Genomic DNA, 55320 nt, shown 5'->3' with positions numbered 1-55320 from the left:
TGCCACAGGCCCGCCAGTCTGTTGTCCGACACGGGTGGTCGTCGTGGGGTCATGAGCGTGGGTTCTGCGCGAGTCGGGTGGACAGCAGCGCGCTGCCGTCTGCTCGGCCGACGGCCAGGACAGATCCGTCCGGAGAGAACGCCATTGCGGGGCCCAGTCCGTCGTGGCCGGGGAGTTCGCCAACCTGGCGGCGAGTGACTGGATCCCACAGCCGCACGATGCCGTCGGCAGTACCGGCTGCCAACAGTCCATCCGGGGAGAACGCCATCGAACGAGGCTCGGAGGCGTTGCCGGTCGCGGCCTCGCCGATCAGGCGCCGGGTGGTCGGGTCCCACAGCCGTACGACGTTGTCGGCTCCGGCAATCGCCAGCAAGGAGCCGTCGGGTGAGAACGCCGTCACCAGCAGCCTGCTCGAAGCCTCGGAACTGCTGCCCGACGCGGAGCGCCCGGAGCGGATCTGGGCGAAGGCGGTGGCCGGCACCGACCGCCTCAAGGATCGCCGGGCTGCGTTCGCGGACTTCAAGGCCCACACCGGCGAGGACGGCGAGGAGTGCGGCATCCTCTGCAACAGTCGCCTTCTGACCGAGGGCATCGACGTCGCCGCCGTGGATGCCATTTGCTTCGCGGACCCGAAGTCGTCGGTCATCGACATCGTCCAGGCCGTCGGCAGGGCGCTGCGCCAGTCCTACCGCGAGGGCAAGGTCTCCTGGGTCATCATCCCGGTCTACCTGCCGACGCCGGAGGTCGGCGACGACACCGCCGCCACGCACCCGGCCGAGGTCCACGACGCCGGCGAGGCGGTGAAGGCGGAGGCCGACGCCGAGATCGAGGCCTCCTCCTTCCGCACGATCTGGCGGGTCCTGCGGGCGCTTGCTGCGCACGACGCCCGGGTGGTCGGACGGATCACCGAGCTGCGCGCCAGCCGCTTGCAGGGCACCGCGCACACCACCGCGGCCAAGCCGGCCGATGGCGAGGCCGCCGAGGCCGGGGAGGCCGAGCAGCAGCCGGCCCCGGTGGAGTCGCCGATCGAGTGGCTGCGGATCAACGCTCGGCAGCACGCGGCGCGGATCCTCCAGACCGTGAAGCTGCGGGCGTTCAACCCGCGCGCGGTTGAGTGGCAGCGCATGCACGCCGTCGCAGCCAGGTTTCACATCGAGCACGGCCACCTCGACCCCACCGACAAGGCGAAGCACGCCGAGCTGATCTCCTGGCTCACCCGCCAGCGCCACCTGAACGGCCAGGGCCTGCTGGACGCGGCCCGCGTCTCGGAGCTGGACGCGCTCGGCATGCCGGGGCGCGCGGATAGCGATCTGGATCACGGGCCCGGCAAAGGGGCTCACCCGCTTCCACTCGCGGATCGACCAGATGACGGAGGAGGACGGCCCGGCCGCCGAGGCGCTCGCGGCGGGAGGTCTCTCCATCACGCTGGCCCGTGTTGAGGACGCCGACCGGCAGTACCTCGTCGTCCTGCCGCCCGGCGGTGGCGCCCGCATTGCGCGCGGGGCAATGGCTGCGTCTTCCAGGGCATAGCCCGGTCCTTTGCCGACTCCACCGGGCCCCTCGAGGCACTACTCCTCTGTCCGCCCGTACGGCGAATGCCGGGGCGCCCGTGCTGGTCGTGCCGGGGCTCGATCGGGGGGAAGGAGGACTCGAAGCTGGAGCTGCGGGAGAAGGCCCGGCCGGACCGGCTGGAGTGCCCCGACTGCGTACAGGCCCGCGTCGCAAAGGACTTGGGCCCGCTGATGCTGCCCGCCCCGGCCAAGCGTGAGCTGGTGGCCGCGCTGGTGTCCGCTCCGGGCGATCCGTGGTGGGAGGTACGGGTGTTCCACGCGAAGCTCTACCCGGGGCGGAAGCGTCCGGGGATGTGACAGCTGCGCTCTCCGCTCGGGATCTTGCTCTCCGCTGGGCCGTGGAGGGCGTCCGGGACGGCTTTAATGACGGCAGTGCCGGGTCGGGTGGCGAGTTCGGGGCTTACGCGTGACTCGTGTGTGTTGCCACGATGCGGAACAGGTCGAGGAGCAGCAGGATGTCGACTGCAATGCCTGCGATCAGCATGCGGCTGGTCGATCGGAGCAGGGCCGTGGCACCGAGGATGATCCCGGTGACAAGGAGGGCGAGAGAGGTGGCGAGGATCAGGTAGTAGACGGAGTTCGGGGCGTCCTGGCTGACGACCAGGTTGGCGCCGATGCTGGCGACGAGAAACTGGGGCAGGCCAAACAGCCAGACGGTGGCGGTCCTGCCGCTGGCAGGGCGGGGGCGCGGTGGCCTGGCCGGGGCGTACGGCGGGGTGGGGGCTGGGACGGGGGCCCGCGGCATGGTTGGCATTGCGGGCCGAGCGGTGCTCAGGGCTGCTTGGAGAAGCTGCCCGAAGGCGGGGTCGTGGGAGATCTCGTCCGCCAGGATGCTGCGGACGATGTCCGCTGCCCCGCCTCCTCCCTCGGTGTCGAGCCGGAAGAGCGCGGCGGTGCCGAGCTGGGTGCGGCCGAGTCGTTCGCGCAGGAGCGCGGTCAGGTCCTCGCTTGGCACCCCCGGCGTTCTCGCGTAGGTGGCTGAGTTCACGAGTCCGTCGACTGCGGCTGCGGCCAACTCCCTTATGTCCAAAGCACATTCCCCCTCGTAGATGCCAACCGTGATGGTACGGATCGAGACTAGTGCGCACCAGTGGGCTCAGGGCCGGTCCGCGCACGGGTTGGGACATCGCGGGTCCGAACGGACGAGGATCCGTCCAACCGCACGGTGGACTGGCGGACGCCGGCGGCACACACGCGCGGTGACCCGCGTGCTGCGCGCGAAGCTCTACCCGGCGAGGGGCCGCAGGGTGTGACCTGTTGGCCGGTGTGGGCGCGAGATGGCCTCTCTTGCCGGGTTGTCTGGACCTTTGGTTGTGCCTGTCGGGGGTGTTCGGGTGGGTGGGTGGCCGGGCTGGTTTGGTGACTGTGTGTGGTGGTGGGTGGGGTCGGGGGGTCGGGTCGGCCCGCTTGAGGGCCGGTGGGGTGTTGTTGGATTGGATTCGGGGGTAAATTCCGCCGGGTATTCCGCCTGGTTGTTTTGGCGGATTGGCTGCCGGGTGGTGGGCTGAATTCGGGTCGGAATTGCAGTGGATGGGGGTTGGTGTTCGGTTTGGTGGGGTCGGGCCCCGCGTCGTCCGGGTCTGCTGCGCCCTGCTCAGCCGCGGCCGTCCCGGGTCCGCCGTCCGGGCCGCGCCCCGTCCGGGTGCCTGCGCCGCCGTCCAGGGCGGTGCGCGGGCCGGGGCGGGCCGTCCGGGCGCTCTGCGCTGCCGTGCCCGTGCCCGCCTTGCTGCGCCGCTGTCCGGGCTGCCGTTCGTCGTCCCGCTGTACCGCCGTTCCGGCTGGACGACTGGGTGGCCGTCAGGCCCACCCCGGGGGTCGCTGTCCCGTCTCAAATGATCTGGTCTGCGGGCAGGGCTGTGACCTGTGGCGACCAGATCAACTGAGACGCCGGGCGGCTGAGAATCTCAGGTGGTCTGGTCCCGGGCAGTTGGATGCCCGGCGTTGTCTCAGTTGATCTGGTCCGGTGACGTCGCTTCGAGGTGATATCAGGTCTGGGCGGTCAGCCACGACTGGTAGTCCCTGAAGATCCTGGCGAGACTGTCCGACTGCTCTCGCGCGTCGAAGAACTCGGCGAGGAGTCGATGGAGAGTGATCACAGCCTCGGTGTCGGCCCGGGGTGTGAGCGGGTGGATCCAGCCGCCTGGGGCGAGGTGGCGGACCAGAGCCGGCCAGGTCAGGTTGTTGTCGCGGTTGAGTCGGACGACGAGCCATTCCCGGAAGCCGGTGAGCATGCTCCCGGAGGTGCCGGCGTCCAGGCCGAGGATGAAGGCGGTAGTCGTGGCGAAGGTGGTGTCGAGGCCATGCCTGGCTGGTTCCCGGCGAACGGCGGCCACGAGGCCCTGATAGTGCTTGAACACGCCAGCGTGGAGGGTCCGTTGGGATTCGGTCAGCGGGTCGCTGGACGTGCTTCGGGGGTGGCTGGTCATGCTGCCCGGTTTCTTGAGCGGATGGCTGGACATGTAGCGGTGAACGGTGCCGTAGGAGACGTCAGCGTCGTGTTCGTCCAGCAGCCGTTCCCAGACCAGTCTCACCGTGGGGACTTGGCCTGCGTGTGTGGCGGCGTGCTCGTCCAAGATGATGTCGATGGCGGGGCCGACTCGGCCCTTGGCGTGGCCTGCGATGGCGGGGCGCTTTTTGCGGGGCGGTGGCGTGGGCGAGGCCAGGGCCTGGCGGATCATGTATCGACTGACGCGGTGTCGATCAGCCAGGCTTCGGACCGTCGATCCTTCTTGTTCAGCATCTCGTCGGATGGCAGCGAAGAGAGCGGGCTTGTCGGCGCTGGTCGTGACGTGGCGCTTGGGCTTGGTCGGCTCGGAACGTTCCTGTCGCACCAGGTCGACCAACGCCCGTTCCAGCACGTCTTGCCGACGCCCGGTGACGGCGGCGAGCCGGTCGGCTCTGGGACGCTTGCCCTGGCCGTAGTCCGGCGGTCCGACCAGGTATCCGCGCAGGTAGCTGGGTTTGAGGTGGTTCGCGCGGGCCAGGCGACGGACGTAGGAGTCGGTGGTCTCCCCGGCTTTGGGGCGAGGCCGGACCGGCAGCAGGCGGACGCGGTCACCGTCGACAGTGCCAACGGTCATGAGGCGGGCTTGGCCTTGCGGGTCTGGGCGGCGCGATCGAGTTTGACGCGCTCCAGCGACTGGCGGGTGATCTTCTCGGTGCCGTCCAGGATGGCGTCGATAGCGGCGCCGCGGATGAGGTGGGAGAGGCTGCCGATCATGCCGCCGGTCCGTTGATGAAGGTAATTAGCCAGCCCTTCCAGGGACTTGGGCCGATGGTGGTGCAGTCGCAGGGCCTCCTCAAAGGTACTGACCAGGCCCTTCCACTCCTGGGTGCGGGGGAAGGGGACGGTGTCGATGACCGCGAAGCGTCCGGCGATCTGCCGGCCGCGGGTGCCGTTGAACATCCCGTTCGCCTCCAGGTCCACTCCGGCATAAACGAAGGTGGCCGGGATCCGCTCGGAGAAGTACTTCAGAGTGTCGGAGACCTCGGCGCCGTTCCTGGTCGCGAGCGAGAGATTGTGCAGCTCGTCGACACACACGACGCTCACTCTCGCGTCGATGAGGACGCCGCAGACGGCCTCGATGACGTCGGTGATGTTGGCGCGTGTAGTGACGGGCAGGCCGAGAAAGCGGGCGAACTCGACGGCCAGCATGCGCGAGGTCGCGGCGGGCGGGACCGTGACGTAGACGACTGGGATCCGGTCGACGCCCGGGTGCTGGCGCCGGTCGATGACCTCGATGGTCTTGCCGAACTGGGTGAGTGCGGTGGTCTTTCCGGTCCCGGCCGCGCCGGACAGGATCAGGCCCCGGCGAGCGCTGATCGCGTGCCGGTTGAGTAGGGTCAGGCGCCTGCCAGCATGGACGACGGTGCGCAAGGTGGAGGTCGTCGCAGCCACGGTCAGGCGGGTGTGGTAGTCAAGGCGGCAGTCGTCGTAGTCCAGCCGTCCGTCGTCGTCCAGGTCGGCGAGTTGGTTCGCGGTCAGGAGGTCGGGCGGGGCTGGGTCCTGGGTGGTGAACTCCCGCCAGCCCTCCAGGGTGGTGAGGTAGCAGTGCAGGTCTTCGCGGTCGAGGGCGCGTCGCCATCCGTGCTGACGGCCCAGGTCCGAATCCTGGCCGGGGGTGGGTCCGATCGCGGTCACCATCGCTTGTCCGCCTCCTTGAAGGGGTCGAAGACGCCGAGCGGGATAACCTTCGCGATCGGCTCGTCATCTGTGCCGTCCACGGCCTCGTCATCGTGGAGGGGCGACTCATACTCGGTGGCTGGCGGCGCCTCTGGCCTGGGTGGACGTGGTCCGGGGCTCTCGGCGGCGGCGCGGGTCCGGGCAGCGACGCGCCGATCGCGCTTGGACGGCCGGGCGGGCGGACCGTCGCCCTGGACGGTCGGTCCCTGGTTGGCTCTGACCAGCAGCCTGGCAACGGCCTGGGCGGTCTCCTCCTCGGTTGGCATCGGGTTGCCGTTGCTCCGCAGGTCGGCTGCCGCGTGGTCCCAGGCCAGGTCGCCGAAGGGTTGCGGGACACTGCCGAGATGTTTCCAGGGGACTGGGATCCAGCCGGTCTCCCAGTGGTTGCGCATCCAGATCCAGTTGGCGTCGTAGGGGTCGCGGTGGATCTCCCACAGGTTCCTTTTGCGCGTAACGCCCGAGGGCTGACGGCGGAACGAGCCCAGGTCATGGCAGTCGTAGATCCGGTTGTTGATCTTGATTCCATAGGAGTTGACGGCCCGCCAAGTGGCGGGCAGCAGCTCGACGTAGTCGTCACCGCCGAGGGCGAGGGGGACATAGCCGGCGCTCTCGACCGAGGCGGCGTACTTCTGGTTCGGGGTGAAAGTGCGGCCGGGGATACCCGGATCGCGGAGCCCGTCGTGGGGTCTGTTCTGCCACTTGGCTTTACCGACCGTGAGTTGTGCTGCCCGTGATGTCCGTCTGGGCCTGTGACGTGGACGTCATGGGCTCGTTTACCGACCGAGACCGGGACGTCCGTCATGTTCCGGAGTCGGTACGGAGGACGAGTGGCACGGCACGTCATCATCGGGGACTTGAGGGTCCAGCAGATCGATCGGAAGGGCGGGTGGAGGTCCTGGACGATCCTCTTGCCCGAGGGCACTCTTCACGTTGAAGCAGACCGGTTCCTGCGCCGGCACGACGGTTCGGGGACACAGCGGACCTACGCCTATCTGCTGGTGGACCATCTGCGCTGGCTGGAGCGCGAGTGTCTGGCATTCAGCGCGGTCCAACTACGCGACCTGGAACGGTACATGGGCATCGTCGGGGCCGAGGTCCGCATGCCGCTCGGGGAGCCGTGGCGGGTGGGCAAGCGCCCGTACGGCCGGTCCGCCCTGTCGGCGGCGGCCTCCTGCGTGAAGGGCTTCTACCTGCACCAAGCCTCTCTCGGCGTCAACGTCGAGCTCGGCGAGAAGCTCGACGGCACTCGGCTGCCGTCGCGGGTGGACCGTCACCGCTCGCTCCTGGGGCACGTGAAGACGGCCATGCCCGCCAACCCGCTCGCGCCGAAGGGACCGCACCGCCGGCATCCGAAGATGCTGCCGGACGGGGCCCGCGAGCGACTGCTGGAGACGGTGAACTCGGCCCGGGACCGGCTGCTGGTGACCTGGCTGGCCGACGGCGGGCTTCGGATCGGCGAGCTCTGCGGGCTGCACCTGGTGGACCTGCACCTGCGCGAGAACGCGGCCTGCGGCGAGTGCCGCAGCCCTCACCTGCACGTCTGCCACCGACCGGACAACCCCAACCGGGCCGAGGCGAAGACCAAGCACCCCTGGCGCATCGAGCACGGCACTGTGACCGGTGGGCTGATCAAGCGGGTCAGCCCGGCGATGGTGCACACCTACTTCGAGTACCTCACCGGCGGTGAGTATCCGCGCGCCGCCGCCGGGCACGGGATGCTCCTGGTCCAGCTCCACGGCCCCGGGACCGGGCAGCCGTGGTCACCGGTCGGGGCCCGCCGGATGCTCGGCCGCGCCGGGAAACGCTCTGGCCTGGGCCTGGTGAAACCCCATGCCTTCCGTCACAACTTCACCAGCGCGGTTCTCGACGCATCGGACGGCAACCTGCTGATCGCCCGCGACGCCGGCGGCTGGGCCTCGGCTGCCACGGTCGACGAGGTCTACGGCCACGTCGACATCCACGATCCAGCTTTCGACGCGGCCCTGCGCACGGTCTGGGGTGAGCCGAAGTGACCGTGACGACCCTGTTGCCGCAGCAGGACACCCGCACCGGCCGGGACCGGCTGGAAGTCCTCACCGCGTTGATCGGCACCCCGTCGTTCGACGAGTTGTTCCGCCCCGACATCGTCAAGGTCCCGCCGAACCACCCGGTCTACCGGTGGAACTGCCTGACGGCGGAGTGCGAGAGGTCCACGATGGGGCACGGCGACCTGTGCTCGACCCACGAGATGCTCTGGCGTGAGCACCGCGGCCGGGGAGGAACACGAGCCGAGTTCCTCCGCACCGCGCCGCCCGTCGGCCCTGGGGATGGGGTGGAGCAATGCTTCTGCCAGATCTGTCCGGGGCGTCCTTCCCGTCACCGCAGGCTGGAGCTCTGCCACTATCACGAGTTCCGTTGGTACAACCATCGCGGCCGCCGCAACGGCGACGCCGACTTCGACGCTTGGCTCCTCGATCAGCATGCGCTGCCCGGCTTCGGCAGTTGCCGGGTCCAGGTCTGCCCGGAACTGGCGGACTCCCCGCTCGGGCTGTGTTTCCGGCACGAGCGGCGCTACGGCAGGGACGGCAGACCTGGTGGAGCGGCCCTGCCGTCGCAGTGGGGCAACCGCTACGGTCGCCGAGGGCTGGTCGCGCCGGTCAGCTACCAGGACGAGCACGCCTTCCAGCGCTGGTGCGCGACCGTCCCGGCCGTGCTCCGCCCCGCGCAGGTCAACCTCCGGGGCCTGCACCCGCTGTTGCGGGCCGAGATCAAGTGGGGCATGTTCGCCTACACCCAGAAGGCGCACGGCCGCTGGGAACTGGTCACCTGGCAGGGCCTGGCGAACTTCGCCCGCGAGCACGGCCTGCGGTCGCTGACGGACACGGGTCCCGAGGAGGAACGGCTTCTGCGGAAGGCGGTCAGCCGCGAGGCGGTCCACATCGTCCGGGCCGTGACCGACTGGCTGCAACCCCTCTACGTGACGCCGACCGAGACGCGCGAGCTCGGATACATCCTCACCGAGCACTTCGGGAGGAAGCTCACCGGCCGCTCGGTCCACATGGACCTCACCGGCGTCTCCCAACGATGGCTACGCGACCTGATCTGGGACCACTTGGTCGCGATCCTGCGTTCTCCCAGCTGCCCGCGCAGCGGAGGCACCTTCGACGACATGCGCCGCGCCGGTCTGGAGCTGAGCACCTTCCTGGAACTTCACGCTCCCGCCGGCGGTCACGACCCGCGAGGACTGACGGCAGACCACATGCACCAGTTCGTCGCCGACCAGCGGCAACGCGAGCGGGACGGCCTGGTCTCGCTGGCGGCCAGAGGCGTCCACGGCAAACCGTCGATCGTGACCGCCAACACCCGACAGCGCGTCTTCCACCGCACCCGGCGGCTCCTGCGCGGGGCACTGGAGTCGGGGGAGGCCGAACGCCTCGGCCTGGACCGGGCCTTCATCGCGGCCATGCCCGCCCCGGGGCGGATGATCAGCCGCTCTCGGCAGCCGTTCGCTGACGGTGTCGCCCGCGCGCTCGCCGACGAGACCAACCTGAGCCGGCTCGCCGAGACCCACGACACGTTCGACCGCGGCCTGCGGGACGCCTGGGAGACCATCCTCGTCACCGGCCGCCGCTGCAGCGAGGTCCTCCAGCTCCGCCTGGACTGCCTCGGCCGCTACGGCGGACTGCCGATGCTCTGGCACGACCAGACCAAAGTCGGCAACTACGACCAGGCCCTGCGGATCCCCGAGCGCGTCCACCAACTCCTCGAAGCCCGCCAGCAAAAGACCCTGACCCTGTTCGAGGCCCGGAACAACCGGCCCCCCACCGCCGAGGAACGCACCCACATGGCGCTGTTCCCCACCAACATCCGCAACCGCGACGGACACCGGCCGCTGAGCTACAAGTGGTTCCACAAGGGCTTCAAGCCCTGGATCGACGACCTCGACATCGGCCGCGGGGTTCCCCACCAGGCCCGCCACTCGCTGGCGACCAGTCTGCTGCGGGCCGGCGCGACCCTGACCCACGTCCGCCGCTACCTCGGCCACGTCTCCGAGCGGATGGCCGAGCACTACATCCACCTGACCCAGTCCGACCTGGAGGACGTCCTGCAGCACGTCTGGGTCGCCGGCCCCGGCACCGCCAGCCCCGGCGAACTCCTCACCGAACCGGCGACCCCGCTCACCCGCGAGCAGGCCCAGGCCATCGCCGTCGACCTGTCCCGCCGCAGCACCCCCGCCGAGGGCGGCTTCTGCACCTTCCAACCCGTCGTCGACGGCGGCGCCTGCCCGTGGAACCTCGACTGCCACAACTGTGACAAGTTCGTGCTCTCCGGCGCCGACCTGCTCTACTGGCGACGCAAGCGCGAGCAGTGGCGGCTGCTGGCCGAAGGCGCCCCCGACGACACCACCGCCGACTACCTCCACCGCTACTTCGAGCCCACCGCCCGCGCCATCGACGGCCTGGAGAAAGCTCTCGCAGGACTGGGCCTCCTCGACGACGCGCTCGCCCTGGACCTGCGCAAACCACAGGACTCTTCCAGCGGATCTGGTCCACCGCGTTCCGCGCGGCCGACCTCGCCGAGGCTGGTTCCGAAAGCGCGGACGACATGGCAGGGCAGGCCGCATGAACACCGGCACCGTCCCCCAGGCCCGCACCGCCGCGGCTCTCGCCGCCCGGAACCGCAAGACACAGACCGCACTCGGACGCGTCCACGATGCCATCACCCGCCTCCGCCGGGAGAAGGCGCAGATCAGCATCGCCGCTGTCGCCCGCCGCGCAGACGTCTCCCGCACCTTCCTCTACGACAACCCCGGGGCCAGAGCCGCCGTCGCCGCAGCACTGGCCGAGGCCGGCGACCACCGCCACCGAAGCCTCGCCGAGCAGGAGGACCAGCGCGAAGCGACCTGGCGTGAACGCGCACTGAACGCCGAGGAAGCCCTCAAGGCCGCCCACACCGAGATCCAGTCCCAGCGAACCCGAATCGGCGAACTCCTCGGCCAGGTCCGCGACTTGCAAGCCGAGTGGACACAAGAGACCCTCCAGCGGATCACCACCGAGAACACCACCCTCAAGCAGCGCGTCCGCCAGCTCACCACCGACAACCGCACCCTCGACGAGCGACTCAAAGCCGCCCGCACCAACCTCCGCTTCCAGGACCGGCGCGTTGCCGACCTCGAAGCTCAGATCTTGGGCACCTGACAACTCGAGGAGGGGCCGTTCGGCCTGGTGTAGTGACCGCGGTGGGGACAGGATGCATCACCGAGCAAGGCGCCGACATGTCGAGCGCGCTTGAGCCGGGAATAGGCCACATGGCCGCCTCCCCACAGGACGGCAAGTGCCATGGTGGTTTGAATCGAGCTATGACTGATTCCGCTACTGAGCCATCTGAGGGATACGGGCTTCCAGCGGTATTCGAGGCACTTCGTTCGGACCTCGTGGCCGCACAACAACGACTGCTCAACGGCAACCAAGAGGCAATCCTGAATCTCAAGGAAACGGAAGTCGAATTATCATTCACGGTGGAGCGCGCCGGAAAGGGAAAGGGCAGTATTAATCTGAAGGTGTTCGGTGTCGGGTTCGAAGCAGGTGGAGAGAAGGGGGCAAACCGCTCCACTGTTCATCGCCTAAAGGTGACACTTGAGCCGAGCCAGGCACTTCTCGGGATCGCGGATGAGGACGCCGATTGATGAGCATCTGGGATCCCAGCGATTGGACCTCAGAGGTTCACGATCAACAGCTTCCATCGGAGTATCTAAGCGAACTTGGGCTCGTCTTGAGCGAGTGGGCTGAGGAACACCCTCTCGCCGATCAGCCGCTCCTCTATATCGCCAGCACGGCCCCAGATCAGGGTGACCAGATCATCACCCCACGAGATATTGCCCATGCAGTATCGAATGAGGAATCGCACCTGAGGGTGCCAGTTCTACGTCTACTCTCCGTAGGACTTAGCGGCTATTCCGGGGGTGTTCGGGATGCGATTAGTCAAGTGATCGAGGCGTTGCGCGAGGATATTCAAGATTGGCGACTTGAGCATGACTGAGTACCTTCTGATCACCCCCGATGATCCTGGAACTCCACGGGCGCTGTCCGGCATTGCACAGGGACTCGCAAATCAGTGCCCCTCGCATCACTCGACGACAGTGCTTCACGGGATGTCCGCGACCCGGAAAGCCGTCGAGTCGGCGCTGCCGCATTACGCAGCCGTCATCTACTTTGGCCACGGAAAGCCCGATGCATTGGAAACTCGCGGGCAGGCTCTCATCGATCTCGCCAATGAGGGCTACATTCAGGGAGTTCTTATCGCCATCGCCTGCCACGCTGCTGACGGATTGGGGGCGTCACGCTTTGGCAGGTCGCCGAGCCGCGCTTTTCTGGGATTCAACACCTACCTGATTCACCCCTGCCGCAACTCATCAAGAGCAAACGACGCCTATGAACAGGCTCTCGGTGGCCTATTTTTCGGGGCGACAGTCCAAGAAGTCGCCGAAAACCTCCGCGTCAACCTGCTTCAGGCAGCCCAAGACTACAAAACCAACCGTAGCGCATATAAGCTTTCTCGTGGCGACGCGATTGCAATCTTTGGCGGACTGCGCAGCAATGTGCTGGCCCTCGTTTGCCATGGAAATGCGGCGAGAACACTCAAGTCGACATCAGAGGTGGCCGGCAAACCGCGCGAGGCTCTTGCCGCGCTACGGCTAACGATGGACCACGAGATCTTCCAACTCTCCGGCCATGAAATGGGTGACGTCTCGGACATGGTCGGGCGACTCTCAAGCCAAGGGGTTATACGAGGAAGCCTCGCTGGCGCTCTTGTGGAATATATGCGGACGACCAATGAACTCCTCCACGCCCCACATCAAGAGTTCGAGAATACCGCGCAGGCACTCAGTACAGGTGCCGTACTGTCCGCAAGGCTGCACAGAATCTCTTTAGTCGAGAGACTCGTCGACGAAATGAGCGGTCACGCGATTTGGCATCTTCACCCCAAGGAGTCCCGGAACAGATATCTCCACTGGGCCGTAATTGCATCAGAGGCTCCAATCTTCGAATACAGCTATGAGATCCTAGCCGAAGCAGCCAAGCGGATCAATCAATCCGGTGGCTTGGATCGCATCCGACTGCCCACCATGAGGGAATTTATCGAAATTCTGAAGTTCCGCCTGAGCGAGCTTCAAAGACTCCGCGCGCGCGAGCTGCGATCGCTTCGAGGAAACAGGGTAGATCCGGTCGACGATCACTGGCGTTGGCCAGATGAATGGAACATTCCATGGAATGGCCCAATCGGAGTCGCTAGCCTGTGGGGGATTCAGGACCAGATTTTCCTCACCAGCAGATCAATCGAACGGTATCGCCAAGAGCTGAAAACTCTGTGACGCCAGCGCGCCCGGCCTACCCAGGCGGAGCGTGCCTCCGGAATACTCACGGTCGGCGAGGAATCGCCCTGGCTTGGGCATGGGCGACGCGGCGTCTCCTGCTCAGCTTTCGCCGCCCGTCCAAGCCATCGGACGCCGTGTCCTTCCGCAGCATCGACGAAGGTCCCGGCCGGGACCCGGCCCCGGACCGGCTACGTGGTCTCGCCTTGTCGGCACTACGGCCCATCCCGGTGGACGGGCCGTCCCATGAGATCACCCGGACGAGCTACAGCAACGACCACAACTCGTCGTCACGGACATGTAGTCTATGGATCACCGCAGGTCAGAGCCGGAATCGAGCTCCTGTGGTCGGTAAAGTGCGCGACAAGCCATTCGTCCAGGAATTCCTGGATTTCCAGCATCGACCACAGTGGTTCGTCCTCCACGCCTCGGCCGCGGTGTTCGGCGGTGCGGCCGAGATAGCCGGGGATGAACTGGCAGAACAGGGTGGCCACTGATTCAAGCGTGCGTTCGATGTGGGGCTTCTCCGCCGGGGAGCGCGGGTGGCAGGGCTGGAAGGTGATTTCCAGGGTGCGGCAGGCGGAGCGGAAGTTGTCCGAGATGAAGGCCTTGCCCCGGTCGCAGACGATCATCTCGGGGATGATCACCGGTCGGGCGGCGGCGTGTTCGAGGCGCTCGTCCAGGGACAGCAGCCTGCGGTGCGGCAGCACCGAGCGGGACATCGCAAGCGCCTGAGCCCAGCCCGGTCGCATCGGCTCCGGGGTCAGCGCGCGGGCCAGCAGCAGCGAGGCATCCACCGACTTGGTGGTCGGCCGCACCACCGCGGCGGCGATGGTGCGGGTGGCGACGTCGACCAGTCCGGTTAGCTCGACGCGACCGGGGATCCCCTCGTCCAACCGCACCAGCACGTCCAGCGGGGTGGAGTCGATCTGCATCAGCTCGCCCGGGGCAGCGACCGACTCGTAGCGGAACGGCCCCTCGGGCTGGTCGGCCAACGAGCGGCGCGTGCGCGCCGATCCGGTGACGTGGACGCCGTGCGAAAGCTTGTCGAAGAGCCGGTAGAACGTGGCCCGCGACGGCATCCCCACCGCGCCCTGGCCGTGTTCGGCGTCCAGGATCCGCTCGGTCCGCCAGCGCGCGTACTCGATCGTGCGGGTGGAGGCCGAAACGCTCTCGCTGATTGCCTGGCGGATCGCCGCCACCACCAGCGGATCGGCCCGGCCGAGGAGCGAGGCATGCGGGGCGAGCCGGCGGTCCACCACCGCCGCGATTCCGCCGGCCTCGTACTGCTGGCGCTTGCGCTTCACCGTCCGTGCTGTGACCTCTTCGCCCAGCGCGGTCAGCTCGGCAGCCTTCGCCCGCTCGCGTTCCGCCAACGAGCGGCACGCCGGGTCGTACTCGGGCTTCGCCCCGCTCCCGGCCGGGGCGTCGGGCGGCAGGCCGGTGAGGAGTTCGACCAGGTGCCGCTGCCACCACAGAGCGCGCTCGGCCACCGGCTTGGGCAGTGTGTCCAGCAGCGCGGCCGAGCCCAGCGCGGTGCGGTTGCCGGCCCCGAGCACCGCGAAGTCCTCGGCGGACTGCAGGTGGACCTGGTCGACGAGCATGCCGACGCCGTGCGTGTCGGCAAGCCAGACCTGCATCCCGGTCAGGCCGACGACCGTGTAGGTGTGCTTCTGAAATCTGATTCGGTCGCCGAGCCGCAGTTGCCCGGGTCGTGCGGAATTCACGGTCGTTCCCGGGACGCCAGGTGCACCAGGGTGGCGGTGCCCAGTGGGGCCGTCGTCAGGTCCGCCGTCAGCTCGTGCCGCCAGAGCAGGTGGTAGAGCACTGGCAATACGGCCAGCCGGTCCCCGACCCGCTCAGCCCCCGTAAGCAGGGGCAGCGGATCGGTGAAGACCTCCCGCAGCCGGTCGGCCACCGGCGCGCGATGGCAGCGGCGGTGTCGGTAGCGGGCCAGCCAGCGCAGGTTCGCCCGGTAGGGCTGGTTCAGGTCGCCGAGGTGGCGGAACTGCCAGCCCACCGCCTCGCAGATTCGCGCGGTGAACGCGAAGACCTCGGCGGTGGCCTCATCGACCAGGTCCTCCGGTCGCACGTCGACAACGACACCTGTGCCGTCCAACAACCGGGCGAAGTAGTCCGGGGTATGCCCGCGCTCCCGCTCCCCGTCCGTCCAGGCAAGGCGGAAGGGCTGCGAGGCCAGCGCGACGACAGCGGGATCGAAGTCCAACGCCATCGCCGCATCCCTTTCCACCCACGACTCATAGCCCACCTGGGTCCGCGACGTCGCCGCCCAGTACTCGCCGGTGAAGTTCTTCTGCCCCTTAAACGAGGCGAACGGCCTTACTGGCAGTGCCAGTTCGAAGGGCTCCGCCCACCAGCACGCCAACGGGCCGGAACGATCGACGCCGTCAGCGTCGATGAACCTGACCTCGACGCCTGAGGCGTACTCCCGGGCAACGACCACTGCTGCGGCCCCGTCCACGAACACCTCCGCCCTGCCGGGAGCCCCCCGTCACTGCGAGGGTGGAGCACCCTGCGGGCCACGATGGCCAAGAGCCGGAGACGTCACGCGAAAGGGTGACAACCCGCCTCAAACCGTGTCGGCGACGAGGACGATTCCGGATGCACTGGTGTCCGGCCCGATCTGCCGGGGATCAAGGCTCGATTCCGCAGCGACGGTCGGCGCCTCGCAGTCGCCCCAGGTGGCTCCCCAACTGCTGGCCAGGTCATCTTCGGGGTCGAGGTCTTCGGGCTTGCCTGGGATGCCGAAAGCATCCAGGAGGCGGCGCTCGACGCCAAAAGGCTCGCCCAACGCCAGCTCAGGATATTCGGCGATCCACCGCCTGATGACGGCGCCGCCTTCGGCGATCAGCCACGCCTCGCCGTCATTCTGCTCGCTATGAAAGTAGGCCTGAGCTCGTCCAAATTCCGAGCTCAGTTGTCGGCACAGGTTCGTGACGAGGTCGGTGCGCGTCGGATAGGGAAGCCCGCACCATGCCCCAACGATCAAGGTCCATCCATCGATTGATGGGGTGATCACGACTGTTGAGAATCGCTCCTCGCCGCTGTGCGCAACCTCGTCGATGAGATCGACACCGTCCGCCCAGGTTGACTCGCGCACGTTCCTGAGGCCAAGTTGCGCGACAAGATCGGTCTGGTTGGCGCCATGGACCGCGATCCACGAGAGCCAGCATGCACGTATCGCCAAGGGCGAGTCGGAGGTCTCCACGACCGCCACCATAGTCAGGCTGCGAGCGGGACCAGAGAGCCGGGCACCTGGCTCTACAAGATCATCTGAGACGTCGAGCGAATTGGTCCAGATCATCTGAGACAAGGGCCAGATCGACCGAGACGGGACAGCCCCTCTTTCCTTTCGAGCCCTGGTGGCAAGTGTCCTGTGTCAGGTGATCTTGTTCGTTTGCCAAACGATCTTGACTATCGGCGCGGGCTTGCTCACCAATCGGTGCTGACTTGGTCGGCGACCGAGAAGTCGGTCTCGCAGTCGGGGCAGGTCGCATGGCCGAAGACGTGGGTCAGCGCGTGTGCGACCTCGCGCTGCCCGTCAGCGAGTGCGAGGTCATGGAGTCGTCGGCCGATGCCGCCCGGTTCTGTGGGAGCTGCTGGGTGCAGGGCTCTCGTCTCGATGTCACCGTCCGCGACCGCGTAGTCGGCGCTGGTGGAGAAGTAGCCGCGTGCGCCGAAGACGATGAACAAGCTTGCCTCGCAGCCTGGGCATGAGACCTCGTACTCCTCGTTCCCGAGCCCCCAGGCCAGGTCTTCGCTCCACCCCGCGACGCCTTCGAAGGCCAGCATGGCTTCGATGAGATGGATGTACTCGGCGCGGCCTGGAGCGGTCTGACGGTACTGATCCACAGTCCTCAGCAGTGTTGCGATCTCCGCCGCACGCTCTGAGCGGACGTCGCCGGCCCCGTGCCGCTGACCGGCGCCGGCCACAATCGCGCCCGCCAGGACCAGGGCATTGACAGCCTGTTCCCGCTTCCCGCTCTCAGCCGTGCCAGCCAGCCACGGCAGTGCCGCGAAGCTGGCCGAGAAGACGCTGCCTTGGTGACACAACACCGACCACAAGTCGTTCCAGAGCTCGGCGTTCGGCTCTGCTGCAATCCGGTCCAGCAGGGCTGGCATGTCCTCGGCGGCCCCGTAGGCATGGCTGAGTTGCGACCAATCCGTCATACGGAGATCCAACCAGGCCAACGGGCTGATCGCGGAGGCAGGACGGCACTCGCTGGCCGCGACGACACCGTCCGTCAAGATCATTTGACAAACGGTCAAGATCATTTGAGGCGGGATGCCGACGCCTCTCGTCAACGAGGGGCGTCGCACTGTCTCGATCCGGCGAATGTGCGCCAAAATGTGCGATCCAAGAGTGACTTTCACGCTAGGGTGTGTGATGTGGAGGTGAGGTTGTGACTGACGACCTGTTCGCGTCGATCGACGCGCTGCTGGCCCGGCCGCGCCCGGTGGATGACCTGCCGGTCCCGGCCGAGCGGGAGCGGCTGCGCAAGGCCGGCGAGTACACCCAGGAGGAGCTGGCCGCGGCGTTGAAGACACGCCGGGAGACGATCGTGCGGTGGGAGGCCGGGACGACGGAGCCGCGGCCGCCCAAGCGCGAGGTGTACATCCGGTTCCTCGCGACGCTGGCCCTGCAGCACGGCACCGTGGAGCCCACCGAGTGGCTGCGCCGCGCGCAGGCTGCCGGCCTCGTACGCGCCGACGGCGACCAGGCGCCCGCCCCCGCGCCCGCCGAAGCGGCGCAGCATGCTGGCGCCCCTGCGCCGGTTCCGGTGTCGGAGGCGTTCGCCGCAGAGCCGGCCCCGGCGGTGCAGCTGGTGATGCTGGACCAGAACCCGGACGGCTCGCTGCTGATGGCTGCGCCCGCGCCGTGCGTGCAGTGCGGGCAGCCGTCGGTCTACCGGGCCCAGGGCCACCCGATGCACCTGGGCGGGTTCTGCCGCCCCGCCGCTGTCCCGGCCACCGCGCAGCCCGCCCCCGTCGTGGTGTCGCCGGAGCCGGCCGTCTCGGTCGCTTCGGTCGCTGCGCCCCGCCAGGCCGCCCCCGCGGCCGGTCCGGCGGCCGCGCCGCACCGCGCGTCGTCGCGTCCGGCGATGTCCTCGCGGGCCCGGAAGGCCCCGGCGAAGAAGCCCGCTGCGGCGGAGGGGCCGTCCGATTGGGAGGCCGCGGCGGCCGCCAGGTTCCCGTCCGGCCCGCTCGCGGTCCTGGACGTGGCCCCGTCCGGCAAGGGCCTGGTGGCCTACCTCGCCGACGGCACGGTGGCTCCGACCGCCCCGGCCGGGCGCACGCTCGCCGATGTCGTGGAGTGGGCGCTGGAGGCGAGTCTCGGTTCGCCCCGGCTGCACAGGCACGGCAAGGACGGTGACGCCCTGGTCGTCCTCACCGACACCGCCCTGGCCGAGCTCGGCCTGCCGCCGATGGGCCGCGATGAGAAGCGCGAGTTCGTCCAGCGCCTCGGCGCGTTGGCGAAGACCCACAAGGCCGTCAAGGCCATCGAGCGCGCCGGCTGGCTGCTGACCCAGCGAGGCCTCGGCCCCTGGGCGCGGATCTACCGCACGCCGGAGGACGGCAAGCGGGTCTGCGTGCAGCTGTGCATCCCCGCCTGGGGCGCGCTCGCGACCGGCGGCTGGCAGATCCCCGACGGCCTCGACGCCCCCGGCCTGGCCCGCCTGCTCGGCACCTACGCCACCCGCGTGCTCACCCCGCGCGGCTCCACCGCCTCCTCGGGCCTGGAACTGGTCACCGCGCTGCGCCCGCCGACCCGCGCGGTGCGCACCGAGTCCGGCTGGACCTCGGGTGCGGTGGAGGGTTCCCGGCCGAAGGACGCGTTCGACCCGGCGCCGCCGGAGGTGCTGGACGTGCACCCGCTCGCCCAGGACCGCGGCCCGGGACAGGAGCTGGTGACCGAGGCGTGGGACTGGTTCCGCGAGCTCACCGACGACGAGAAGAAGACGGCGTTGTACGGCGTCGGCCTGGACGTCAACATGGCCTTCCTCGCCGCCGCCGGGCGCCTGACGCTGCCGCTGGGCCCGCCCGTGTACGTGGTCGACCCGGTCTTCGACGCGAAGATCCCCGGCTCGTGGCTGGCCGACCTGTCCGGCGTCGACACGAACCCGTTGTTGCCGTCGCCGTTCACCGCGGACGGTTCCCGGCCGACCGGGCCGGCCTGGTACTCCACGGTGAAGCTGGCCTACGCCCAGGAGCTCGGCGCCACCGTGCGGCCGACCGAGGCGTACCTGCGCTACGAGCACGGCCCGTACCTGGACCCGTGGCACAAGCACCTGCGCCAGGCCTACCTGGACACGATGGCCGCGCTCGGCGTCCCGCTCACCCTCGCCGACCGCGACCCGGTCGCGTTCCTGGACGCCATGGCCGGCCTCAAGGCCACCGGCGACCCGGCGGAGCTCGCCGTGCTGCACGCCATCAAGCAGACCGCCAAGGGCACCATCGGCAAGATGCGCGAACGCCCCCGCGGCCACGGCTACAAAGCCGGCGAGCGCTGGGCCGCCCTGGAGCGCCCGACCTGGGACCCGCTGATGCGCGCCCTCGTCATCGACACCGCCACCGTCAACCTCCACCGCAAGCTCCGCAAGATGGCCGGCCACGGCCTGCACGCCTTCGCCGTCCTCTCCGACTGCGCGGTGTTCGCCTCCCCGGGCCCTGGTGCCCTGGACGTCCTCACCCGACCCGACGGCACCCTCACCACCGCGCTGCGCCTCGGCGTCAGCCCGGGGATGGTCAAGTTCGAGGGCAGCAGGCCGATGGCCGAGATCGCCGAGCTGATCGCCGACGACACGAACCCGGCCCGGCACATCAAGACCGGCGGCGTCGTCTCCGCCGACGAGTAGCCCCTGGGCGGCCCACCGGTCCCTGCCCGCGGGCCGCCCACTCCACCGTCACACGAACACGATGCCGCCCCCGGAACCCGGGGCGGCAGGAAGGACTGATGCCCCGTGGGGGAGATCGACGAGGGCCTGGAGCGCGCCGAGCGCACCCGCTCCATCCCGGTGCACCTGAACACCCGGGTGAAGTTCCTGTGGGAGAAGGTCGCCAAGGAGGACACCGCCCAGCTCGCCCTCGCGGCCGGCGTCTCGGTGCGCACCGCGCAGCGCTGGGTGCACGCTCTCAAGGCCGTCACCGAGGGCGAGCTGAAGGGCGACATCCCGATGGCCAAGGCGAACGCGGCCAAGGTCGAGCAGGCGGTCCGGGCGGCCTGGCAGCCGCGGGTGAAGCAGCGGGTGCGGCGCGACGCGGAGAAGAACGGCTTCACCCTGCACGTGCAGGCCGCCTTCGGTTTCAGCGCGGCGGCCGGCTCCACCGACGACCCCCGCCAGCGCGCGATCACGCAGAAGCTGCCCGGCAGCGTCGCCCAGGCACTCTACGCCGCCCGGGACGCCGGAGCCGGCCAGGCCGAGCAGGAGCAGATCCTGGCCGACGCCCTCGGCGAGCACTACTTCCGCCAGGGCGGCCGCGCCCGGCGCCTGGATGTCGAGCTGAACGACATCGCCTGGATGGACGTCGAGCTGTAGCGCTACCCGTCGGTGATGGCCGGCCCGGCGGGCTGTGACTGAGCGCTTCAGCTGGCGGATGAGCGCCTGACTTGGCGAGTTGAGAGTTCTTCCGGGTCAGCTGGGCCAGCCAGGGCGCCGCCCACCGGCGGGGTGCGGGCGAGGGGCCGCCCCCGGCTCCGCGGGCTGCACGCCGATCTGCATCGCGACCGCGGAGACCGGAAACGCTCAGTGAACCCCGAAATACCAAGTCTCCGGGCCTGGTTGATCGCCTGGGGCGTGCTTACGTAGACTCTCTGACCGCGTGCACGAGTGACCGATTTGGGCAGATCGACGGTCAGGCAGAGGGGGGGAGGAGCAGGACATGGCCCAGGTGGACAAGGTCCAACAGCGGTTGACCGGTGAGCTGTTGCCGGGGGAGCAGGTGCAGTACGGCATCCTCGGATTCAGGATCGGCGGAGTTCGCAAGACGATGGTCGGTGGGGCCGCGGGAATCGCCGGAGTGGCGGGTGCGGCGGCGATGGCCGTGGTCACGAGCGGTGCCAATGCCGGCGTTCCCGCCGCGCAGCTTCCGCTGCCGGGCCGGATCATCGTCGGGCTCACCGACCAGCGCCTGATGGTGTTCTCGATCGGGGGAGTCTTCGTCGCCAAACCGAAGAAGCTGCTGCATTCCTACGCCCTGGACCAGCTTGCATGGATATCTGAACCCGAACTGATCGAAGGCGTGGCGCAGGCACTCAGGGTCTTCATCGGTGTGGCGGGTGCAGGGGTGTTGAGCTTCGAGTTTCCGCGGCTGCAGGTCGCCGAAGCCCGCAACATGGTCAGGCGGATCGAGAAGGGCATGCCCACTCCTCAAGCGTAGGCCCGATAGGCCGGCTGTCACGCTCCCGCCGCCCGACGCAGTTGTCCGGGTCCACACGCCCGAGTTACGGGCGAAAGGATCACGGGTGATCAGCTCTGCTTGGCCAGGAACACCTGGAACTCCTACGCCCCGGCCAGGACACAGGAGCGTCATGGCCGAGGCCGACTGCGTCAGTGGGATTCCGAGCGGCGCCAGCTGGGCCGGCACGCCACAAGCCCGGGATGTTCGGAACTGGTTCCAACATGAATGGCAATCCACTGCGCCCCCGGAGCGGTCGTCGACATCGTCGCCGGTCAGAGGCTTTGCTCAACTCGCCAGCTGAAGCGCTCAGTCACACGGGCTCCGGACGTCCGCGAGCAGGCGGCCGGGCCGGCTTGCGGTTGCGGCCGCCCGAAGGTGAGGCCAACGGGTTTGGCTGCGGGGCTGGCGGCGGGTTGGCTACGTTGCTGGCCTCAGCGACAGAGAGAGGCGGGCGAGGTGGAGTTCCCGAAGCGGCAGGATCTGGCGGAGCTCGGTGCGGCGGAATACGAGGCGCTGGCGTCGCTGTGGGAGGCGGTGAGCATGCTGCACGTCGAGCTGAGTACGGCGCTGGCAGCCGAAGACCGGGCCCGGAGGCTGGAGGACAACGCCGAGCGCCGTACCGAGGGCGCACGGTTCGCGTTCGAGGTCGAGGCGTTCGGCGGACTGGGCCGGGTGGCATTCCGGTGTGTGGACGAGTTGGAGACGCTCGTGTGGCGGTACGCCAGCGCAGCCGCGGTGCTCGGGATCAGCGTGCTTGAGCGGCTGGCGGTCGGCGGCCCGCCGCTGCCCGCGGAGGTGGTCGAGCGGTTGTGCGCCGAGCCGACCCTGGCCGAGTTCGAGCGCGCGGTCGCCGTTCCGGTCGACGGACTCCTCAACCGGCAGGGGACGCACCTGGAGCGTCACCGCGAGGAGCGGCGCAAGATGCTCCACCTCGTGGAGACCGCCTACGAGTGTCTCGGCGATTCCGACGACCCCATGGACCGGTCCACGGCGGCCGGCGCCCGGATCTTGGTGGACCACCCCGAGCACACGGACAGGCCGTGGGTCGGCCTGCTCGATTCCCTGGTGGGCCTTGTCCTGCAGAAACCGAACGAGATCAGCCGCGTGCTGAAGGGCTGATCCTGCACCACCAGACAGTCCGGACCGCGGATCAACGATGCCGCGGCCGGACCGGCGCCACCGCGGGGGATGGGCGCGTCCGGCGGTGGGCGGCCGCGGCCGGGCGCGGCTCGCTGCCCAAGGTCGGGTTGAGTTCGCTGTACCTGGTCGACGGCCAGCGGGTGTACGCGCCCGCGGTCGGTGACCGCGTCAGAGTCCTGCACCTGGCCGTCGTCGTCGGCCGCAGCACGGCGCCGTGGGCCGGGTGCGGCCGGGTGAACCGTCTGGACGAAGACGGGCTCCTGTTCGCCGACGAGGTCGGTACCGCCCGGCTGTGCGCCGCAACCGGCTGTACCGGCCGGCCGTGGAACCTGGGCCGCGGCGCCCGGCCGGCACGCCGCTGAACGTCCGCAGCGCCCCCGTGTCGCCGAAAAAGCCATCCCCGGCCGCCCGAAAAGGGCGGTCGGGGATTTTTATGAACCAGTTCACCGAATTCCCGGAACGCAGCGGAGGAAATTCATGAATGAGCAGCACCCGCCCGACGGCGAGCAGCGGTTCCAGCTGCCGGTGCGCCGCGACCAGGACGGCGCCCTGGTGGTCCCGGCCGACGCTGTCACCGGCCTGCTGCGCTGCATCGCCGCGGTCTGGGACGAGTGGGCGCAGCTGGGGGTGCCCGGGATGGACCCGGTGACCACCGGTGGTTTGTGCGGGGTGCTGGCCGCGCTCGCCGACCAGCTGGACATCCAGTGCATCGCCAAGGCCGGCCAGGACTGACGCCAGGGCAAACAGCCGGGCCGAGCCGCCCAGTCACCCGTCCAGGGCCCATCCCCGCAGCGGGGGTGGGCCCTTTCGCATGCCCTCGCTGAAGGAGAAGCCGATGCCGACGCTGCGCTACACCCCCGCCGCCGCCCGCACCCTGGCCCGCCTGGAGAAGGGGCGCCGGGCCGACCCGCGCCGGCTGCTCCGGGTCCGACGGGCCCTGGACCACCTGGCTGCTGACCCGCGCCACCCCGGCCTGTGCTCCCACCGCTACCTTGGCCTGCCCGGCCACCCCCACACCGCCGCCTGGACGTCCTACGTCGACCAGGGCGCCGGCGCCTGGCGGCTGTTCTGGACCTGGGGCCCGGCCTGCGCCGACCGCCCCGGGTACGACGGCCAGGACGATTCGGTGGTCACCGTGCTGCAGATCGGCGCGCACCTGTAGACGGTCCGCGGTCACGGGAAGCCGGAGTGCCGAAGGCCTCGACGTAGCGGTTCGCCGATCCTCGGTCGAGCGTGATGCCATAGGTCAGCAGTTCGGCGAGCAGGGCCTCGGTGACGGCGTTGCGGCTGCGCACGTCGCCGGGCCGCACCCGCAGGCGGTGCAGCAGCTCCAGCGCGTCCTTCTTCGTCGCACAGGCGGCCAGCCGCTGACCCAGGTCTCCCTCGTCGTCCGGTGTGCGAGCGGGCGGGACGGTGGCGCCCGACGGGGAGTCCTGGGTGGTGGCCAGACGGCCGAGCTGTGCCTGGATCACCGCGAAGGCGACGCCGGCCGGGGCAGCCCGGCCCAGCTGCACGCGCAACTGCTCCTCCGCGTCGACCACGGTCGCACGGGCCTCCAATACGCGGTCCACGCTCCGGACCAGCTGCTCCAGGGCGTCCTCGGCCGGGCTGTCGGTAGCTCTCACGACGGGCGAACGAGCATGGTCCCGGACGGGTCACCGCCCGCGGCCCGTCTGGACGACGCTGATCACCGTGCCGCTGATCAGCCCGCACACGCAGTACGGCCGGCTCCGTCGTGTCCGCGAACCGGTGGTGGCGCGGGGCGCTACCGTGTCACGAGGCCGTTCCGGCGGCCGTGCCGTACGGCGTTCAGGGCCGACTCCCCTGGCATACGTCGGGCAGAAGAAGCCTGCTTCCCCGAGAGAAACCTGTCCGCGTGCCTGCTCTTCCCGGCGCGCCGGAGTCGGCGGCGTGCCCGAACGGAAGATCACCATGGCCGACAACAAGCAGCAGCGGATGGCGCAGATCCGAGCCTTCTGCACCACCGAGAGCTACCAGCAGGCCCTCGCCGCCATCCGGCGAGGCGGAACCTGGCGCCCGCTGGAGGTCAGTGCCGAGCTCAACGACGCCAGCGGATGGGACATCCGGATGGGCGGCGACGGCCTGCTGCGCACCTGCCCCGAGTGCGCCATCGACACCCTCGCGGACACCCGGCACGAGGTGATGCCCAAGAGCCTCGGACCCGGCGACGCCTGGTTCTGCTTCACCTGCCTGTTCACCGCCGCCGACAGCGAGCTCGGCGACTGCCAGTCGTGCGGCCAGCCCACCACCGACACCGAGCTGTCCGTGTGCGCTGGCTGCGTCAACGGCTGGATGTCCTGACCGGCCCGTCCAGTGGACACCGCCGCCGGTGGGATTTACCCACTTGCCCCGCCTGGGTACTGTGGGTTCTATCGACAACGAACCGCCCCGGGGCCGCGAATTTGCCGCCCTGCACCGGAAGGGCCCGACCATGACGATCATGCAAAGTGAGGAGTTCGAGACAGTCGCCGAGACCGAGGTCGACAGCCGTGGCCGGGTCTCCCTCGGCCGGGCCGGTGCCAAGCCCGGCCGCCGCTACCGGGTGGAATCCAACCCGGACGGCGTTCTCCTGCTGACCCCAGTCGTCTCCATCCCGGAGCGCGAAATGCAGGTGTGGACCGACCCGCTGCTCGCCGAACGCATCCGCGCCGGCATCGAGCAGGCGCAGCGCGGTGAGACCGTCGATCTCGGCGACTTCTCGGAGTACCTCGACCAGGACGATGGCGAGGACTAGGACACGGTGCACGTTCTGCGATTCACCGAAGACGCCGCTGAGACGCTCCGGCGCCTGGCGGCCGGCCCCAAGGCCGACCCGGTCAAGCTGAGGAAGGTCCGCAAGGCCCTCGCCCTCCTCCAGACCGACCCGCGCTACCCTGGCCTGCACTCCCACCAGTACGAGGCCTTCCCCGGACACACCGCCGAGAAGGTCTGGGACTCCTACGTGGAGAACCACAACCCGTCCGCCTGGCGGATCTACTGGATGTACGGGCCGGACGAGAAGAACGACCGGGGCGAGCCGGTCTCGGTCATCACGGTGCTGGTGATCGGCCCGCACCTGTAGGCCGCGGGTTCGGGGCGGGTCCGGCTCCCGATCGGCGGAGCCGGACCCGCGCCGGGCCTTCCCTGTGGTTCGCCCACAAGACGGGCGCCGGGCCGCAGGCGCGCTGACACCGGTAGCGGGCCGCCGGCAATCCCGCACCCCTGGCAGGCGCCGGGTGACACTGGCCCTGCAAGGGCGGCCGTGGAGTCGGTGGGTCCGTCCGGCCGAAGGTGGAGGGACTCATGACCGAGAACGAACGCCAGGCACCGGACGGCGGGATGCGCCAGGTTCTGGTGAAGGTGCGCTGCGACGAGGACGGCACCGTGGTCGCGCCCGCCGCCGACATCGGCACGATGCTGCGCGACATCGCCAGGAGCGGGTGGGCCGGGGCTGGGACGGTGTGGACCCGGCGACCACTGGTCGTCTCGGCGCGGACCTGATGCGGCTTGCGGACCAGCTCGACGTTGAGTGCATCGCCCGGACGCCGAGCTGACCCGCCGACCGGGGCAGGATCAGGCCTGTGCGGTGTCGGCGGGGGCGGGGAACAGCAGCTTGGCGGTGTCGAAGGCGGCGCGCACCATGTTCACGGCCATGACCGGAGTGAGGGCGCTGCCGGTCATCTCGCCGTGGGCGAGTTTGTTGCGCAGCGGCCGGCCGGCGTTGAGCCGGTCGGCGAGGTCGGCCGAGATGACGCCGGTGGCGGCGGCCAGATCGATGAGCTGCTGCAACGTCTTCTTCTTCACCCCGAGGTGCTCGGCGAGGGCGCGCTCCAGCGCGAACAGCGAGTACGTGACGGCGACGGTGGTGAACTCGTACCGGTAGTACGAGTGCCGGATCAGCTCCCGGGAGGTCTCCAGCACGCTGACGACGTAGGCGGGCGCGTGCTCGGGCAGGACCAACTCGGCGACCAGCTCGTGCATGTCCGAGTAGTGGTTCACGAAGTGGTGGGCACGGGAGTCCGGCACCGGCCAGGGGAGTGGTCCGGGCAATGGCGGCAGGGTGTCCATCCGCGCAGTCTCGTCCCGCGGCCGCACACGGCGCCACTGGTTTGGCACGCAAACGCCCACGATCCGCCGGATGACATGTCCGCGGCCGAAATATTGCAGGTCAAAGCCCTGGCCCCCGTCGATCAGCGGGTCTAGCATTCCCGGCACGGCGGCCCCACCACAGCAAACCGGGCCGCCGGCCAGCCAGCGCAGCAGCGCCGTGGCCCCGGCGCTGCTGGCCTCCCACCGGCCGGGCCCCGCGGAACACCCCCTGCTTCCCGGGACCCGGCCGCGCTTGCGCTCCCGCCTTGGACGCCCGCCCATTCGTTGCGCCCGTTCTGCAGGGACGGCTGCGGTCGCGCAATCCCCTTGCGCTAGGGCCTGCATGTAGTGGTTATATGTCACGCGCGCCACTACATGTTGTGTGCTGCGGTTCCGTGCCTTGCCCTCGGGGGCCGCGACCGCGCCTGCGCTCCGTTGGAAGGACACCTGCTCGGTGGGACTGAAAGACCAGATCAACCAGGCCCTCTCGGATCTCGTCGGCCACGACTGGCAGGTCACCCAGGGCACCGTCGTGCCGAAGACCGAGAACATTGTGTTGAAGAACGGCGCGCGGGAGCTGGACGCCGTCTACCTCTACGCCGACATGATGGGCTCCACCAAGCTGGTCACCGAGTTCCCTCCGGGGACGGCGGCGAAGGTGATGCGCGCCTTCCTCGCGACCGCCTGCCGCGTCATCCGCAGCCATGACGGCCACATCCGCAGCTTCGACGGCGACCGCGTCATGGGGATCTTCGTGGGCGGGAACAAGAACTCCCGCGCGGTCCAGGCCGCCATGGAGATCAAGTACGCCACCGACAACTTCGTCCGCCCGGCCCTGGAACGCAAGCTGCCCTCCCTGGTCACCAAGGGCTTTGCCCTTAGCCACGTCTGCGGCGTCGCCTCCGGGAAGGTCTTCATCGCGCGCGCCGGTATCCGCGACCACAACGATCTGATCTCGGTCGGCCAGGCCGCCAACATCGCGGCCAAGCTCAGCGACATCCGGGAGACGCCCCAGAAACGCACCTACATCACCAAGGCCGTCTTCGACACCATGGCGGGCAACCGGAAGGTCTCTTCCGATGGCAGGCCGATGTGGGAGGAGAGCGTCCAGACCGTCAACGGGACGCGCACCACGGTCTACCGCTCCGGCTGGGGCTGGGTGATCTCGTGACCACCGACGCCGACGCGGTGGAGACCGCGTGGAAGATCCACGCGGCCGTGGCCGACTGGACCGGCAAGGTCGACGCGAAGGCGTCCTTCGCGCTCACCCTGGAGACCGCCGTGCTTGTGGCGATCGGCGCGCTCCTCAACGCCGGCGACCGGCTGCGGCACCTCTCCGGCTTCTGGGCGAACCTGTTCTTCTGGCCGGGGGCGGCCTGCATCGGGATCGCCGCGCTGTACGCCATCGCCGTCGTCTCGCCGAACATCCGCAAGCGCGCCATGCCGACCGAGGCGGCCGAGAACTTCGTCTTCTTCGGGCACCTCAAGCAGTGGAACACGGACGACCTGGCCGAGGCGCTGAGGACCAAGGACCCGCTGCCCGTCCTGACCCGCCAGCTCGTCGTCATGAGCCAGATCGCCTGGACGAAGCACGTCCGTGTCCGCTTGTCCTTCAACTGGGCGGTCGCCGGATCGGCGCTGCTCGCCCTCGCCTTCGTGGCCGCCTGAGCAGACCGGCCGAGCCGGGTACGGGATTGTGGCTCCGCAGACCACTGCGAGGCCGCTACCGTCGACACCACAGGGCCCGGCCCGGTGCCGGGAGATGCCGACAGGGAGAGGAGTTGGTGGGGATGAGCGCCCAGCCCGCCGAACGAGGGGGCGGTCGTCTCGGACTGCCGCCGATGGACACGGTGCAGGAACTGCGCGCCGCGCTGCGCGCCGGCCACGGCTTCCCCGGCGACGCCGAGCGCCTGGACGCCGAACTCGCCGAGCAGCTGCTGCGCCGCGTGCCGATGGACCGCCTCGACCAGGTCGACCAGGTCCCCGCCGTCGTGGACCTGGTCGCAGTCGCCGAGATCGTCGCCGCCTACCGCGGCCGCGTGCTGCTCGCCGCCGACCCGGAGACATCCGACGCCGTCGACCAGGCCGTCGCCGACCTGCTGGCGCGGCAGGGCGCCGAGTGACCGACCAGCACCAGCAGCCGGACCCGGCGGTCGCCGTGGTCACCGACCGCGCCGCCCAGCGCGCCAAGGAGCTCGGCGCCACCGAGGCACTGGAAGCGCTGCGCGCCGAACTCGAACACCGGCCGCGGCTCGGCCGCCCGATCCGCACCGTCACCGAGGGCGGCCAGCAGGTCGAGCTGTACTCCACCCGGATCGAGGGCGACCGGGTCGAAGGCCGGCCCGCGCTCAACGTCGTGCACGCCTACGCCCCCGCCCCGCCCTGGCCGCCGGCCGTACGGATCGCAGCCGTCGTCCCCGAAGACCCGCCGCACCCCGCGCTGTAGAGCCGGGCCGCCGGGCCGCGCCCGCTACGCTGCTGCCGGTGCCCGCCGGACCCGAGACGCACACTCCGGGCCATCACCGGCGGGCGCCGTCGCGCCGCCGTCGGCCTGGGACAAGGCTGAGACACCTCTGTCCCAGCACGCCCGGTATGCCCGATTCGCTGGGACGGTCCCACCCGAAAACCCAGGTCATGCTGTTCTGCGTCCGGACCTGGGACAAGGCTGGGACAACCGGCCGCCGACCTTCGTGTCCTCTGACAGGTCACCCTGACCGATTGACAAGTGATCTTGACTGCCTTCGGGTCTCTGCCACCGGATCTTGACCGAGAGGAAGTGGTGGCTTCCCAGCAGATCCTGCGCTGTTTGCGCAGTGCACGGGCAGGTATGGCGGGGGAGTCAGCGCCCGTACAGGGAGATCACTGTCCGGCCGAACGGTGCGGGAATCCAGTTGCCGCGGACTGGACCGGGCCGATGAGCGTCCCAGCGGATTCGCGCGGTCGGCGGGAGGACCATCGGCACAGTGGAGGACAAGTCTGTGTCCGAGCCGATGAGCGGCAGGCCCAGTCCCACAGACACACGGCTGTGAGGCGGGGCGATCGACCAGTGGTCCGCTCGAAGGAGCGACTGGTAGTGGCAGGGCTCCAGGAAGGCGACGGGGAGCCAGGTGCCACCGGCGTCCTGTACCTGGAGGCTTACGACCAGGGTGGCGCCTATCGACATGCTGCCCCCCTTCATGTCCTCGGGCGGGTCGCCGACGACGACGGAGAGGAAGACCGTCTCCACCTCGGTCAGGTCGATGGACTCCGAGTAGCCGGTCCCGGCGAGCGTGACACCCGCCGGGTTGTCGCCGTTGTTGGCCCAGATCAGTCGTGCGGGTTGAGGCACGGGTTCCTCCAAGCGACGGCAGGGGTGGCAGCTGCGCATCCCCTGAGGGACACCAGGTTCACGCGGGCTACTCGGACAAGGAACCCCCTTGCCGGGGCCGGATGCCACGTGCGAGGCGCGGACGGGTGCGGGTGCGGTGGTGCCGGTCATCTCGCCGTGGGCGAGCTTGTTGCGCAGCGGCCGGCCGGCGTTGAGCCGGTCGGCGAGGTCGGCCGAGATGACGCCGGTGGCTGCGGCCTGCTCGATGAGCTGCTGCAGAGTCTTCTGGCGGCCAGCACCGGGCGCGACGGCCAAGGCGACGCGGTGCTCACCGCGCTCCGGATCGGACCGCACCTGTAGGCCCGGTCCGGGGCCACGGTGGGGCCCGCTCCCGGGTGTCGGAGGTGGATCCGGGGTTCGCCGGTCGGAGTTGCGCAGTGGTGCCGTGGGCCGTGTGCGCGGCCATGGCCGGGGTGGTGCGTACCGGCTGGTTCGCCATGGGCGGGCTTGGTTGTGCGTGTCCGGCCTGTCGGCCATCCGCAGATCCTTTTCGGACACTAGTGCGAATCTTTGATGTGTCCCTGCCCTCTGTTCGTGCAGGCTCTTCCCCGTGGCCCGACCGGGCCGCATCTCAGGAGGGGGGAACCTCGTGATCAAGTTCGCCACCGCCGCGGCCGTCGCGGCGCTGACCGCGGCGACACTGGCCGCCACGACGCCGTCCGCGACGGCCGCCGAGGCCACGCCGGCCGTGTCCCACGTGCACGGCGAGGCCGGCCTCAAGCTCACCGGCTACGACACGGCCGTCGCCGAGGCACACGGCTACGTCATCAAGAGCACGGCCGACGGCATGCAGTACACCGTCAAGAAGAACGCGACCCCGGCCGAGGACGCCACCGCGCAGGCCAAGGCCGCCGCGCTCTGGGGCAAGAGCGTGAAGCCGGCCCCGGGCGTGGCAGCGCAGCCGGACTCCCACGACGAGTGGAACGACGTTTGCGGCAAGGCCTGGCTCGACGGCGACGCGGTCGGCGGCCGCGCCATCCGTATCGAGTCCGGGTTCAACCTGCTGCCCGGCCAGGCCGCGATCTTCTACTACTGGCACGTCCACGCGGTCGACGGGGGTGGCGTGGCCAACCACGCCTGGGGGCCGAGCGGCCTGGCCGACCGTAGCGAGTGGAAGGGCAAGTGGGCGCCGGGCGGCCTGACCATGGGCAGCGCGTATACCCGGCTGGACTCGGACACCAGCTACGCGACGCTCGACGACGGATCGGTCTGCCACCCCGCGACCCTGACGGTGTACTACACCATCTACTAGGCCGACCGGAACCGCCTGCCCGGCGGGCCGAACCGCTGTCCGTGAGCGCGGGTGCGGTGCCACGATGAGACGGCACCGTACCCGCGCTCTACTCCCTTGGGGGGCTGTCATGTTCCGCAGCACTGCCCGTATGGACCGTCCCATCGAGCCCACCTGGCAGGAGACGCTCCGGGCGTTCGGCCACCGGGTCGCCGCACTGGAAGAGCCCCGTCCCGGCTGGCACCGGCTGGTCGGCCGGCAGTCGACCGACGGTGTCCTCCACCACCTCGACCTGCAGTACTACGAGGACCGCACGAACCTCGTCCAGGTCACCAGCCACCGCCCCCTGCCCGATCACATCCGGGCGCGATCCGCCTTCGACCTGGAATCGCTCCTGGACGTCTTCCTCGCCAACGCCTCCGCCACCGGACCGATCGACCTGCCCGGCGAGCCAGAAGAAGAGGGACCCGGGCAGCTCATCGTCGACGGCACCGTCATCGAGGCCCGACGGCTCACCCACGGCGACTACGTGGCCACCAGCGCCAGCATCGGGACGGAGACCGTCGCAGTCATCAGCACCGCAAGCCTGCACGACCAAGCGGTGCGCATCCGGCTCCACGCCGGCGAACTCCAACCGACGACGCGCTGAGATTCGCGCGCCCGGCAGCGCTCAAATCCAGGGGTGGGCCAGCCCAGCGGCACAGCCTGCTGCTCAGGCCGACGGGCCCACGGTGTCCTGGCGGGCGGCCTGCTTGAGGGCCATCTCGGCCTTGTGCCGGTTCTCCGCGCCGGCCCAGTACGAGTGGGAGTACAGCTCGGCGCCGACCGCAGCGAAGGCGCTGCGCTTGTCCTCGGTCGGGTCGGCGGCCCAGTCGGCCTCGGCGGCGTACCAGCGGCGCTGGAGGGCGAGCAGGTCTTCGGGGAAACCGGAGGAGTCGGACATCGGGCCATCGTAGGTCGTGCACCAGTGCGGTCGACGGCACCACGTCCCAGGCCCGCGGGACGATGCCGACCGGACCGCTCCCGGGCCGCTGCCCGTCGAGGCACAGGCCCGGCCCGGTGCTGGACCCGCCGACGGGGACAGGGGCGCTACGCCCCGGCGCGGCCGGCGTCCACGGCCTGGTTGAGGTGGTGGGCGAGTTCGGGTAGCTGCCCGATCGGGTCGTTGGTGTGGGTGATGGTGCGGGGCATCGCGAGGGCGATGGCGCCGACGGCGGCGAGGGCGAGGCCTTCACCGGCGGTGATTCCGGGTTCGCCGAGCAGTACCAGTGCGCTGAGTACGGAGGTGACGTCGTCGGGCACGCCGCCGTCCTGGTCGTCCTCGGGGTCCAGGTCCCGACCGCAGGCGAGCGCGGCGGCCGCGTACTCGGCCAGGTGCCGCCTGCCGCCGCTCCTGGTCCCGAGCCCGCAGCTCCGGGTCAGGGCCCGGCGGCACCTGGCCCTCGGCGGCCCTGGTCTTGTCCTCGTGCAGGGAAAGCGAGTTCGTCGTCATGACGAGTGAACCCGCGCACCGCTGCTCGGGTCACGGCACGAGGGCACAAGGCCGTGCTGGCGAAGAACCGGCGGCTCGCCGGATCCGGTGCTCGGGGTGACAGACTGTCACTCATGAGTGATGATCAGCCCGGCCGTCAGGCCCGGCGGCGCCCGCTGGCCCAGCCGTTCTCCCACGCCGATGCCGCGGTCGATCAGCCGTACGGCGAGCGACTGCTGCCGGTCCAGCGTCTGGACACGCCTTTCTCCACCGAGGCCGGCTGCGACGAGGAGAACGTGCGCGTCCGGCCCGCCAGCCGTCGTCCTCTGGGTCCCGGTGATCTTGCCGCCCGGACGCCCGCCTGACCAGACGGCCTGCCGCGGCCGGTGCCGGAGCGGCTGGTGGCCGTCGAGCTGGTTGCTCACCTCGTCGACGCCCAGGAGCGCGAGGCGATGGAGCGGCTAAGTGGCCGGCATCCCGGTACCACCAGCCGTCCGAAGCGGACCCCGCAGAACGTCGAAACCCGCTCGTGGAGGTGGGCGAACCCCGGTAGCGTCCGGGCATGGTCATCGACACCTCGGTCCGGGACGCGTGGGACGTGCTGCGCGGAGCCCGCTCCGCCCCGCCCGGCCTGGCCGCGACAACGCCGCGCCGGCGGCGGGTCTTCGGCGCGTCGTTGGAGCAGGCGGAGCAGTTCTTCCGGGCGGCGGCCACGGTAGGGCCTGCGACGCAGCCGGTGCTGGTGTTCTATGGGCTGAGCCAGGCTGGCCGGGCAATCGCGGCGAGTGCGACCGCGCTGGTCCAGGACGACAGGTGGGGTCTGAGTGGGCACGGCATCCGCGCGAAGCAGGCCGACGGCCCGCTGACGGAGGTCCGGGCGCTCACCGACGCCGCAGGGAAGCGGGCCAGCTTCGTGCGGCTGTCCGAACTGCTCGACTCTCCGGTGTGGGAGGACGAGCCGGTCACGCTCGCCGAGCTGTGGGACTGCCTGCCCGTGAACGTGCGGACGCCGCTGGACCCGGGGCACTCCACCAGGGTGACGCCGCTGCTCGTCGATCACCACAGTGTCCACAACGAGCCGCATCCGCTGGTGAGCGTTCCCGTGGTGGCGTGCGACGTCCGGCCTCCGCCGGGCGTCGCACGCGTTTCCGACCAACGACGGCGCGGGCCACGAGATCATCAAGAGTCCGGATGACCGTACGTCCGACGGGGCATGTTCAACTCGGACCTGTCCAGGGCGAGGGGAGCAGCGCGGTGTCGTGGCGAGATGCGGTGCAGCCCGCCCTGCGGGTCCTGCTCCAGGGCGACGGCTACACGGACCCGCATCTGGAGCTGCTGCGCCTCGGGGTGGAGCACCCGGAAGTCGCGGCCCAGACCGTCGTCGTGACGCTCGCCGTGGACGGTGCGCTCGTCACGGGGACCATGGTCTCGGCCGCGATGTGGGAGGACCTGCACGTCAGCCAGATCGGAGAGGCCGACTACTACGGTCTGCGGAAGGTCCTGCGAGAGGCTCTCGGGCACCTGGACCAGGCCGTCGAGGACGGGCGGCGGCGCCGCCAGGCCGACCCACGCTTCCTGCATCTGCGGGATGTCGAGGTCAGAGCGGGCCGGGCCGCCCACACACTGCCGGCCTGGCGCGGCCGCGTCGACCAGGTCAGCGGCTGGAGCCTCGGCTCACCTGTCTGACCGCGGCGGCTCACAGCGGCAGGTGGCGGAGCATCACGGCGTAGCGGGGGGAGTCGGGGAAGGGCTGTCGCAGGCCGATCTGCCGGTATCCCCAGGATTCGTAGAGGGCCTGGACTTTGGGGTGGTCGGGGTCGACGAGGAGGACGGCGAGGTGTTCGGGGCGGTCGGTGAGGAGGGCTTGGTGGAGGGCGGTGGAGGTGCCGGTCTTGCGCCAGGCGGGGCGGACCATGAGCTCGGACAGGCCGAACGTGGAGGGGGCCGCTGGTTCCTGGGGGAGGTGGTCGCGCCACCATTCCCGGCCGTAGGGGAGCGGGGCGCCGTACGCGAATCCGATCGGCTCGCCCTTGCTCTGGTCGTAGGCGACGGCGCAGGTGAAGCCGGGCCGGGTGGTCCAGTGGTCGACGAACCAGGGGAAGCGCTGGACGAACGGGTCGTGGGCCTGGTCGGCGTAGGCGTCGGCGTGGACGGTGAGCAGGAGGTGGCGGAAGTCGTCCGGCAGGTGGTCGGCGCGGTGGAGGCGGATGTCGGGGGCGGCGTTGGTCACGGTCGGCTCCAGTCGTCCCGGTGGCGGTCGGCCCACTCTCGCGCAGCCGGGGAGGCGGGCGCCAGGGTGAGCAGTCCGCGGTGGAGGTCGCCGAGCAGGGTCCGCATCCGGCCGGGCAACGGGGCGTCGGCCATCAACGCGAAGACCGTGCTTCCGGTGGCCGCTGCTTGTTCGGCGTCGCCCTGGCCGAGCTGGGCGAGGCCCAGGCGGGCGGTGGCCATGGCCCGGTTGCGGGTGAACCGGTCGGGCAGCTGGGCCAGTGCCTGGTGGGAGAACGCCTCGGCCAGCTGCGGCTCGCTGAGTTGCAGGTGGACGATCGAGTGCAGCGCCCACAGTTCGGCTCTGCCGTAGAACGCCACCCAGGACGGCCGGGGGGTCGTACGGTCCTCGGCCCTGGCGAGGGCGTCGCGGGCGTGGCCGAGCGAGCGTTGCGCGGCCCGGCGCTCTCCCAGGCCGGAGTGGGCGACGGCCGCCCGCGCGTGGGTGAGGGAGGCGAACAGCGGGTCACGGCGGCCCGCGCCGGTGGCCTGGGCCGCCTTGGCTGCGGCCAGGGCCTCGGCGTGCCGGCCGCGTTGGTGGGCGAGCATCGCCACCGAGTTCCAGACCCGGACCTGGGCGACAGGGTCGCGGGCCAGGCCCGCCAGGGTGAGGCAGCGGTCGAGGTGGCGCTTCGCGCGCTCGCGGCCGCGGGCGTCGATCGCCGACCAGGCGGCGACGGCGGTGTAGTCGGCCGCGACGGCGAACAGCCGGCTCCGGACACGTTCGCTGGCGCTGCCCTTCTGGAGGCCGAGCGTTCGGGCGGCGCCCGCGAGGGCCGAGCGCTCCAGCCCGGTGTGACCGCCGCGGTGGTCGTCGAGCGCGTCCAGGGCCGCCAGCCCGGCGCGTGCGCGTGCGACGTCGGACACCCCGACGGAGGCCGGCTGCCGGAGCGCCGGTACGAGCGCGTTGCCGGCTGCGGCGGCACCGGAGACGAAGAACGTCCGGCGGTCCACGGAGGCCTCCGGGGAGGCGGAGCGATGGGTGGCGGGCGGCACGAGACCGAGGTCTGCGGCCGCGCACCCGAATACGGCACCCAGCGCCGCGACCGTCCGTCCGTGCGGCCGGCGGTGCACCCCGGCCAGCAGGTTGTAGACGGTGCGCTCCGAGATCGTGCCCGGCCTCCCGGTCAGCCGGTGGATCTCGGCGTTCATCAGCCGGGCCAGCCCCGCCTGCGTAAGGCCGAGCTCCTCCATCCGCTGCCGCAGCAGCGCGTTCTCACCCACGGCACCCAAACGTAGCGTCACCGTCACCCCGCGCGTCGGGCCCTGGGCAAAGCCAGGGTCAACTCTTCCGGTTGGCCGCGACCACGAAGCAGCACTTCTTCCTGACCGGATCCGCTCCGAAGGGCGTTGACTGGTTGTCAGCCGCCCGGGACGCGGACACCAGCTTCCCGGGCCGGCCCCGATCGCGGCCTCGCGCCCGGCTTCCCCCGTCCGGACGCGGGGCCGCACACCCGGCACCGGCAGGGAGAGCCCCCGTGACGACAGCAGCAGATCGGCCCGGACCTCCGCCACTTGTGCCGCCCAGGCCCGACGCGGCGGTCGGCTATGTCTGCGCCGTCCCGGACATCGTGTCCGCCGGCCTGTTCGCCGCGTGGTGCGAGCGGCGGGCCGCCGGCGAGGGCTGGGCCCTCACCGAGGTGATCACCGACACCGACGAACTGCAGTCGCTGACGGAGCGGCCCGGCTGGCGGCGCGTCACCGAGCTGGTCGCCGCCGGCACGATCGGCGCGGTCATCACGGTGAACCGCTCGATGGTCGCCCCCGCCGCCCAGGGCTGGGCCCGCGTCTCTGACCGCCTCGCCGGCCATGGCGTCGCCCTGGTCACCACCGGCAGCACCGCCCGGGCCCGCGAGGCCCAGGACGGCTCCCGATGACCATCGGCCGGCCGGCCATCCGGACCGGCGTGGTGCACCGTCTGACCGCCGCCGCCACCGCACCCGACGCCACCAAGCGCATGGCCTGCATCGCCCCCGCCCGCAACGTGATGCGCACCGCGGCCACCAGCTGGGGCGTCGAGGCCTCCGAGCCGGATGCCCGGGTCGCCATCGCCGGCGAACTCGCCCTCGGCGGCCAGACCCCCTACGAACGCCTCAAGCAGAAGACCCAGACCCGGCTGTAGCCAAGCTCCGGCAGATGCACACCTAGTCGGTGATGGTGACGGTGAAGTTCTCGCCGTCGAGGATGCGTTCGGACAGGACGGCGTTGCCGTACTCGCCGCCCGCGCCGCTGTTCTGTTTGAGCGGTACGTGGCTGCGGACGCAGTTCACCATAGGTCCGGGGTACCTGATCATTTTGACTTCCCAGTGGTCGCTGTTCCACCAGGGCTGGATCTCCGTGCACAGGTTGCCGTTGGTGCCACCCTGCGCGGTCGCGGCGAACGGGAACTCGTCACACGAGTCTTGTTCCGCTGTGACGAGGATGGGTTTGAAGGGGTTCGGGGCGGCCTCGCAGCTCTGGTAGCGGTTGCGGTCCCTGATTTTTCCGTCGTCGTCCCGGACCCGGATCAGTGTGTGGTCCTTGGTTCCGAAGTTGCCGCCGATGAGCGTGTTCTGGGCCCACTGGTAGGTGATGGCTGCGGCCCCGTACTTGGCGATGGAGATCCTCACGTCGGCCATGTTCCCCATGACGATGCAGCCGGTGTTGGCGTCCTTGCTGACCTTCGCGTCGCAGCGCACCGTGTTGGGGTTGTTCCACCGGTTGTCACGCTTGCGGGGGATGTTCTCCCCGGTGGAGTACGTGACGGAGTGGTAGGACGGCACGATCTCGCTCTGGGTTTCGTTGCCGACCGTGGTCCTGAACGTGAAGAAGCCCCGTTTGGTTTCGCCGGGGGCGATGGTCGCGCTCATCCTGCGGTTGTCCAGCGTGCACTGGCCCGAGCATGAGGCCTCGAACACGAAGACCATGGAGCCGACGTTGGGGGTGGCCTGGACGGTCGTGGCGTCGACCTGCTCGCGCCAGCTCGCCCCCCGCGAATCGAGGGAGGCCTGCTGGGCGATGTGGAGGATGGCGCTGCCGATCGGCGCGCCTTCTTTGTCCTCGAGGGTGTAGTCGACTTCGCTTTCCAGGCAGTAGCTGTGGCGGGTCGAGGCGTACCATGTGTCCGATTTGCAACTCCACACCGGGATGCTGCTCTTGAGGGCTTCCCGGGCCGGGCCGTGCGTGACTTCCGTGCAGGATTTGACCGCGCCTTCCTCGTAGGCCTTGGTTCCGGGGCCGACCGGGGTGCAGGTCTTTCCGGGCGCGGCCGGGGGCACGGTGGCCGGTCCCGTCTTGATGCAGGTCCAGGCCATGCCCTCGCGCGAGAGGTCGGCCCCGGGTTCCGTGCAGTCGCTGTGGCCCTGGGGGACTGTACGGTTCGCGGGCGGTTGGGCGGCGGCCGGTTGGGCGCCCAGGGCGCACAGGGCTGCGGTGAGGGCGAGCGAGGCTACGGCTGCGAACAGTTGCCTGGCAAGTTTCAAAAGATGATCCCCTGTTCGATGGCGCACGGGTTCACCGAGGATCGAACCGGTCCGGCAGTGGTGTGCACAAGGGGAGGAATAAGACCCTCCACGAACTTATGTGGCCTGTTCCGGCCTCACGCCGCGCCCTCACGGTCGTTACATTCGTCCTTGACCTGACATATACACGACCAAGGGGAAATGGATAATGACGCGCCCCATACGACCCGTCAGCCGCACCGGCAGGTCACTCATGGCGGTGACCGCTATGGCGGTCACCGCCATGGGCTTTGCCGCCTCACCGGCGGCCGCAGCGCCCGCCGCCACGACGGCGCCCCGGCTCGGTGACACCTGTACGGCGGCCGACCTCGGCACACGCCACCCGGTCATCAAGAGCACCGAAGTCACCCCCACCATCACGCACTTCAAGGGCTGGTATGTCACCGACGGCTCGACCGGTTCGCAGACCGTGGACACCAGTGTCCAGGACACCATCTCGGTGTCCGTCGGAGTCAACGGCAACATCCAGGGCAACTTCCAGGTTGAGGCCCTCGGCATGGTCGGCGGCATGCTCGGCCTGAACGTGCAGGTCAACTACACCCACACCTCGACCACGAACAAGTCGATCTCGTGGGACTTCCGCAAGCCCGGCTACTACGGCCTGTACGAGGGCACGAAGAAGGTCACCGGTACGTACGGGAGCCTCAACTGCAACCGGTCGGATGCGGGCGTCCTGAAGTGGGTTGAGGGCCCCGACACCGGGTCCTACACCACGTACACCACCCTCGAAGAAGGCGCGGTGCGCTGCGAGGACAAGGTCCCCGCCAACAGCATCATGGCCAAAGCCCAGGGCCTGCTGGACTGCGGCTCTCCCGCCGCCACCGCGCAGCACCCGGCAGGTCCCGTCCCCTCGGCCAAGGCCGACCAGGCCAAGCACGACACCGCAGCAGCCGACGAGGCCGGCCAGAGCACGAAGGCCACCCAGGCCGCCAAGCCCGCCGCGCTCGCCGCCCTGAACTGCCAACCCGGCGCCTACAGGATCGACGTCCCCGGCAAGGTGTTGAACTGGAGCGCACCGCTCCTGGCCAACGACGGCATCCGCCTGCGCGAATCCACCTTCTTCAGCGCCCACCTGGACAACTGGCGGCTGTGCAACGTGACGGAGCACAACGGAGTCCTCGAGGCGTCCCTGTGGAACTGGGGCAACGGCGGATGCGCGACCATCCCCGCGAACATCGCCAACCAGGAGCAGGCCTACCTGACGACGGCCACCTGCAGGGAGGACGACCTCCAGCGGTTCTACATCTACCGCGACGTACCCGGCAGCCCGAAGGTCGGCCTGCAGAACAAGTACACCGGCTCCATGATCGGCTACGACCGGTACGCGGACGGCGAGCTGATCCGCCAGTACTCCAGCGGCAGGCAGGACGGCACGGGTACGTTCACCATGACCGGAGTCTGACGGCCCACACCCCGTGAGCGCGGCCCCGCACGTGAACCCTGGCCACCCGGATTCGTGCGGGGCCGGGCGGTCGGTCAGCTTGGCTGTGCGGGTCGAGTTCTCTCGGACCGCAGGGGGAGTGGGTGAGGAGCCGCTGGCGGACCTGTTGTTCTCATGGCGTAGCCGGTGCCGCCTCGTCAAAGGAGGCACCACCGGCTGCTCGCCGCTACGCCCACTCGACGCCGAACGTCTTCCTGGCCGGGAACCCGGCCGCTTACCGGCGGCACACCGTCCGGGCGGAGCGCGCCGCCGCCCGCCTCGCCCACACCCTCCACGGCGCGAAGAAGGTGACGGTGGGCCAGGCCGCCGAGGCCCTGCTGCATGCCCCGGACGGGCGCACCGGCAAGGACTACCTCGGCTACCTGTGTCCCACGCACCTGTACGCGGTCCTGGCCCGGGCTTCGCCGACCTGGCCGCCCGCGGCTTCTACGAGGTCACCGCGGCGGGGGAGTTCCAGCCGGTGCGGTGAGCGATCCACTCTCGCCCCGCGGCGGCGGCCCGGGCCCGGTAGGCGCCGAGCGCGCCGCTGGGCCCGGTGCGCTGCTGCCATGTCCAGAACCCGGTGAGGGCGACCGCGAACCCGGTTACCTCCTGCGCCGGGGTCTCCCGCCAGGCCGGCATCGCCTCGGCGAGCAGCCGCTCGGCATCGGCGGCGGTGTGGCCTGCCAGTACCAGCTGCGGCAGCAGGAACGCGGCGTCGACCCAGGCGGCGCCGCGCGCGAACCACGACCAGTCGATCACCCGCACCCGGCCGCGTTCGAGCAGCATGTTGTCCGCGCGCAGGTCGCAGTGCAGCAGGGTGTCGCCCTCGGTCGCCCTGACCAGCGCGGCCGGATCGTCGAGTTCGGCCAGCTCCGCGGCGTGCTCCAGGCCCCAGCCGTCCAGGCCGCCTTGAATCAGGCGCTGCCAGTGGCCGGCCAGGGTGTCGGCGAGCGCGGAGAACGGCCCGGCCTGCTTGACCGGGCACGGGGTCAGCTCCCGGCCGAGCTCGGCCACGGTGTCCAGCACCGCGCCGAGCTCCGACGAACCAGGCGCAAGATCCGGGTTGCCGCCGGCGACGTCCTCGAAACCCAGGACCAACCACCCTGCCGTCTCCACCGTCCACAGCAGCCCCGGAGCGATCCGGGCGGGCAGATGCACTCCGACGGTGGCCTCGGCCCGGTACATCGCCACCGACCGGTCTGCCGCCGGCACGCCCTTGATGAACACCTGGGTGCCGTCGGCGAGCCGCAGGCGCGCGGCGATGCCCGGAGTGAACCCGCCCGACGGGTAGTCCACGCCCGTCACCCGGGCCCGCGAACGCTCCTCGACAGCCGTACGGACAGCGGGAGGAAGGTCGTCCCAACCGGGACGGCCGGCAGGCGGCGTGGACACCATGATGGCCTCCGGGGTCGACGGGTGGGCCGACCGTACCGCGCGCACCACCGTGATCGCCGCGAATTCTGTGCTGGCGGCGGTCCGCATGGGCGCCGTCTGCCGCCGCCGGCCCGCGCGAGCGCATGGCCTCGCGCGCCCCGGCCCGGGTGGTGGTACGCACCGCCGCCACCGGCGGGGGCATCGACGACCTCGAGCTGGACGACTTCCTGACGGGCCCGGACGATCGTGCGGCTGAGGGACCGTCTGGATGACCTCGTTGCCTGGGAACAGGAGCGGCGGGCCCGGGCGTGGGCCGAGGAGCTGGCCGCGCAGTTCGGGGGCGACGACCGGTAGGCCGCGCGGGGCGGCCCGCGTGTCGGGCGGAGCCGAGGTCCGGTCCGGGCCGGGGGTGCCACTCCGGCAGGACGAGCGAGCCCCGGGTCAGGTTGACCGTTTCTGCCAGTGTTCTCGGCGGTTACGTCTCGGCGGCCTGATGGCCAGTCAAACCCGTTCACGGTGGGCAGTTTGTGTGATCTGCGCCACTTTAACTACTGTGAGTTATTGGTCATATCAACTGGGCTATTGGCATATGCCTAGCTCGTGGCCATCGGGGGCGCTGTGGACTGTCGCGACGACTACGTCAAGCAACCATAGATGATCTCTTAGTGAAATCCGTTCGGACCTCGTGCGTGAATCCGGGGGCTGTGCCGCAAAGCTGGAAGCGAGCCCAAAAGCGGCTCCGGCGAAGCAAGGAGCGCCGCAATCCGACCGGAAACGAGCACATGGACAGCAGTACGCACTACCGGCCCCGGCACCTCCAGCCCACGCTTGACGCCTGTGGCCCCCGGCGGTGTGCGGGGGGCGCGAAGTCGCGTGCCGGCCACCCGCCGCACAGCGGGGAGGAGAGTTGAGCGAGGACTCCCCGGGGGTGACCGGCGCGGACGACGCGCCGCTGTGGGACCCCGCCGCCGCGGCCGACGCGGTGTCAGCTCTCCCCGACCCCTTCGCCCTGGAGGACACCACCGACGTGGTCGACGTCGAGGTCGGCGTCGAGTTCGAGGGCTACGTCCTTGACCAGCGCCCCGAGATGCTGTGCTTTGCCGAGGAGGTCCTTCAGTCGGAGGCGGCGGCCGAGGAGGTCATCCACGAGGTCACCGTCTACCTGGGCGCCAACTGGCAGCAGATCCTCGCCTCGCGCAACGCCGAGGACGAGATCTGGGAGGTACTGGGCGCGGCCGTGCTGGAGCGCGCCTACCGCATGGGGCGCGACCCCCGCCTGCAGCGGGACCTGGACACCGCGCGGCGGCTGATCGAGGACATGTTCGCGCTCCTCCATGACCGCTACAGCGAGCTCGGAACCGTCCACGACGCCATGAAGCCGCTGACCCGCGGCGAGTTCGCCGCCGTCATGATCAAGCAGGTGATGGGCTTCACCAGCAAGCTCGCCGCCTTGATCCTCAACGTCCACCCGGCCACCGTCGACCGGAACCTGCGCCGTGCCAAGCAGCTCCTGCACGACGACCTGGCCCCGCTCCGGCTCTTCGAGGACCACCAGAACCGCGCCAGAGGAGGACGCCAGTGACGGCCCCCGACCCCACCGACCCGATGGCCCCCGAGCGGGTCGAGCAGCTCCTCGCCCGCGCCCGGCCCCAGCGCAGGACCACGGACGACTACCCCCGGGTCATCCGGCGCATCGCCCACGACCTGGCGGCGTACCGCCGCGGCGAATACGAGCATCCCGCCTGGTGGGCCCACCACTCCCGCGCCCGCCTGGGCCTGGACTCCCTGGTCCGCTCCGTGCTCACCGAGGAGGCCCTGGCCATGGTCGTCGACCTCGCCGAGCAGGACGAGGTCAACGACCGGCCCGCCCAGCTGCAGCACCCGATCGACGTCAGCGAGATCGACGCCGAGATCGCCGGGTTCCAGATCTTCGGCTGCCTGCTGTACCTGGCGGGCCACCCCACCTCCGCCGCGTTCTGGTGGGGCATGGCGGCCGGCGCCGGCGACCGGCTCTCGGCCACCTTCATCTACCTGCTCCACCTGCAGCGCGGCGAACTGCGCCAGGCCATTCGCTGGTTCCAGGAAGCGCACTCCTTCTTCGACCTGCCCGCCGGCGTCGGCACCATTCCGCCCGGTGTACCGGACATGGCCGGCTACATGCGTGCCCTGCCCGCCCACCTGATTCCGTGGACCAGCCCCGAGAACGCCGAGCCCACCGACCAGCTGGCCCCCGAGGTCGAGCGCCTGGTGGTCCGCGCCGGCCCCGGCGACGCACCCGTCATCGACGGCGTCGCCGGACGTCCCGGCCCCCGCCTCGCCACCCAGATCGAACAGCTCGCCAGCCACTGAACCCGGATCGGCCCGCCGCCCTTCGTCCGGCGGGCCACCCCGGGCGGCCTCTACCCAGGCCACCACCTCCGCTACGCCGGACCGCGATCCCGTCCGGCCTCGACCCGCCGGAGCAACCCCCATGTCCACCGTCCTCCAGCACACCGCTCTCATCACCGCGGCGAGCGCTTGCTGGTACGCCCTCGCCGTCTCCGCCGCCGCCATCACCGCGGTGGTCGCCCGCACCGCCGACCGGCGCCGCGACGCCCGGGAGGTCCTCAAGGTTCTCGTCCGCCGCGGCCGCTGACGGAGCGACAGCGGCCCGGCAAACCGGGCTCACGCGAACGGGTGCCCGCCGCCTGCCCCAGACCGCGCACGACCGCAAGGCCCAGGCCACGATGACCGCGTGACCGCCGAACCCCCGGCCTACCGCGCCGACGACGTCCTCGAAGAGACCACCGAACCCGGCCGACTGCTGCGCGTGCTCGCCGTCGGCGAGGAGTCCTACTTCATCCGCCTAATCGGCGACGCGCCCCTCCAGACAGAGCCGCGGGAGTGGGCGTGGGCGCACCAGGGGTGCGAGCAGCACACCCGCCTCGTCCGGCCAGCCGACGACCGGCCGTCGACCGCCGGCATCTGATCATTTGCCGCAAGGACCCGGGCAGTGACCGCCCCGCCCCGGTCGTCGTTGACCCCTGCGGGCGCCGGCTGCGCAGACCGGCGCCGGAGGAGGCACGTGAAAGCGACCGGACAGGGCGACCGATGACGGCCCCGTATCCGCCGACCGGCGTCGCGCCGTGGTGGCAGGGCGGCACCGGCGCGGGCGGCATCCCGCACCAGCACCAGCCCGGCCGCAAGACGGCGATCCCCGGGCTGGCCCCGTGGGACACGCGGGCGATGGCCACCGCGATCGAGCTCGGCCTGGCCGGCGGCATCATGACCGCCTACACCGCGATCCTCTACATCGCGAAGCCGGCCTTCGCCGTGCTCCAGGTCGTCGGCATGCTCGTCGGCCTGGACGTCCGCGCCGCGTTCACCTCCGCCTACTGGCTGCTCGGCGCCGGCTTCCTCACGTGGCAGTGGGCGGTCCGCGGCCGGACCGGCGAGTCGATCGGCCAGCGGCTGATGGGAATCGTCCTGGTCGACGAGGACACCGGCGCGCCCGTCGGCCCCGCGCGCTCCGTCATCCGCAGCCTCTGCCACGTCGTCGACATCCTGCCCGCCTTCGCCGGCTACGCCCGCCCGGTCGTGCACCCGAGGTGCCAGACCTTCGCGGACAGCATCACCCACACCGTGGTGGTGAAGCGCTCGCTGATCAACTCGATCGCCCAGTAGCAGGCCCCCGTACAGCTGGACTCGAACGAGTATTCGAATTACGTTGGGGGTGTGACCAGCGCCGTTCCCTTCTCCCGCCCCGCGCGCCCCGCCCCGGTGCCCGGCGACGCCGAGCGGGCACCGCGCGAGCTGATGACGCTGCCCGGCGCCCACCGGGACGTACGGCGCTGGCGCCTGGTCGAGATCCGCCAGGGCGGCCGCTGGCGCCCCGGGCTGCTCACCGTGTGGCGCCGCCCGCCCGGCAGCACGGTCTGGGTGGTCCACGTGCGCTGGGCCGACGACGCGACGGCCGACGGCATCGACGCGTGGGGCTGGTTCCTGTTCGACCAGGACCGCATCCGGCCTATCCCCGAGCCCGACAGTCCCGCACCCGCCTACGAGCCGTACTACGGAACCTGGCACGACGCCGTCGCCGTCCCGCGCGAACTCGCCGGCCCACCCACCGCCACATCCGAGGAGTCCTGCTGGCGCCTGGCCTGGCTGCGCACCGGCGGCGGGTGGCGCTCGGCGCTGGTCACCGTCCGGCGACGGCCCGGCCCCGGCCTGCCGTGGATCGTCCACGCCCGCTGGGGCGAGGACAAGGACGTGGCCTGGGTGATCGCCGACGCCGCCGTCGTGCGCCCGCTGTCCCAGACCGAGGACGCGGCCGCCGCCCAGCCGTCCCCGGCCGGCGACGGTGCGGCTCGCGGCGTGGCGGCCCACCCGTGACCACCGCCGCCCGCCCGGAGGCGGAGCGCCGCTTGCGCCTGGCCGAGCTCCTGGACCAGACCTCACCCGACACCCGTACGCGCCGCGGCGCCGACCAGACCCTGCCCGTCCTCGAACCCCTCGCCCCGCTCCTGCCCGCCGGCGCCCTCACCCGCGGCACCGTGCTGGAGACCGACGACGCCGCTCTGCTGCTCGCCCTCGCCGCGGGACCCCTTGCCGCTGACCCCACCCGCTGGGCCGCCGCAGTAGACCTGCCCGACCTCGGGCTCGCCGCCGCCGCGAACTACGGCCTGCCGCTGCAACGCCTCGTCGTCGCCGACCACGTCGGCGAGCAGCACTTCGGCGAGGTCGTCGCCGCCCTCGCCGACGCCTGCACCATCCTCCTGGTCCGCCCACCCGAACACCTCGCACCCCGCACCATCGCCCGCCTCGACGCCCACCTACGCCGCACCGGCACCGTCATGCTCTGCCACGGCCGCCCCTGGCCAACCGCCACGCTGCGCCTGGAGGTCACCGGCCGGCGGTGGGTAGGGCTCGGCGACGGCTGGGGCCAGCTGACCGGCCGCGAGACCGAGGTCCGCGCGTCCGGCCGCGGCGCGGCCAACCGCCCGCGTACCGCCCGGCTGTGGCTGCCCGACGAGAACGGCGCCATCACCACCGCCGCCGCCGGCGCCCCGGGTGTCGTCGGTACGGAGCGGCCGGCCGCCGTCGCCGCGCTGGCGTAGCCGTGGGTGCGCGACGGGGCGCGCGCCCGCACGCTGGAGCAGGGCCGGCCTGTCGTCCTGGACCCCCGAGCGGGCACGGGCCGGTCCCCGGTTTCCGTCCGTGGTGTCGGTGCCGGCTGGGATGCTGACCACCACGGACGACGAGGCACTGATGCGGGGCCGGGTCTACGGAGCGGACCACGACGATCCTGACCCCGGACCGCAGGACGGGCACGAGTACCGCGAGCTCGTCGGCGGGCCGCTCGACGGCCTGCTGCTGGACGTCACCGGCTGGACCGCCGCCGAACTCGCCGTCGGCGCCGCGCTGGCCACCGAGATCGGCACGTTCGGCGCCGGCGGCCGCGCCCACTACGAACCCCGCACTGCGGACCCATCCCGCTCCCGCTGGGACTGGGCGGGCGACAGCCCCTGACCCCACCCCGTCCCACAAACCCGGCCCCGCCGAAGACGGCCGACACCCTCCCGAACTCCCGATCCGGTCAGGGCGCCGATTCCGCGGCGTCAGCGCCAGTGCACCTCGATGTGCTGCGCGATGAACGTCAGCACGGTGACGAGCAGGCTGGAGCCGGCGCCGGTCAGGATCGCACCGCTCATCCGGCCCGGGTCGCGCCACGCGGGCCGCTCCCGCTGAGGCGTCATCCGGGCCAGCGCCGTACGCCGTCGCTCTGGTGCGTTCGAGGCCATGGTGGTTCCCCTCCGATGTGTTCTGCGTGTGGTTGACACGGACTCAGGGGCACCGCTCCTGCTGTCCAGTGTGCGCGGTGCCCCGGGCAGGGCCGGGTGGGTCCGTGACACCGGACAGTAGGGGCCTGGGAGCGCCGATCAAGCGGCAACGGGGGAGCGGATCTGCGCCGCGGAGCCGGGGCTGCGCGCGAGCGAACCGGTCGGGTCTACACCCTCCTGGCGGCCGGTCAACCCCCGTCGACCTTGGGTATCCGGAACCGGCCCGGACACGCTGGTGGCCGCCACCCCACTGCCGGGATGGCGGCCACCACGAGCCACGCCGCCTGCCAGGCGCCGGGCGGGAGCGCGCGGCTACGCGCGGGTGTCGGGCAGCTCGGTCAGCGTGGTCTCCCTTGAGACCAGGCCACAAGGGAGAACAGCCCATGGCCCAGCCGCCGGCAGAACGTTCAGGCGTTCAGAGCCGGCCGAGCTTCGGGGCGGGGCGCGGCCGACCTTAGTTCTGGTATTCGAACTTCGCCCTGCCGCCCGCCCGGTGGGCACTCGCGGGCGCGCGCGGGCGGCCCGGCAACTGGACCGCGGTCGAACCCTCGCCGCCGAGCGTGCGGGCACAGGCCGGCCGAGCCGGCGGTCGGACTCGGTGTCAGAGGCGGGGGTTACGGTGCGTCGTTGTGGACGTTGCTGATCTTGACTATCGGGCCCGGACGCGGTCCGGCTGCATCCCGCCGGAGCTGGTCTCCCGGCTTCTCGAACGAGGCCATGCCGAGGTGGTGGAGGCGTGGGCGGGGCGTGGGGAGTGGTTCTGCGCGCGGGAGTGGGCGCGGCTGCTCGGGGAGGAGGGCCGACAGGGCGAGGCGCTGGAGGTGCTCGGCCCATTTCTCGCCACCGGCTGGTGGACGGCGGTCGAGGCGACCGCCGAACTGCTGGAGGGTTGGGGCCGTGTCGAGGAGGCGATCGAGATCACCCGGGCCCGGATGGCCATCGGCCACCCGATGGCGCTGCGGTCCTACGCCCGGCTGCTGGCCCGGCACGGTCGCGCCGGCGAGGCGTTCACCCTGCTGCGGCCGCACGTCGACGACTGGTCCCTCGCCCGGGCCCTGGTCGACGTCTCCGAGGGCACAGGCCGCGACGAGGAGGCCGCCGAGCTGATCGCCGCCCGGATCCCGGCCGACCATCGCTGCGACGGCCCGTGGTGCTGCCGCGGACTCGACCCCGACGTTGCGATCGGCCTGCTCGCCACGATCCGCGAACGCCAGGGCCGCGTCGACGAGGCGATCGCCCTGCTCCGCACCCGCGAGACCACCTCGCTCAACGGCCGCGACCAGCTGGCCGACCTGCTCGCCCGGCACGGCCGGATCGGGGAACTGCGCGTGTACGCGTGGACCGAGGACCTGGGGCACGCTGTGCGGCGGCTGGCGGATTTGCTGGAGGAACGCGGCGACGTGCAGGGCGCGATTGCCGCGTACCGGCAGGCCGCCGGGCCGGCCGCCCAGGATCCGAACTCGGCGTACGAGCTCGCGCAGCTCCTGGCCCGGCACGGCCGGGGTGACGAGGCGATCGCCGTGATGCGCACCCAGGCCGACAGCCGCCCAGGTGAGGACTGGATCCTCCACTCCTTGGCCGAGCTGTGCCTCGACCAGGGCCGCCCTCAGGACGGCCTGGCCCACCTGGACGACCTCGCTGCCCGGCGCGGCGGTGAGGAGGAGTGGGACGTGTTCTGGATGCGGCTGCCGCTGATCGCCGCCAGCGCGGGGGGCGACGAGGCGGTCGAACGGGCCTGGGCCCACCCCGAGGGCAACACCTCGTACGCGGCCTCGCACGTCGCCAGGCTGCTGGCCGACGCGGGACGGACCGAGGAGGCCGTCGCCGTCCTCGAACAGCACGCACCGGCCAACCGCCACGCCCTGGCCGGCTACCTCATCGACCTCGGCCGCATCGACGACGCCGTCGCCGTTCTCCACCAGCACATCCCCCAACCACCCGTCCCATGGACCGGCCCCTGGGCTGACAAGCCCCCCTTCTGAGACGGCCGCCCGCCGAGCCGCAGGGCGAGCCGACCGGCCCGGCCACGTGCAGGTGCCGAGCATCGACTTCAGCGCCGGGCGTCGTCGGTCCGGCTGCCCGACGAGAACGGCGCCGTCACCACCGTCACCGCGAGCGCTCTGGGCGTTGTCCGTACGGAGCAGCCTGTCGCCGTCGCCGCGCTGGCGTAGCCGCAGGCGTGCGACGGGCCGCGTCCCCGCACGCTGGAGCAGGGCCGGCCCGTCGTCCCGGACCCCCGAGCGGGCACGGGCCGGCCCAGGGGCCCGACCGCGGTTCCGGTGCTGGCCGGGAGGCTGGCCGGCACGGACCCTCGGGCCCGGTCGGGGCCCGAGGGGCGGCGGGTGGCCTGTCGGCAGCGGTCTGGTGGGTGGGGTCAGCGGGCGAGTTCGACCGTGATGGTCTCGTCGGGGCAGCTGGCGGCGATCTGGTGCAGGGTGTCGGCTTCGCGCTGGTCGACGGTGAGGGACCAGCGGGTCTTCACGGTGGTCCAGTTGGTGAGGTAGGTGCAGGCGTAGTGGCGGGCGGGGGGCATCCAGTCCGCCGGGTCCTTGTCGGCCTTGGAGCGGTTGGAGCGGGCGCTGACCGCGATCAGGGACCGCTCGTCGCCGAGGTCGTTGGCGTAGGCCTCGCGCTCCTTGGGGCTCCAGGCGTAGGCGCCGGAGTCCCAGGCCTCGGCGAGCGGCACCATGTGGTCGACGTCGAGGGCGGCGGAGTCGGTGACGGTGAGGTCGTCGTAGGGGGAGAACCAGGTGCCGCCGGTGAGCGCGCAGCCCGGGCCGACCTCGGGGGCGTCGACGGCCTTGGCGATGATGACTTCCTTGCGGGTGTTGCAGCCGTTCTTGTCGGCGTCGATCCAGTGCCGGAACTTGGTGCGCTCGTAGCCCTCGCGGTTCTCCTCGGCGACGGGCAGGGCGTCGATGGCGTCGTGCAGCCGGATCGTCAGGACCTGCCCGGGGGAGCGGTGATGGCCGCCCTTGGCCGGTGCTGCGGCGGCTGCCGGCGTTGCCATGGCGAGGGCGGTGAGCGCGAGCAGGGCGCTGGCGGCGAGCGCGGTCGTGCGCGCGAGGGCGGTGCTGGTTCGCATCGGGGGCTGTTCCGCTTCCTGATCGATCAACAGTCGTTGTGGATCTTCCTAGCGGCCGCCAGCGGGCAGGGGGAAGCGGATCGGCATGGGGTTCACCCGCCCGTGCGAGAAGTCGTACCGACATGGTTCGACGAACACCGAATCCGCTCCATCCCCGAGCCCGGCGACCCCGCACCGGCCCACGGTCTGTACTTCGGCACCTGGCGCGACGCCGCAGGCCAGAGCTGCAGCGAGAAGTCCGGTGACACCGCCTGCACTGGAGGAGGACGATGTCTCCCATCCCGACCTGCGGAGAGGACACCGCCCTGTGATCATTTTCGACACGAACGCGCTGAACAACATTCAGCTCGGCAGTCCGCGCGCGGACATCCTGCGCAAGTTCCGGGCCTCGGCCCAGCACAGGGTTGCGGTGCCGTGGATGGTCCTGGAGGAATTGGCCGCGCACCAGGTGAAGGCCTACATGGCCGCGCGGGAGACCACGCGCTCGGCTCTCAACGCGCTGCGCAAGGCAGCGCCCTGGCAGGTTGCCGAGGACTTCACCCCGCCGGCCCTGGAACTGCAGCAGTGCCAGGAGTACTGGCGCGAGCAGTACGGCGCCCTCTTCGACGACATCGTCGAGACCGGTGCCGAGGCGGCCCGCCAGGCGCTCGTACGGGAGGCCCTCGCGCTGCCTCCGGCCGAACGCTGGAAGGAGAAGTCCATAGGCGGCCGTGACGCTGCGATCTGGTTCTCCATCCTGGACTTCCTGCGGGCCAACCCCGAGGAGGAGGTCTGGTTCGTGACCGAAGACGGCGACTTCGGGGACGGCCGCGACTACCCGTACCCGATGGACCAGGACCTCGACGACATGGCCGGCCGCCTGCACAGGATCTCCGGCTTCGACGAGGTCATCTCCCGCTTCACCGAGACCATGGACGACCAGCAGGCCGACGCCGAGACCGAGGCCTTCCTGCGCTCCTCCCTGGCCGTGGAGACCGTCGCTCAGGCGGCGGCCGACCTGCTGTACTCCCAGTTCGGATTCGCCGGGACCGGGAGCGAAGGCCGGGAAACCCGGTGGCAGAGCTTCGCCATCCGTCCCCAGACCGGCCTCCTGAGTTTCGGGAACGCGAAGGGGCACCGGATCGGCGACGACGTCTGGTACACCGCAGAGACCACCTGGCTCCTTCACGGGATCGCGCTGGAGGCCGATCAGGACGGCATGGACAACGTCACGTGCGTCTGGAAGGTGAAGCTGCTGTTCTCCACCGTCGAGACCCAGAAGGCACCGACGATCCTGCACACCGAGGGACCGGCTGCCGCAGACACCGCCGACGAGCCGGTCAGCGCTATGCTCGCGACGCTCGAGGAGGCGCTTGTGCGAGAGACGGACGAGAGGGTACGGGGCCGAGACCACAGGCGGCTGACCGTCGGCGAGGTAGCGGCCTTGACGGGCATGTCGCCGGCCCCGGGCGCCCTTGGGCACAACATCCTGGCAGGGGCCGCGATCGCGAAGGCGTTCACCTCCTCCCCCAGCATCGACGTCGCGAGCACAGTGCCAGCCTGGCGGCAGTCATTCTTCAGTACCTCTGTCTCCAAAGAGATTCTCCGGGGTATGGGAACTGCCGCCTCCGACGCGATCATCCGGGGTATGGGCACCGCCGCCGCCGAGGCGATCATCCGCAACGTGGCAAAGCCGTAGACCGCACCGGAGGACAATCCAGATACCCAACTGCGCAGTTGGTCCACCGGCTGGGATGGGGCGGACCGGGGCGGTCACGACGGTGGCCGCCCCAACCGACCGGCGCTCAGCACAGGAGCGCGTAGACACCCCCGGCCACAGAGACAGCCTTGGCCAGCCAGCAGGCGGCCAGGCACATGAAGCCCGAAAGGCCGCCACCAACAGGGTGGCAGCCTCCGGAAGCCGGACCGCTGGGCCTCGTCCCGCTGGCCGAGCTGCTCGCCCTCTGGGCGCTTGGAAACAATAGTTTCCAAGTCGTTCGGTTCCTGGTCTCACCGCCGACCTGCCCTCGCACACCTAGGACGGCGGTCCGTACCCGACTTCCGGAGGCACCGCGCGATGGCCACCCACCCCGACCCCGCCGCCGCACCCGATCGGTTGGAGCTCTGGCCCTGTACAGCGGCCGGCCCGCGCCCGCCGACGGGACCTGGGCCGCCCGATCCTGGATTCCCCGCTGGTGCGCGGCGCGATGTGGCTTCGCTGGACCGGCCACGACGGCATCCGCACCCTCCACCAGGGTGCCGCCCTGGCCCGCGGCTGGACCGAGAAGGACGTCGACGGCCTGGACGGCTGGGCGGCCCTGAACGACGGCCGGATCGTCCTCGGCGCCCGCCCGGGCGGTGGCTTGCCGAAGCCGGTCGTCCACGCCGAGGCGTGGCAGGCCGGCGCGACGCCGCACGCCGCCCTCACCCAGCACCCCCACCACCCCGCCCCGGGCGAGGACGACGACCAGGAGACCGGACTGCTCGGCGGCGCCCGCAGCCGGGTCCGCCGTCGGGCGGCCGGGATGACCCCGGAGAGCCTCCAGCAGGCCCTGCACCGGGCCCGGGAGGACGAACGCGCCGCCGACCGGTACGCCGACGCCGGAGACGAGACCGCCCACGCCACCGCGGCCGACGCCATGGCCGAGTGGCAGCGCGTACACGACCACACCGCCGCCACCCGCGCCGAGCGCTACGACCCCGACCACGACACCGCCCTCCAACACGCGCTGCGCCGTGACCGCCACCGCCGCGACGTCGCCGAATGCGCCCGCGAAGCCGCCCACCAGGCCCGCCAGACCGCCGACGCCGCCCACCGTCGCCTCGCCGGCACCGCCGCCCAACCCCTCCACCGCCCTCGACCGCGCCGGCCTCCACACGCTCACCGACATTGACCACCAGGCCGTCCGCGACCTCACCCACCACCTCGACCCCGTCACGCTGCTGGGCCATCATCATGCCGAAGGCGCAGAAGTCGCTGCGCCGGCACCGTGCGTTCAGCCCCGACGGGCAGACTCGACAGTGATGGACAGGCCGTATTGCTGCTCCAACCACATCGAGGCCTCTCCTGCGGTTTTCCTCACGTCCTCGTCGTCGTGTTGCTTCATGGCGTCGATGAGGGTGAGGCTTTCAGGTTCTTCCGGCCACAGCATCGCGAGCAGCTTGATCACTTGGATCCGGATTTCAGCCGGATAGTCACTTTTGGTGTGCTCGCAGACAACAGGCCAGGCCACGTCCGGGAAGTTTGCTGCCGACAGGCGCAGGGCGGTGCTGCGGACGTCCGGGTCGGTGTCGGTGGTGGCGGCCAGGACGGCCTGGTGGGTGTCCGGGTGGTCCGCCCACCCTTCCGCCAGCACGTGCAGGGCGGTGCTGCGGACGTTCGGGTGGGTGTCGGTGGTGGCGGTCAGGACGGCCTGGCGGGTGTCCTGATCGCCAGGGAACCTTGCTGAAAGTACGTCCAGGGCAGTGCTGCGGACCTCCGGGTCGGTGTCGGTGGTGGCGGCCAGGACGGCCTGGCGGCTGTCCGGGTGGTTCGCCCACCCTTCCGCCAGCACCCCCAGGGCGGTGCTGCGGACGTCCGGGTCGGTGTCGGTGGTGGCGGCCAGGACGGCCTGGTGGGTGTCCGGGTGGTTCGCCCACCCTTCCGCCAGCAAATGCAGGGCATTGCCGCGGACGTTCGGGTGGGTGTCGGTGGTGGCGGTCAGGGCGGCTTGGTGGGTGTCCGGGTGGTCCGCCCACCGTTCCGCCAGCACGTACAGCGCGTTGCTGCGGACGTTCGGGTGGGTGTCGGTGGTGGCGGTCAGGACGGCCTGGCGGGTGTCCGGGTGGTCCGGCCATCCTCTGCCAAGTACCCGCAGGGCGGTGTTGCGGGCGAAAGTGGTGTCGGTGGTGTCGGTGGTGGCGGTCAGGACGGCCTGGCGGGTGTCCGGGTGGTCCGCCCACCGTTCCGTCAGCAAATGCAGGGCATTGCCGCGGACGTTCGGATGGGTGTCGGTGGTGGCGGTCAGGGCGGCTTGGTGGGTGTCCGGGTGGTCCGCCCACCGTTCCGCCAGCACGTACAGCGCGGTGCTGCGGACGTTTGAGTCGATGTCGGTGGTGGCAGTCAGGACGGCTTGGTGGGTGTCCGGGTGGTCCGCCCACCCTTCCGCCAGCACCCCCAGTGCGGTGCTGCGGACGTTTGAGTCGGTGTCGGTGGTGGCGGTCAGGACGGCTTGGTGGGTGTCCGGGTGGTCCGCCCACTGTTCCGCCAGCACGTGCAGTGCGTTGCTGCGGACGTTCGGGTGGGTGTCGGTGGTGGCGGTCCGGACGGTTTGGCGGGTGTCCGGGTGGTCCGCCCATCCTCTCCCGAGTACCCGCAGGGCGGTGCTGCGGGCGTAAGTGGTGTCGGTGGTGTCGGTGGTGGAGGTCAGGACGGTTTGGCGGGTGTCCGGGTGGTCCGGCCACCGCTCCACGAGCACCTCCAAAGCGGCGCTGCGAAGGAACGGGTCCCAAGGGATGCGCACTTGGCGCGCAGTTTCCTCCAAATCTCGGCTCAGCGCCGCAGCGATTTCGTTGCCCCGCAACGGGCTACCCGCCGTTCGGGTCGCGTAGTACCAGCGCAAGTAGCGTTCCCGGCCACTCCAGAAGCGGTCAAAGGTTCCAAGGGCAGGCACGGCTTCATCAAAGGAGACAAATACCGACTGGCGCAGCACGGTGATGAGGGTGTTGATGACGGCGTCACTTTGCGCGGCCACGGACAGGTGCCGGTTCTTGCTGTCCGGGGCGGGGGAAGCGCCGATTTCCTTGACCTCGGCCAGGACACGGATAGCCAATACCAGCATCGCCACTGACCCGCCGTCGGGACTGCCTTGTTGCCGGTGTCGGTGAAGGAGGTGCGCGATGAAGGCCGCCACGCCACGCTGATGAAGGTTGCCAGCCATGAGGAGCAGCACTTCGTGCCACGCGGGATCGCCAGCCTTTTCGGCCAGGACCGCGACCATCTCGTCGCGGCTCCATTCCTCCTCATAGGAACGGTTCAGGAGTTCGGCGGCGGCGAGGTACTCGAGGAA

Annotated in this window: 63 protein-coding genes and 2 pseudogenes; 44 read left to right on the top strand and 21 right to left on the bottom strand. The window is 70.5% G+C overall.

The features are described 5' to 3' along the window. Positions 1-49: 49 nt before the first annotated feature. On the bottom strand, positions 50-559 hold the full coding sequence (locus tag ACYP53_RS42590) for a WD40 repeat domain-containing protein (protein ID WP_459651510.1): 510 nt from the start codon (positions 557-559) through the stop codon (positions 50-52). Here ACYP53_RS42590 and ACYP53_RS42585 point away from each other — a divergent pair. Continuing rightward, complete coding sequence (locus ACYP53_RS42585; RefSeq protein ID WP_459651509.1) at positions 456-1439, top strand: helicase associated domain-containing protein; 984 nt, start codon at positions 456-458, stop codon at positions 1437-1439. The two genes, ACYP53_RS42590 and ACYP53_RS42585, sit on opposite strands and share 104 nt — an antisense overlap. Before the next feature lie 156 nt (positions 1440-1595). Beyond that, positions 1596-1868: a hypothetical protein gene (locus ACYP53_RS42580; RefSeq protein WP_459651438.1), complete on the top strand. Its 273-nt coding sequence runs from the start codon at positions 1596-1598 to the stop codon at positions 1866-1868. A 103-nt stretch (positions 1869-1971) separates the two neighbouring features. Here ACYP53_RS42580 and ACYP53_RS42575 read toward each other — a convergent pair whose 3' ends face one another. From ACYP53_RS42575 to ACYP53_RS42560, 4 genes are all read right to left on the bottom strand, one after another. Then, the gene (locus tag ACYP53_RS42575) at positions 1972-2526 is read right to left on the bottom strand and encodes a hypothetical protein (RefSeq protein WP_459651437.1); all 555 of its coding nucleotides are present in this window, start codon (positions 2524-2526) and stop codon (positions 1972-1974) included. Positions 2527-3556: 1030 nt separating this feature from the next. After that, positions 3557-4651, bottom strand: coding sequence for a TniQ family protein (locus ACYP53_RS42570; RefSeq protein WP_459651436.1), 1095 nt, complete (start codon positions 4649-4651; stop codon positions 3557-3559). Next, complete coding sequence (locus ACYP53_RS42565; protein ID WP_459651435.1) at positions 4648-5715, bottom strand: TniB family NTP-binding protein; 1068 nt, start codon at positions 5713-5715, stop codon at positions 4648-4650. Before ACYP53_RS42565 ends, ACYP53_RS42570 begins: the two co-directional genes overlap by 4 nt. Further along, complete coding sequence (locus ACYP53_RS42560) at positions 5709-6146, bottom strand: hypothetical protein (protein WP_459651434.1); 438 nt, start codon at positions 6144-6146, stop codon at positions 5709-5711. The genes ACYP53_RS42565 and ACYP53_RS42560 overlap by 7 nt, the downstream gene beginning before the upstream one ends. A 462-nt stretch (positions 6147-6608) precedes the next feature. Here ACYP53_RS42560 and ACYP53_RS42555 point away from each other — a divergent pair, with 462 nt between their 5' ends. From ACYP53_RS42555 to ACYP53_RS42525, 7 genes and pseudogenes are all read left to right on the top strand, one after another. Continuing rightward, positions 6609-7766 (top strand): site-specific integrase, encoded by a 1158-nt coding sequence (locus ACYP53_RS42555; protein ID WP_459651433.1) that lies wholly within the window; start codon positions 6609-6611, stop codon positions 7764-7766. Positions 7767-7948: 182 nt separating this feature from the next. Continuing rightward, a pseudogene (locus ACYP53_RS42550) lies at positions 7949-9760 on the top strand (tyrosine-type recombinase/integrase); the annotation flags it as partial. A 595-nt stretch (positions 9761-10355) separates the two neighbouring features. After that, a pseudogene (locus tag ACYP53_RS42545) lies at positions 10356-10640 on the top strand (DUF6262 family protein); the annotation flags it as partial. A gap of 102 nt (positions 10641-10742) precedes the next feature. Next, the gene (locus ACYP53_RS42540; protein WP_459651513.1) at positions 10743-10931 is read left to right on the top strand and encodes a hypothetical protein; all 189 of its coding nucleotides are present in this window, start codon (positions 10743-10745) and stop codon (positions 10929-10931) included. Between the two features lie 77 nt (positions 10932-11008). Further along, positions 11009-11419 (top strand): trypco2 family protein, encoded by a 411-nt coding sequence (locus ACYP53_RS42535; protein WP_459651432.1) that lies wholly within the window; start codon positions 11009-11011, stop codon positions 11417-11419. Beyond that, a complete protein-coding gene (locus tag ACYP53_RS42530; protein ID WP_459651431.1) occupies positions 11419-11772 on the top strand; it encodes a hypothetical protein in 354 nt (117 codons plus the stop codon). The genes ACYP53_RS42535 and ACYP53_RS42530 overlap by 1 nt, the downstream gene beginning before the upstream one ends. Next, complete coding sequence (locus tag ACYP53_RS42525) at positions 11759-13105, top strand: hypothetical protein (protein WP_459651430.1); 1347 nt, start codon at positions 11759-11761, stop codon at positions 13103-13105. The genes ACYP53_RS42530 and ACYP53_RS42525 overlap by 14 nt, the downstream gene beginning before the upstream one ends. Before the next feature lie 305 nt (positions 13106-13410). Here ACYP53_RS42525 and ACYP53_RS42520 read toward each other — a convergent pair whose 3' ends face one another. From ACYP53_RS42520 to ACYP53_RS42505, 4 genes are all read right to left on the bottom strand, one after another. Next, positions 13411-14832, bottom strand: a complete 1422-nt coding sequence (locus tag ACYP53_RS42520) for a transposase family protein (protein WP_459651429.1) — start codon at positions 14830-14832, stop codon at positions 13411-13413. After that, the gene (locus tag ACYP53_RS42515; protein WP_459651428.1) at positions 14829-15587 is read right to left on the bottom strand and encodes a TnsA-like heteromeric transposase endonuclease subunit; all 759 of its coding nucleotides are present in this window, start codon (positions 15585-15587) and stop codon (positions 14829-14831) included. Before ACYP53_RS42515 ends, ACYP53_RS42520 begins: the two co-directional genes overlap by 4 nt. Positions 15588-15695: 108 nt before the next feature. After that, the gene (locus ACYP53_RS42510) at positions 15696-16334 is read right to left on the bottom strand and encodes a hypothetical protein (RefSeq protein WP_459651427.1); all 639 of its coding nucleotides are present in this window, start codon (positions 16332-16334) and stop codon (positions 15696-15698) included. 224 nt (positions 16335-16558) lie between these two features. Further along, entirely contained in the window at positions 16559-17380 is an 822-nt protein-coding gene (locus ACYP53_RS42505) for a hypothetical protein (protein WP_459651426.1), read from the bottom strand. 149 nt (positions 17381-17529) lie between these two features. Here ACYP53_RS42505 and tap point away from each other — a divergent pair, with 149 nt between their 5' ends. The 7 genes from tap (at position 17530) to ACYP53_RS42470 (ending at position 23828) form a co-directional block, all read left to right on the top strand. Further along, positions 17530-19983: a telomere-associated protein Tap gene (gene tap, locus ACYP53_RS42500; RefSeq protein WP_459651425.1), complete on the top strand. Its 2454-nt coding sequence runs from the start codon at positions 17530-17532 to the stop codon at positions 19981-19983. A 105-nt stretch (positions 19984-20088) separates the two neighbouring features. Next, complete coding sequence (gene tpg / locus ACYP53_RS42495) at positions 20089-20664, top strand: telomere-protecting terminal protein Tpg (protein ID WP_459651424.1); 576 nt, start codon at positions 20089-20091, stop codon at positions 20662-20664. Between the two features lie 343 nt (positions 20665-21007). Further along, the gene (locus tag ACYP53_RS42490; RefSeq protein WP_459651423.1) at positions 21008-21505 is read left to right on the top strand and encodes a hypothetical protein; all 498 of its coding nucleotides are present in this window, start codon (positions 21008-21010) and stop codon (positions 21503-21505) included. 477 nt (positions 21506-21982) lie between these two features. After that, a complete protein-coding gene (locus ACYP53_RS42485; RefSeq protein ID WP_459651422.1) occupies positions 21983-22645 on the top strand; it encodes a hypothetical protein in 663 nt (220 codons plus the stop codon). 128 nt (positions 22646-22773) lie between these two features. Continuing rightward, the gene (locus tag ACYP53_RS42480) at positions 22774-23028 is read left to right on the top strand and encodes a hypothetical protein (RefSeq protein WP_459651421.1); all 255 of its coding nucleotides are present in this window, start codon (positions 22774-22776) and stop codon (positions 23026-23028) included. A gap of 115 nt (positions 23029-23143) precedes the next feature. After that, on the top strand, positions 23144-23398 hold the full coding sequence (locus ACYP53_RS42475; RefSeq protein ID WP_459651420.1) for a DUF6213 family protein: 255 nt from the start codon (positions 23144-23146) through the stop codon (positions 23396-23398). A 79-nt stretch (positions 23399-23477) separates the two neighbouring features. Beyond that, positions 23478-23828: a hypothetical protein gene (locus ACYP53_RS42470; protein WP_459651419.1), complete on the top strand. Its 351-nt coding sequence runs from the start codon at positions 23478-23480 to the stop codon at positions 23826-23828. Here the strand turns inward: ACYP53_RS42470 and ACYP53_RS42465 are convergent. Further along, the gene (locus ACYP53_RS42465) at positions 23797-24291 is read right to left on the bottom strand and encodes a hypothetical protein (protein ID WP_459651418.1); all 495 of its coding nucleotides are present in this window, start codon (positions 24289-24291) and stop codon (positions 23797-23799) included. The genes ACYP53_RS42470 and ACYP53_RS42465 overlap by 32 nt on opposite strands. A 286-nt stretch (positions 24292-24577) precedes the next feature. Between ACYP53_RS42465 and ACYP53_RS42460 the strand changes: the two genes are divergently transcribed. From ACYP53_RS42460 to ACYP53_RS42445, 4 genes are all read left to right on the top strand, one after another. Beyond that, positions 24578-24988 (top strand): hypothetical protein, encoded by a 411-nt coding sequence (locus ACYP53_RS42460; RefSeq protein ID WP_459651417.1) that lies wholly within the window; start codon positions 24578-24580, stop codon positions 24986-24988. Between the two features lie 130 nt (positions 24989-25118). Next, the gene (locus tag ACYP53_RS42455; RefSeq protein ID WP_459651416.1) at positions 25119-25421 is read left to right on the top strand and encodes a hypothetical protein; all 303 of its coding nucleotides are present in this window, start codon (positions 25119-25121) and stop codon (positions 25419-25421) included. 6 nt (positions 25422-25427) lie between these two features. Next, positions 25428-25748, top strand: coding sequence for a hypothetical protein (locus ACYP53_RS42450; RefSeq protein WP_459651415.1), 321 nt, complete (start codon positions 25428-25430; stop codon positions 25746-25748). Between the two features lie 221 nt (positions 25749-25969). Next, on the top strand, positions 25970-26167 hold the full coding sequence (locus tag ACYP53_RS42445; RefSeq protein WP_459651414.1) for a hypothetical protein: 198 nt from the start codon (positions 25970-25972) through the stop codon (positions 26165-26167). 72 nt (positions 26168-26239) lie between these two features. Here ACYP53_RS42445 and ACYP53_RS42440 read toward each other — a convergent pair whose 3' ends face one another. After that, a complete protein-coding gene (locus ACYP53_RS42440; protein WP_459651413.1) occupies positions 26240-26734 on the bottom strand; it encodes a DUF4145 domain-containing protein in 495 nt (164 codons plus the stop codon). A 475-nt stretch (positions 26735-27209) separates the two neighbouring features. On the opposite strand from ACYP53_RS42440, the gene ACYP53_RS42435 reads away from it, so the two are divergent. The 4 genes from ACYP53_RS42435 to ACYP53_RS42420 all read left to right on the top strand — a co-directional run bounded on the left by ACYP53_RS42435 (position 27210) and on the right by ACYP53_RS42420 (position 29201). Further along, positions 27210-27926, top strand: coding sequence for an adenylate/guanylate cyclase domain-containing protein (locus ACYP53_RS42435; RefSeq protein ID WP_459651412.1), 717 nt, complete (start codon positions 27210-27212; stop codon positions 27924-27926). Then, the gene (locus ACYP53_RS42430; protein ID WP_387695836.1) at positions 27923-28423 is read left to right on the top strand and encodes a Pycsar system effector family protein; all 501 of its coding nucleotides are present in this window, start codon (positions 27923-27925) and stop codon (positions 28421-28423) included. The genes ACYP53_RS42435 and ACYP53_RS42430 overlap by 4 nt, the downstream gene beginning before the upstream one ends. A 122-nt stretch (positions 28424-28545) precedes the next feature. After that, on the top strand, positions 28546-28878 hold the full coding sequence (locus ACYP53_RS42425) for a hypothetical protein (RefSeq protein WP_380630769.1): 333 nt from the start codon (positions 28546-28548) through the stop codon (positions 28876-28878). Continuing rightward, on the top strand, positions 28875-29201 hold the full coding sequence (locus ACYP53_RS42420) for a hypothetical protein (protein ID WP_459651411.1): 327 nt from the start codon (positions 28875-28877) through the stop codon (positions 29199-29201). The genes ACYP53_RS42425 and ACYP53_RS42420 overlap by 4 nt, the downstream gene beginning before the upstream one ends. A 393-nt stretch (positions 29202-29594) precedes the next feature. Here the strand turns inward: ACYP53_RS42420 and ACYP53_RS42415 are convergent, their stop codons facing one another. After that, a complete protein-coding gene (locus ACYP53_RS42415; RefSeq protein WP_459651410.1) occupies positions 29595-30083 on the bottom strand; it encodes a hypothetical protein in 489 nt (162 codons plus the stop codon). Between the two features lie 156 nt (positions 30084-30239). On the opposite strand from ACYP53_RS42415, the gene ACYP53_RS42410 reads away from it, so the two are divergent. The 3 genes from ACYP53_RS42410 to ACYP53_RS42400 all read left to right on the top strand — a co-directional run bounded on the left by ACYP53_RS42410 (position 30240) and on the right by ACYP53_RS42400 (position 32002). Next, positions 30240-30422, top strand: a complete 183-nt coding sequence (locus ACYP53_RS42410) for a hypothetical protein (protein ID WP_459651409.1) — start codon at positions 30240-30242, stop codon at positions 30420-30422. Between the two features lie 289 nt (positions 30423-30711). Then, a complete protein-coding gene (locus tag ACYP53_RS42405; protein ID WP_459651408.1) occupies positions 30712-31374 on the top strand; it encodes a hypothetical protein in 663 nt (220 codons plus the stop codon). Positions 31375-31504: 130 nt separating this feature from the next. After that, positions 31505-32002, top strand: a complete 498-nt coding sequence (locus tag ACYP53_RS42400; protein WP_459651407.1) for a hypothetical protein — start codon at positions 31505-31507, stop codon at positions 32000-32002. Positions 32003-32065: 63 nt separating this feature from the next. Here ACYP53_RS42400 and ACYP53_RS42395 read toward each other — a convergent pair whose 3' ends face one another. Further along, positions 32066-32296, bottom strand: coding sequence for a hypothetical protein (locus tag ACYP53_RS42395; RefSeq protein ID WP_459651406.1), 231 nt, complete (start codon positions 32294-32296; stop codon positions 32066-32068). Positions 32297-32442: 146 nt separating this feature from the next. Then, the gene (locus tag ACYP53_RS42390; RefSeq protein WP_459651405.1) at positions 32443-32655 is read right to left on the bottom strand and encodes a hypothetical protein; all 213 of its coding nucleotides are present in this window, start codon (positions 32653-32655) and stop codon (positions 32443-32445) included. Positions 32656-32958: 303 nt separating this feature from the next. On the opposite strand from ACYP53_RS42390, the gene ACYP53_RS42385 reads away from it, so the two are divergent. From ACYP53_RS42385 to ACYP53_RS42375, 3 genes are all read left to right on the top strand, one after another. After that, positions 32959-33189, top strand: coding sequence for a hypothetical protein (locus ACYP53_RS42385; protein ID WP_459651404.1), 231 nt, complete (start codon positions 32959-32961; stop codon positions 33187-33189). A 197-nt stretch (positions 33190-33386) separates the two neighbouring features. Further along, entirely contained in the window at positions 33387-34019 is a 633-nt protein-coding gene (locus tag ACYP53_RS42380; protein ID WP_459651403.1) for a YaaC family protein, read from the top strand. A gap of 59 nt (positions 34020-34078) precedes the next feature. Next, on the top strand, positions 34079-34510 hold the full coding sequence (locus tag ACYP53_RS42375; RefSeq protein ID WP_459651402.1) for a hypothetical protein: 432 nt from the start codon (positions 34079-34081) through the stop codon (positions 34508-34510). 10 nt (positions 34511-34520) lie between these two features. On the opposite strand, the gene ACYP53_RS42370 is transcribed toward ACYP53_RS42375, so the two are convergent. Continuing rightward, positions 34521-35054: a GNAT family N-acetyltransferase gene (locus tag ACYP53_RS42370; protein ID WP_459651401.1), complete on the bottom strand. Its 534-nt coding sequence runs from the start codon at positions 35052-35054 to the stop codon at positions 34521-34523. Next, positions 35051-36316, bottom strand: a complete 1266-nt coding sequence (locus tag ACYP53_RS42365; RefSeq protein ID WP_459651400.1) for an XRE family transcriptional regulator — start codon at positions 36314-36316, stop codon at positions 35051-35053. Before ACYP53_RS42365 ends, ACYP53_RS42370 begins: the two co-directional genes overlap by 4 nt. A gap of 254 nt (positions 36317-36570) precedes the next feature. Here ACYP53_RS42365 and ACYP53_RS42360 point away from each other — a divergent pair, with 254 nt between their 5' ends. Beyond that, the gene (locus tag ACYP53_RS42360; RefSeq protein ID WP_459651399.1) at positions 36571-36969 is read left to right on the top strand and encodes a hypothetical protein; all 399 of its coding nucleotides are present in this window, start codon (positions 36571-36573) and stop codon (positions 36967-36969) included. Continuing rightward, entirely contained in the window at positions 36966-37214 is a 249-nt protein-coding gene (locus tag ACYP53_RS42355; RefSeq protein ID WP_459651398.1) for a hypothetical protein, read from the top strand. Before ACYP53_RS42360 ends, ACYP53_RS42355 begins: the two co-directional genes overlap by 4 nt. A gap of 22 nt (positions 37215-37236) precedes the next feature. Here ACYP53_RS42355 and ACYP53_RS42350 read toward each other — a convergent pair whose 3' ends face one another. Then, a complete protein-coding gene (locus ACYP53_RS42350; RefSeq protein ID WP_459651397.1) occupies positions 37237-38580 on the bottom strand; it encodes a NucA/NucB deoxyribonuclease domain-containing protein in 1344 nt (447 codons plus the stop codon). A gap of 205 nt (positions 38581-38785) precedes the next feature. On the opposite strand from ACYP53_RS42350, the gene ACYP53_RS42345 reads away from it, so the two are divergent. After that, positions 38786-39994 carry a hypothetical protein gene (locus ACYP53_RS42345; protein ID WP_459651396.1) on the top strand — a complete coding sequence of 403 codons (1209 nt, stop codon included), beginning with the start codon at positions 38786-38788 and terminating at the stop codon, positions 39992-39994. 465 nt (positions 39995-40459) lie between these two features. On the opposite strand, the gene ACYP53_RS42340 is transcribed toward ACYP53_RS42345, so the two are convergent. Further along, positions 40460-41311, bottom strand: a complete 852-nt coding sequence (locus ACYP53_RS42340; protein WP_459651395.1) for a phosphotransferase — start codon at positions 41309-41311, stop codon at positions 40460-40462. Positions 41312-42296: 985 nt separating this feature from the next. Between ACYP53_RS42340 and ACYP53_RS42335 the strand changes: the two genes are divergently transcribed. The 8 genes from ACYP53_RS42335 (at position 42297) to ACYP53_RS42300 (ending at position 46897) form a co-directional block, all read left to right on the top strand. Further along, positions 42297-42971: a sigma-70 RNA polymerase sigma factor region 4 domain-containing protein gene (locus ACYP53_RS42335; RefSeq protein ID WP_459651394.1), complete on the top strand. Its 675-nt coding sequence runs from the start codon at positions 42297-42299 to the stop codon at positions 42969-42971. Continuing rightward, positions 42968-43738: a hypothetical protein gene (locus tag ACYP53_RS42330; protein ID WP_459651393.1), complete on the top strand. Its 771-nt coding sequence runs from the start codon at positions 42968-42970 to the stop codon at positions 43736-43738. Before ACYP53_RS42335 ends, ACYP53_RS42330 begins: the two co-directional genes overlap by 4 nt. A gap of 121 nt (positions 43739-43859) precedes the next feature. Then, entirely contained in the window at positions 43860-44024 is a 165-nt protein-coding gene (locus ACYP53_RS42325; protein ID WP_459651392.1) for a hypothetical protein, read from the top strand. A 99-nt stretch (positions 44025-44123) separates the two neighbouring features. Further along, on the top strand, positions 44124-44357 hold the full coding sequence (locus ACYP53_RS42320; RefSeq protein WP_459651391.1) for a hypothetical protein: 234 nt from the start codon (positions 44124-44126) through the stop codon (positions 44355-44357). Between the two features lie 122 nt (positions 44358-44479). After that, positions 44480-45052, top strand: a complete 573-nt coding sequence (locus ACYP53_RS42315) for an RDD family protein (protein ID WP_459651390.1) — start codon at positions 44480-44482, stop codon at positions 45050-45052. A 51-nt stretch (positions 45053-45103) separates the two neighbouring features. Beyond that, positions 45104-45760 (top strand): hypothetical protein, encoded by a 657-nt coding sequence (locus tag ACYP53_RS42310; protein ID WP_459651389.1) that lies wholly within the window; start codon positions 45104-45106, stop codon positions 45758-45760. Further along, complete coding sequence (locus ACYP53_RS42305) at positions 45757-46485, top strand: hypothetical protein (protein ID WP_459651388.1); 729 nt, start codon at positions 45757-45759, stop codon at positions 46483-46485. The genes ACYP53_RS42310 and ACYP53_RS42305 overlap by 4 nt, the downstream gene beginning before the upstream one ends. Positions 46486-46606: 121 nt before the next feature. Further along, positions 46607-46897: a hypothetical protein gene (locus tag ACYP53_RS42300; protein WP_459651387.1), complete on the top strand. Its 291-nt coding sequence runs from the start codon at positions 46607-46609 to the stop codon at positions 46895-46897. 89 nt (positions 46898-46986) lie between these two features. Here ACYP53_RS42300 and ACYP53_RS42295 read toward each other — a convergent pair whose 3' ends face one another. Continuing rightward, on the bottom strand, positions 46987-47169 hold the full coding sequence (locus ACYP53_RS42295; protein WP_459651386.1) for a hypothetical protein: 183 nt from the start codon (positions 47167-47169) through the stop codon (positions 46987-46989). Positions 47170-47837: 668 nt separating this feature from the next. On the opposite strand from ACYP53_RS42295, the gene ACYP53_RS42290 reads away from it, so the two are divergent. Then, entirely contained in the window at positions 47838-49190 is a 1353-nt protein-coding gene (locus ACYP53_RS42290; RefSeq protein WP_459651385.1) for a tetratricopeptide repeat protein, read from the top strand. Positions 49191-49582: 392 nt separating this feature from the next. Here ACYP53_RS42290 and ACYP53_RS42285 read toward each other — a convergent pair whose 3' ends face one another. Then, positions 49583-50293: an HNH endonuclease family protein gene (locus ACYP53_RS42285; protein ID WP_459651384.1), complete on the bottom strand. Its 711-nt coding sequence runs from the start codon at positions 50291-50293 to the stop codon at positions 49583-49585. 307 nt (positions 50294-50600) lie between these two features. Here ACYP53_RS42285 and ACYP53_RS42280 point away from each other — a divergent pair, with 307 nt between their 5' ends. Further along, a complete protein-coding gene (locus ACYP53_RS42280; protein WP_459651383.1) occupies positions 50601-51971 on the top strand; it encodes a PIN domain-containing protein in 1371 nt (456 codons plus the stop codon). A gap of 496 nt (positions 51972-52467) precedes the next feature. Next, positions 52468-53166, top strand: a complete 699-nt coding sequence (locus ACYP53_RS42275) for a hypothetical protein (RefSeq protein ID WP_459651382.1) — start codon at positions 52468-52470, stop codon at positions 53164-53166. A 102-nt stretch (positions 53167-53268) separates the two neighbouring features. Here the strand turns inward: ACYP53_RS42275 and ACYP53_RS42270 are convergent. Then, on the bottom strand, positions 53269-55320 hold a 2052-nt coding region (locus ACYP53_RS42270; protein WP_459651381.1), incomplete at its 5' end, for a HEAT repeat domain-containing protein.

Source organism: Kitasatospora sp. Ki12 (assembly GCF_054601375.1).
Note: the sequence above shows the minus strand (reverse complement) of the source record. Positions and strands in the feature narration are given on the sequence as shown.

Coding starts and splice junctions, on each gene's coding strand:
- ACYP53_RS42590 (WP_459651510.1), bottom strand. CDS start 559: ATGCCGCACTCCTCGCCGTCCTCGCCGGTGTGGGCCTTGAAGTCCGCG.
- ACYP53_RS42580 (WP_459651438.1), top strand. CDS start 1,596: ATGCCGGGGCGCCCGTGCTGGTCGTGCCGGGGCTCGATCGGGGGGAAG.
- ACYP53_RS42570 (WP_459651436.1), bottom strand. CDS start 4,651: ATGACCGTTGGCACTGTCGACGGTGACCGCGTCCGCCTGCTGCCGGTC.
- ACYP53_RS42565 (WP_459651435.1), bottom strand. CDS start 5,715: ATGGTGACCGCGATCGGACCCACCCCCGGCCAGGATTCGGACCTGGGC.
- ACYP53_RS42560 (WP_459651434.1), bottom strand. CDS start 6,146: ATGCGCAACCACTGGGAGACCGGCTGGATCCCAGTCCCCTGGAAACAT.
- ACYP53_RS42535 (WP_459651432.1), top strand. CDS start 11,009: ATGTCGAGCGCGCTTGAGCCGGGAATAGGCCACATGGCCGCCTCCCCA.
- ACYP53_RS42530 (WP_459651431.1), top strand. CDS start 11,419: ATGAGCATCTGGGATCCCAGCGATTGGACCTCAGAGGTTCACGATCAA.
- ACYP53_RS42505 (WP_459651426.1), bottom strand. CDS start 17,380: ATGATCTTGACGGACGGTGTCGTCGCGGCCAGCGAGTGCCGTCCTGCC.
- ACYP53_RS42490 (WP_459651423.1), top strand. CDS start 21,008: ATGGCCCAGGTGGACAAGGTCCAACAGCGGTTGACCGGTGAGCTGTTG.
- ACYP53_RS42475 (WP_459651420.1), top strand. CDS start 23,144: ATGAATGAGCAGCACCCGCCCGACGGCGAGCAGCGGTTCCAGCTGCCG.
- ACYP53_RS42470 (WP_459651419.1), top strand. CDS start 23,478: ATGCCCTCGCTGAAGGAGAAGCCGATGCCGACGCTGCGCTACACCCCC.
- ACYP53_RS42455 (WP_459651416.1), top strand. CDS start 25,119: ATGACGATCATGCAAAGTGAGGAGTTCGAGACAGTCGCCGAGACCGAG.
- ACYP53_RS42445 (WP_459651414.1), top strand. CDS start 25,970: ATGACCGAGAACGAACGCCAGGCACCGGACGGCGGGATGCGCCAGGTT.
- ACYP53_RS42440 (WP_459651413.1), bottom strand. CDS start 26,734: ATGGACACCCTGCCGCCATTGCCCGGACCACTCCCCTGGCCGGTGCCG.
- ACYP53_RS42425 (WP_380630769.1), top strand. CDS start 28,546: ATGAGCGCCCAGCCCGCCGAACGAGGGGGCGGTCGTCTCGGACTGCCG.
- ACYP53_RS42400 (WP_459651407.1), top strand. CDS start 31,505: ATGGACCGTCCCATCGAGCCCACCTGGCAGGAGACGCTCCGGGCGTTC.
- ACYP53_RS42395 (WP_459651406.1), bottom strand. CDS start 32,296: ATGTCCGACTCCTCCGGTTTCCCCGAAGACCTGCTCGCCCTCCAGCGC.
- ACYP53_RS42385 (WP_459651404.1), top strand. CDS start 32,959: ATGAGTGATGATCAGCCCGGCCGTCAGGCCCGGCGGCGCCCGCTGGCC.
- ACYP53_RS42380 (WP_459651403.1), top strand. CDS start 33,387: ATGGTCATCGACACCTCGGTCCGGGACGCGTGGGACGTGCTGCGCGGA.
- ACYP53_RS42355 (WP_459651398.1), top strand. CDS start 36,966: ATGACCATCGGCCGGCCGGCCATCCGGACCGGCGTGGTGCACCGTCTG.
- ACYP53_RS42345 (WP_459651396.1), top strand. CDS start 38,786: ATGGCGGTGACCGCTATGGCGGTCACCGCCATGGGCTTTGCCGCCTCA.
- ACYP53_RS42325 (WP_459651392.1), top strand. CDS start 43,860: ATGTCCACCGTCCTCCAGCACACCGCTCTCATCACCGCGGCGAGCGCT.
- ACYP53_RS42315 (WP_459651390.1), top strand. CDS start 44,480: ATGACGGCCCCGTATCCGCCGACCGGCGTCGCGCCGTGGTGGCAGGGC.
- ACYP53_RS42300 (WP_459651387.1), top strand. CDS start 46,607: ATGCTGACCACCACGGACGACGAGGCACTGATGCGGGGCCGGGTCTAC.
- ACYP53_RS42295 (WP_459651386.1), bottom strand. CDS start 47,169: ATGGCCTCGAACGCACCAGAGCGACGGCGTACGGCGCTGGCCCGGATG.
- ACYP53_RS42285 (WP_459651384.1), bottom strand. CDS start 50,293: ATGCGAACCAGCACCGCCCTCGCGCGCACGACCGCGCTCGCCGCCAGC.